The organism is Neobacillus drentensis (assembly GCF_036965245.1).
GTDB lineage: Bacteria > Bacillota > Bacilli > Bacillales > Cytobacillaceae > Neobacillus > Neobacillus drentensis_G.
Genome location: NZ_JBALPG010000025.1, coordinates 31,826 through 89,496 on the forward strand (window position 1 = coordinate 31,826; position 57,671 = coordinate 89,496).

Here is a 57,671-nt window from a genome sequence, read left to right on the forward strand (position 1 = left end):
TCGGGCATTTAGGGGCAGTGTCACAATCCTATTACTTAACAGGTTGAATTAATTTTACTGCCCCTTAATGCGGGATTAAAAAATTTCCCAGTTCAAAGTTAGAATAAACATGATACAATAGAAAAAGTAAGTAGTCGGATGTGATCGGTATTAACTGGTCACTTTTTTCTTTCGCCGATAGGAAAGTAAACTTTCCTATTACGCATAAGTGCACTAAGGAAGGCTTCGAAGCAAAGGCATCGCAGTCGAAAAGCTGTGCTTTTCGACGACCTACGCCTCTGTCTTCGCCTCTGTCTTCGCCTAACGGCTTGCCAGTCGGCGAGTTTTCTTTATGACTTTTTAATTAAATCCTTCTAAGGTAGGAGGTTTTTGATAGATGAATGATTTATATGCGGATCGTATGCCTCCGCAAAATATTGAGGCGGAGCAGGCTGTATTAGGGGCGATTTTTCTAGAGCCTTCTGCACTCACATTGGCCTCAGAAATCTTAATTCCTGAAGATTTTTATCGTGCCGCACACCAAAAAATCTTCAATGTGATGCTTCATCTAAATGATCAAGGTAAAGCGGTTGACCTTGTAACGGTAACAGAAGAACTCGCGGCTTCAAAACTAATAGAGGATATTGGCGGTGTCAGTTATTTAAGCGATTTAGCGGGCTCTGTTCCAACGGCTGCCAATATTGAGTATTATGCTAGAATCGTAGAAGAAAAGTCTTTACTTAGAAGATTAATTCGCACAGCAACTAATATTGCCACTGATGGCTATTCGCGCGAAGACGAAGTGGAAGCACTGCTAAGTGAAGCAGAAAAAAGCATCTTAGAGGTTGCACAAAGAAAGAATGCCGGTGCCTTCCATAATATTAAAGATGTGCTGGTCCGTACGTATGATAATATTGAGGAAATGCACAACCGTGTTGGAGAAATTACGGGTATTGCGACAGGATTTGCTGAACTTGACCGGATGACAGCAGGCTTTCAGCGCAATGATTTAATCATTGTTGGCGCCCGTCCTTCCGTTGGTAAAACAGCTTTTGCCTTAAATATTGCCTCAAATGTTGCAATTAAAACGGGTGAAAATGTCGCGATATTCAGTCTTGAAATGGGTGCGGAGCAGCTTGTCATGCGTATGCTTTGTTCGGAAGGCAATATCGATGCTCAAAGGCTTCGTACCGGCTCGCTTACAGATGAAGACTGGGGCAAGCTGACAATGGCAATGGGCAGCCTTTCTAACTCAGGTATTTTTATTGATGATACCCCTGGTGTTCGTATCAGTGATATTCGCTCTAAATGCCGACGCTTAAAGCAAGAGCACGGATTGGGTATGATTTTAATCGATTATTTGCAGCTTATTTTAGGAAGCGGCCGTTCGGGTGAAAACCGTCAGCAGGAAGTATCGGAAATTTCCCGTTCCCTTAAGCAATTAGCCCGTGAGCTGAAAGTCCCTGTTATTGCCCTTTCCCAGTTATCTCGTGGCGTTGAGCAGCGTCAGGATAAACGCCCGATGATGTCTGATATCCGTGAATCCGGAAGTATTGAGCAGGATGCCGATATCGTTGCCTTCCTGTATCGTGATGATTACTATGATAAAGAATCAGAGAATAAGAATATTATCGAAATTATCATTGCAAAGCAGCGTAATGGTCCAACAGGTACGGTACAGCTTGCATTTGTGAAGGAATATAATAAATTTGTAAATTTAGAGACACGCTATGACTCCTCTCAAGGAGCGTAACGTGGATATTTTGGAGTTAGCCAGATTATCAGGCTAGCTCTTTTTTTTGAAAAAGGATAGCATTTGGGATTAACGGGAAAAAAATAGCTTAAATTTATGTTTCGTACTTGAAAGTTTCGTTTCTACTAGATAATCCTTCTTCATAATTTTCATAGTTTGCTATATTTACGAACATATTTCATAATTTTATATAAAATGTTCGTGTTTTGTTTGATTTTTTGATGAAAAATTGATAAACTATGGTGGTGATAAATTAATTATTAATGAAAGCAAAAATTTTGGAGGTGTCTTTCATGTCATCAGTAGTGGTTGTTGGTACACAATGGGGAGACGAAGGAAAAGGAAAAATCACTGATTTCCTTTCAGAAAATGCTGAGGTTATTGCACGTTATCAGGGTGGAAACAATGCAGGCCACACCATCAAATTTAACGGAGTAACCTATAAATTACATTTAATTCCTTCAGGGATATTTAATAAAGAAAAAATAAGTGTAATCGGTAATGGAATGGTTGTTGATCCAAAAGCGCTTGTAACAGAGCTGGCTTATTTACATGAAAAGGGGATAACAACTGATAATCTTCGTATTAGTAATCGTGCCCATGTGATCCTACCGTACCATTTAAAATTGGATGAAGTGGAAGAACTACGAAAAGGCGCCAATAAAATTGGTACAACGAAAAAGGGGATTGGCCCTGCCTACATGGATAAGGCTGCTCGTATCGGCATTCGGATTGCTGATTTACTTGACCGTGAAATATTTGAAGAAAAACTAGTACAGAATCTTGACGAAAAAAATCGCTTATTTGAACGCATTTACGAAACTGAGGGCTTTAAGAAAGAAGATATTCTAGATGAATATTATGAATATGGCCAACAAATTAAAAAATATGTTTGTGATACATCTGTTGTATTAAATGATGCTTTGGATGAAGGCAAACGCGTTTTATTTGAAGGAGCCCAAGGAGTCATGCTTGATATTGACCAGGGTACTTATCCATTTGTAACCTCGTCAAATCCAGTTGCTGGAGGGGTAACAATTGGCTCAGGAGTTGGCCCATCAAAAATTACTCATGCCGTCGGCGTTTGCAAAGCTTATACTTCTCGTGTTGGTGATGGACCATTCCCAACTGAATTAAATAATGAAATCGGCAATCAGATCCGCGAAGTAGGTCGTGAATACGGGACAACAACTGGACGTCCGCGCCGTATTGGCTGGTTTGATAGTATTGTCGTGCGTCATGCCCGCCGTGTCAGCGGATTAACAGATCTTTCCCTCAATTCTATTGATGTATTAACAGGGATTGAAACATTAAAGATTTGTACGGCTTATCGCTACAAGGATGAAGTGATTACCGAATATCCTGCAAACTTAAAGGTATTATCACAATGTGAACCTATTTATGAGGAACTTCCTGGCTGGACAGAGGACATTACAGGGGTTAAATCATTAGATGAACTGCCAGTAAATGCCCGTCACTATGTTGAACGAGTTACACAACTGACAGGTATTCCGTTATCTACCTTCTCAGTCGGTCCAGATCGGAATCAAACAAATGTAGTCCGCAGCCCTTGGAGACAAATATAATTACTATTTAAAGAAGCTCTTCATTTTGGAGAGCTTCAATCTTTTTAAAAAAATTTTTTAAAAAGTATTGCGTTAATAATATTAACCATGATATTATAAAAAGCGTCGTCACAATAAGACAAATTACTACGAGCCATTAGCTCAGTCGGTAGAGCACGATCGAATAAGCTTCCATGAAACAGCATCAGGGCACACGCCGAGCTGCTGCTTGAATAGGCTATCCGAGGTGTGGGCATCCGGCGAAATAAAAAGATTAGTGAATTATCCTTGTACGAGCCATTAGCTCAGTTGGTAGAGCATCTGACTTTTAATCAGAGGGTCGAAGGTTCGAGTCCTTCATGGCTCACCATTTACAATTTAATATGGCCCCTTGGTCAAGCGGTTAAGACACCGCCCTTTCACGGCGGTAACACGGGTTCGAATCCCGTAGGGGTCATTTGGTCTGGTAGTTCAGTTGGTTAGAATGCCTGCCTGTCACGCAGGAGGTCGCGGGTTCGAGTCCCGTCCAGACCGCCACTCATACGGCTCAGTAGCTCAGTCGGTAGAGCAAAGGACTGAAAATCCTTGTGTCGGCGGTTCGATTCCGTCCTGAGCCATACGAAAAAGAAGTTTGCATGTGCAAACTTCTTTTTTTGTCTATTTTTGTAACTTCTGTAATGCGGTTGTAACAAATATTCCTCTTTTTTACAAAACTCACCCTGTAGTTTGTCCTGTTTAATAAAAATAGAATCTGCTACTCTAGAACTATAAAAATCCTTGATTTAATAGGGATTTATCACTATCTTTTTTAGAAAATCCATTAGAAGGACATGAAAAATCGACTAGCATATTTCAAAAATATGTAGGAAAATGTCAGTAATTATACATTTTTGTTACATTATAAAGACTATTAATCTTTTTAAATTAAACTATGTTAAAGTAAAGAAGGTCTAAAATTCTGGAAAACGCTTTACTAGATGAAAATTCAAGTTTATAAGGGTTTTACCGTGGTTTAGGAGGAATAAATGTTATTTTCGAATAAAAAATCAAAAAAGTTTTTATTATTAAAAACGACTGTAATTACCGCGATGGCTGCGTCTGTTATCGCTTTTAGCAATGGTCCGGTTGCTTTTGCCACATCATCAAAATTGACCACCATTTATCATGTTTATCTTAATGGTACATATATAGGCAATGTTACAGATAAAGAAATAGTAAATAAAATAGTTGCTGATAAAGTCGATACCGCAAAGAAGTCACTTAAAAATGTCGATTTTAACATTGGTTCGCAGGTCCAATACATACCTGAACAGGTTTTTCGAGCTAAAACAACTAATCAAGAAACAGTCCAAACCATTAAAGACACATTCCAGATTCAAGCAGAAGCATCAGCTATTGTGATTGACGGCACTCCTGTTGTATACCTTGATAATAAAGATACAGCTGAAGAAGTAATTAAAAAGCTGAAACTGCAATATGTGTCTGAGGATCAATTAACAGAACTTGATGCAAGAAAAGCCCAAGACAATGGATCCTTACCGGCACTACAAGAAAATGAATCTCGTATATTAGACGTTCGCTTATCCAAAAATGTTTCAATTGAAGCAGAAAATATCGCTCCAGAAAAAATTATGTCTGCCGAAGACACAGCTACATTTTTACAAAAAGGTACTTTAGAAGAAAAGAAATATGCTGTTCAAGAAGGCGATGTGCTCGGAACCATTGCCGATGCTCACGGTTTGGCAAAAGCGGATCTTTTAGCACTTAATCCTGGTTTAACAGAGGATTCACTTTTGCAAATTGGCCAAGAAATAAATGTAACGGTGCTTAAACCATTTGTTGAAGTAATCGTTGATAAAGAAGTAAATCAAAAGGAAGAAATCCCTTTTGCAAATGAAGTAGTTGAGGACTCATCGATGCCAAAGGGTGAGACAAAAGAAAAGCAACAGGGGCAAAACGGATCTCGTTCCGTAACCTATGCCATCTCAGAACAAAATGGTGTAACCGTTAAAAAGGAACAGTCAAGCGAACAAATCCTTCAGCAGCCAGTCAACCATATTGTTGTGAAAGGAACGAAAGAGATTCCTTCCCGTGGCGAAGGCAGCTTTGCCTGGCCGACAGCAGGCGGCTATATATCTAGTCAAATGGGCTACCGCTGGGGCAAACTGCACAAAGGGATTGATATTGCCAGACCAAGTGACAAGACCATAAAAGCGGCCGATAATGGCGTGGTTGTTTCTGCTGGCTGGGATGGCGGTTATGGTAATAAAGTTGTCATTGACCATCAAAATGGCTTACGCACACTATATGGCCATATGGCATCTATTAATGTCACAGTAGGCCAAACGGTATCTAAAGGCACAGCGATCGGCGTGATGGGTTCTACCGGTGACTCAACAGGAGTTCACCTCCATTTTGAAGTGTATAAAGATGGCAGCTTAGTCAACCCGCTATCCTATCTAAAATAATTGAACAAGGGTCTCTAGTTAATGCTAGAGGCTTTTTTTTATTTTTGATATATTTACTAATCATAGAAATACATGTTATCCAAATATTTCTAAGTGCTAGTTATAGGTGAATTTAAGTTAATAAAATGGTAAAGTAAACTAGTATAGGTATGACTTCTAGAATTTTTTTATTGTATAGATCGTAATTGAATGAAAAGGAGAAATGGTATGGAAAAGAAAATTCTTGTTATCGATGATGAAAAACCGATTGCTGATATTTTGCAGTTTAACTTAAAAAAAGAAGGATATATTGTCTATTGCGCCTACGATGGTAACGAAGCGCTTCGGTTGGTAGATGAAATACAGCCTGACTTAATCCTCTTAGATATCATGCTTCCACTCAGAGATGGGATGGAAGTTTGCCGCGAAGTCCGGAAGAAATATGAAATGCCGATTATTATGCTGACAGCAAAGGATTCTGAAATTGATAAGGTGTTAGGGCTTGAACTTGGTGCAGATGATTATGTAACAAAGCCATTTAGCACAAGGGAATTAATTGCACGTGTAAAGGCAAACTTACGCCGTCACAATCAAATCTTAGCTCAGCCAGATGCTGAAAGTGACACGAACGAAATTGAAATTGGTTCGCTTGTGATTCATCCAGACGCTTATGTGGTTTCCAAACGAGGCGAAACCATTGAGTTGACACACCGGGAATTTGAGCTGCTTTACTATTTGGCACAGCATATCGGACAGGTTATGACAAGAGAACACTTGTTACAAACCGTGTGGGGCTATGATTATTACGGTGATGTACGGACTGTTGATGTAACTGTAAGACGTCTGCGTGAAAAAATCGAGGATAGTCCGAGCCATCCAACATGGATCGTCACGCGCCGCGGCGTTGGCTATTATTTACGCAATCCTGAACAGGAGTAGTTTACTTGATGAAAAAAGTTGGTTTCTTTCGCTCTATACACGTAAAATTTGTTATCATCTATGTCCTCCTTCTTTTAGTGGCAATGCAAATAATTGGGGTTTATTTTGTCAGGCAGCTTGAAGAAACATTACGAACAAACTTCCAGACATCGTTAAAAGAACGGGTGAATTTGCTTGCCTATAATGTTGTTGAGGAAATGGAAAAAGAAAGAACATCTGAAGATCCAACTCTCGAAGAAGATATTAGGAAAATTCTCCGTGATTTCGATGCAGGGGATATCTCAGAAGTCCAGGTAATTGAAAACAGATCTCTAAAAATACTAGGTACCTCGGAGCAAAATAACCAAGGAGTAGTCGGTCAAAGGACGACAAGGCTTCAAGTGAAACAATCGATGGTGTTAGAAGAAGATCAAAGTGCCATCAAAATTGACAGGCAAACCGGCCACCGGATCTGGGTCCTCTCTACCCCAATTAAGTCTGGTAAAAAGGTAATTGGCGCCATTTATTTAGTCGCAAAAATTGAAAATGTGTTTGAACAAATGAAAACCATTAATAAGATTTTTGCAACAGGCACAGGCATCGCTTTAGCGATCACGGCCGTATTAGGTATTTTATTAGCTCAAACCATTACAAGACCAATCGCCGATATGAAGAAACACGCACTAGCCATGGCAAAGGGGAATTTTTCGCGAAAGGTTAAAGTGTACGGTCATGATGAAATTGGTACATTGGCCATGACCTTTAACCATTTAACGAAAAAACTTCAGGAAGCACAGGCGATGACTGAAGGGGAACGAAGAAAGTTGTCATCGGTCTTGTCGTATATGACTGACGGTGTGATTGCAACAGACAGAAAAGGCCGGGTTATTTTAATCAACGATCCTGCTGCTGAAATGCTGAATGTTTCACGTGAAACAGTTCTTTCCCAGCCGATCGTCTCTTTATTGGATTTAGACGATACCAATACATTTGAAGATCTATTGGAGGAAAAGGATTCGTTAATTTTAGATTATAGTACGAAATCTGAACGCTATATTTTACGGGCAAATTTCTCAGTTATTCAAAAAGAAACAGGATTTGTCAATGGCTTGATTGCCGTCTTGCATGATATTACGGAGCAGGAAAAAATTGATGTTGAAAGACGAGAATTTGTCGCCAATGTCTCCCATGAGCTAAGAACGCCGCTGACAACGATGCGCAGTTACTTAGAGGCCCTTGCTGATGGTGCGTGGCAGGATGCAGAAATTGCACCAAACTTTTTAGAGGTAACGCAGACAGAAACAGAGCGAATGATTCGGCTTGTCAATGACCTGCTGCAATTATCAAAAATGGATAGTACCGATTACAAACTGAACATCGAGTGGGTGAACTTTGTTGATTTCTACGACCGCATCATCGATCGGTTTGAGATGTCTAAAGAGCAAAACGTCACCTTTAAAAGAAAACTTCCTAAGCATGCCATCTTTGTTGAAATTGATGAAGATAAAATGACACAGGTATTATACAACATAATTTCCAACGCCTTAAAGTACTCTCCAGAAGGAGGCCAGGTCACTTTTTCGATAAAAGAAAAGGAAGACAAGATGATCGTCAGCGTGTCGGACCAAGGCGTGGGGATTCCTAAAGAGAATATTGGAAAGATTTTTAACCGTTTTTATCGTGTCGATAAAGCGAGGACACGAAAATTAGGCGGTACAGGACTAGGGCTGGCAATTGCAAAGGAAATAGTCAATGCACATGGCGGAGCTATCTGGGCAACAAGTGAGGAAGGAAAAGGAACAAAGATTTCTTTTTCAATGCCATATGAGCGTTCTGAAGAGGATGAATGGTCATGAGATACGAAAATATTAAATCAGGCATTTTAACTGTATTAGTCTTGGTTAGTATTCTGTTAACATGGAATCTTTGGACATATCAGCCCCACTACGACACAATGGAAAAAAACAAATATGTGGACGAGGTCACAGTAAGTGAAAAACAAGAGGTTCAAAAAATTGTCAGACCTGACCAGGTTTTGTTTCATATAAAGGGACAGCATTATGGAACTAATAACACAGGTGAGCTCGAAAAAATTGTTAAGAACATAAGCCGCTGGTCTATTTTTGATGTAAAAAATTATACTGATAAAGTGGAAAATATTGATGAATTAATCCATAGCAACGGCAATGCTGAGATTATTTTCCCAGGAGAGGTTCCGATTGAATTATATCGAAGTGTATTAAATTTTGAGGAAAAAAGGGTACCTTCCTTCAATTTCAATCGAATTATAATTAATGTTGAGGGCTTGGATAAGGAAAATGGAATTGTGTACTTTGTTTCCTCTGAAAACCAGCAAGTCTATATCAGTCATATTTCATCAGCGAATTTGAATGAGTTTAATCAGGAATTTTATAAAAATGCAAACCGGTATCCGCAATATTTTGCCTATAAGGTATCGGAAAGACGTACGCTCTTCCTGCCTGATGGTGAAACAGAAATGACGACGTACAAATATTTGCCAGTTACCCTTAACTCAGATGAATTCAAGGATGCACTCTTCAGCGATCCAAGTTTTGTTCAGAAAAGCTTTGTTCCCCATGGAGAAGAGTACACGAACGACTCGAGTAAAATGAATATCAATTACGATACCAATATCCTTCGCTATGTGAACCCGACAGCAGAGGATAATTATCTTGACAGTTCCTATGCTTTAGTCAAAAGAAGCATTGATTTTGTGAATGAGCATGGTGGATGGACGGACCCATTTCGTTTTGTTTCGAAAAGTGAATATAAACGGTCTGTAACCTTTCGTTTATACAGTATGGATGGTTATCCTGTTTTTAACGACAAAGGGCTATCTGAAATTACTGAGGTTTGGGGCCGGGATGAAATCAATATGTATGTCCGCCCGAATATTTCGTTAAAATTGCCATTAACGATGGAGATGCAAAAGATTACGCGTCCATCAGGACATGCAGTCTTGGAGTTTTTACAAAATAAAAAGAATTTTAAGCCAGAGCTTCTTGATGAACTGATCTTGGGCTATCGAATGGAAAGGGATTCGGAGGGGAATAAATTAATCCTTTTGGAACCTGCCTGGTTCTATCGTTATGATAAAATCTGGGGACAAATTACGATGGATGAGATAGGAGGTTTGAAGCATGGATTGGAGTAAAATTAAAACCATTTTTATCATTACATTCCTGATCCTTGATGTGTACCTCTTATTTCAATTCATGAAAATCCGTGATGCCAATAAATATGAAGTTGCAACCGAGGCTTCTTTTGAAGAAAAGCTAAAAGCGGATGAAATCACATATGAGGCGCTCCCAAAGGCACCGATTAAGAATCAATATTTAAGTGCAAAACCAAGAACTTTTACAAAAAATGAAACCGCAAAACTTAAGGGCCAGACGGCTGTAGTGAAGGATCCTGGTACAACGCTTCTGGTGACACTTGATAAGCCGCTGCAGTTAAATTCCAAATTTGAACCATCAGAGCTCTCTAGTTTTTTTAAGGAAAACATCCTTTACGGTGAACACTATCAATTTTGGGAGAAAAATGATAAAAAAAATACCATTACCTACTTTCAGCAATATGATAATTTTCCCTTATATCAAAATGTAAATGGAATGATTACATTTAATCTTAATGCTGATAATCAAATTATTTCCTATCAGCAAACCTATTTAGAGGATATTGAAAAATTGACGGCTAAAGAGGAAATTCTCTCTCCATTAAAGGCCATTGAAACCTTGCATCAAAAGGGGGTATTAAAGCCGAAGAGTAAGATTACCAAGGTTGAGCTTGGTTATTCGACCCTCGTTGGTTTAGCTGCTTCCCAAGTGTTAGCACCAACCTGGCGCATTGTCGTCAATGATAAGGAAAGTCTTTTTGTAAATGCCTTTGAAGGGCAGATTATTCAGTTTAATAGCGATGATAATAGTAAAGTGGAGTGAAAAAGTATGTCGTTGCGATATAGCATCCTAGCAAGCGGGAGCACAGGTAACGCCTTGTATGTAGAGTCTGATGAACATTCCTTTCTAGTGGATGCTGGGTTTAGCGGGAAGCAGATGGAGTCGCTTTTCGGACAAATTGACCGTGATATCAGCAAGCTTTCCGGGATCTTTGTCACGCATGAGCATAGCGATCACATTAAAGGGATTGGTGTTCTCGCCCGGAAATTTCATTTGCCTGTTTATGCAAATGAAAAAACATGGAGGGCCATGGAAAGCTCGGTAGGTGTGATTCCAACAGAGCAAAAGTTTGTTTTTAATATGGAAACGGTGAAGAGCTTTGGTTCTACTGATATTGAATCGTTCGGTGTCTCGCATGATGCTGCAGAGCCGATGTTTTATGTATTCCATCATTCCGGGAAAAAACTTGTTTTAATTACTGATACAGGTTATGTAAGTGATCGGATGAAGGGAACGATCTCAAATGCTGATGTCTACATTTTTGAATCAAACCACGACGTGCAAATGCTGCGCATGGGCAGATATCCTTGGAACATTAAACGGAGAATTTTAAGTGATGTCGGCCATGTCTCCAATGAAGATGCGGCACTTGCAATGAGTGATGTGGTGGGTGATCGAACGAAGCGGGTCTATCTCGCCCATTTAAGCCTCGATAATAACATGAAAGACTTAGCGAAAATGGCAGTAACACAAACTCTCGAGAGCTGCGGTCATATTGTTGGCGAACAGTTCGAGCTATATGATACAGATCCGAAAATACCAACCATTTTAACAGCAGTATAGTGTTAAAAGAATGAAGTTGTCTTTTTTAAGGGCACTTCATTTTTTGCGTAGAAATGGGGCGAAGCACCGCAAAACGAATGAGTCTATCCAATCAAGGTGAAATATATTAAGTTACGCTGCTAGCTAAGAGCTGCCAAGCTTTGCTCACACCGCCTATATTATATCGGGTTGATTCTTTGAATGAAGTATTGTATTTCTAAAATAGATAGAGATGTAAGATATCATTTACGGTTATTGTGAAAGAACTATGAACAAATTGGGAAGTTTTTCTTAATTGTATACAATTTTTTAGTAATTTAAGGATGAAGGATTATAATTGTTATTATAAGCCAAAATAGAAAATAGCAACCTTTTCGAAAGAGAGGAATAGTGTAAATGGGTTATTATGACGAGTATTCACAAGAGCGTTATCGGGGGCAAAAAGGAAAAAGAGGAGGTTATTTTCTCGCTAGCTTAGCTGGAGCAATTATTGGCGCAATTATAGTGATTCTTGCCCTTCCAGCCTTGTCAAATCAAGGTGTCCTGCCCTATACAGTTAGTCCAAATCAAAATACGGCGACAGAAACAAACAAAACGAATCAGCAGAAAGTCATTAAACAGCCGATTTCATATGATGTGACTACCGATATTACAAAAGCAGTTGATAAAACAGGTGATACTGTTGTCGGTATTAACAACATTCAATCAACAAGCTTTTGGTCAGATGAAGCTAATGCAGAAGAGCCTTCAGGGACAGGGTCAGGTGTAATTTATAAAAAAGAAGGAAATAAGGCCTTTGTTGTAACGAACCATCACGTTGTAGAGGGAGCTACTAAACTGGAAGTAACGATGTCAGATGGGACGAAGATACCTGCAAAGCTCTTAGGAAGCGATATTTGGACTGATTTAGCTGTTTTAGAAATCGATGCAAGCAAAGTAAAAAAGGTAGCGGAATTCGGCAATTCTGATAGTTTAAAAATGGGAGAGACAGTCATCGCGATAGGAAATCCACTCGGCGCAACTTTTTCTGGATCGGTAACACAAGGAATTATCTCCGGGCTAAAACGGACCATCCCTGTAGATATTGATCAGAATGGCGTTGTTGACTGGCAATCAGAGGTTTTACAAACCGATGCAGCAATTAACCCAGGTAACAGCGGTGGAGCGTTAATCAATATGGCAGGCCAAGTGATTGGGATTAACTCGATGAAAATTGCCCAGCAGGCTGTTGAAGGAATTGGCTTATCGATTCCTATAAATTCTGCCAAGCCAATTATTGATGATCTCGAGAAATTCGGCACCGTGAAACGTCCATATATGGGTGTTGATTTAAAATCGGTTGAGGAAATACCTGCATATTACCAAGAGGAAGCATTGAAACTCCCTCGTGATGTGAATTACGGTGTAGCACTGCGTCAAGTTGTACCAAATTCTCCAGCAGCGCAAGCGGGATTAAAGGAGCTCGATGTTATCGTCGAAATGGACGGGGAAAAAATAAATGATGTCATTGACCTTCGGAAACATTTGTATCAGAAAAAGAAAATTGGCGACAAAATGTCGATTAAATTTTACCGTGATGGGAAGCAAAAGGAAACAACCTTAACATTGACGGGAGAAAAATTGCAATAATTGTGCTGTGTAAGGCAGGAGAGTGATTCGTTCACTTTCCTGTTTTTTATTATGGTATTATAAATGATGTCATAAGTATGATTTAAGTATGATTGCTGATAGAAAAGAAAAAATAATAATAACGATGTAGTTCGGGAAGGTGAAGATGAATGATTTATAGCTGTGAGGAACATATAGAAATTGCATTAGATGATATTGTCGATCAATATCAAACATATCCGGTATTATCAAAAATACCTGTGGATAAATTATCAACAAGCTGTGAATATTGTGAAAAGCAGGCTGTATATATGGTGGCGAACAAGTGATTCCATACAAGATGTGGATAAAAAATGTGCATATGTGGATAACTACTGTGGATATCTTGTTTGTAAGCTGTTTGTAATCAAATTAAAAGGGTTGTGGATTGTGAATATCTCGATCATTACGGTTGGTAAGTTAAAAGAGAAATATTTAAAGCAGGGCATTGAAGAGTATTTAAAGAGATTATCCGCCTATGCAAAGGTAGATGTCATTGAAGTTACAGATGAAAAGGCACCTGAGGAATTAAGCGATCTGGAAATGGTTCAGGTGAAGCAAAAAGAAGGCGAAAGAATTCTCGCAAAGATTGGCCAGGATACATATGTGATTGCGTTAGCAATCCAAGGAAAGCTGGGTTCATCCGAAGAACTTGCCGAAAGGTTAGATAAACTAGCGACATATGGAAAAAGTAAAATTGCCTTTGTGATCGGTGGTTCATTAGGCTTAAGTGAGGAAGTAATAAATCGGTCTAACGAACAGCTGTCTTTTTCACGAATGACCTTCCCCCATCAGCTGATGAGGTTGATATTGGTGGAACAAATTTACCGGGCATTTCGGATAAATCGAGGGGAACCGTATCATAAGTAAATGAGGAGTTTAAAGGAATAGAGTTATCTATTTTATTTAACAGATGAAGTGGGACAAAAATACTATATTTCTTAACAGGTATGATGATTCTCTAATAATCAAAGGAAGAATTAATTTTGTTATCAGTTTAGGCAAGTACTCAATGAATAGTTGATGAAAGATGTCCGGATTTGAGTAATCCCCACATCTTTTCATCAATAAACTATCTAAGCACAATAAATTGTTTTTTTTTTTGTCTAGGAATGTATTTTGGCAATACTTTCTTTTATCATGGATATTTGTTCATATTGCGTTTTTATTCTGTCTTTATAAAAAGAATTGCCATTTCTCTTATCGAAGAGTTCCGCGATTTGATTAGTCTGGGCTTCAATCCACTCAAATGTAATGTAATCCGGAAGCTTGCTTATTTTCAACTTTTCTTTTGCTTTATCGTTGAGTGAAAGGAATACATAAGATGCCAAGTAGTAGTTAAACTTTGTTTGATAATTATTGGTTTCGAGTGCCCATGGTAAATACTTTTCAAACAAGTTAAATGCTCTTCTTGGATTGATAATGGTTAGATAATTTAAGTGATAGGATAGCTGCGGCAAGAATTTCTTATTGGTTTTAATTAGTTTATAGCTCTTTGTCTCAAGCTTTTCGGCTTCGTTAAGATTTCCTTTTTGCAATAATGGAAGTAACAAAACAGCTAAAGTTAAATGAGGAACTTCACCACATCTCATTGAACCGTTTATGATGGGTGTAGCCAATTCTAAGCATTGGTCTACATTTCCGAGCAAATATTGAGAATGTACTTTTTGGTCTACTTCACAAGCTTTACAATCTGACCAATAATCAACTTCAGCGGTAATCCATTTATCATAATACAATTGAGCTAATTCAATATCACCTCGGTTTAGTGCATGTTTATGTTTATATTGATAATATGGCCGCAAACTAATTTCAAAACTAGTATATCTTTGTTTCATATCTTCATAAACCTGATCTATTTTTTCGAATGATATTTGCGGGAACTCGTCCAAATGACTAACTATCCATTTGTATCTCCACATAAGGCTTACATAATCGAATTGTTCTGAAAATTTATCGTATATTGAAAGGCACCAAGTATAGGCGACTATCGTTTTATCAATCAAACCAATATCACTCGTTGCCATTACAAGCTCTAATCTGGCGTCATATCCTTTATTAATATCGTTTAGTGCATCTGCTATTCTGACAGCCTCTTCTAACAATGAAACCTTAATCTGACTTTTTGGCAATTCTTGAACCTGATTCATTATCTTCCAATACTCTTGTTCCATCTTCGGTCTCCCCCTATTTTCTCTCAGCTGCATACTCAATTAAATTTAATAAACCCGAATTTAAAAGTTTATATTCAGCTGGGTTTAATGGCTGGTTACCCATTAGTAATGCTTGTACATATAACATTTCAATGGTTAGAGACTGCAACTGTTTTTCACGTGATTCTATTATTTTCTGTATAAGAGGGTTATTATAGTTAAAACATAATTGTGAAAATGAAGTTGCTGTAATATTCTGGCTAATATCATCGATAATCGAAGCAAATAATTCATTGCTTTGTCCCTTTGTTTGCTGAGCCGATCGAAGAAAATTCATATCTTCGTCTGATGTATATAAAACCGGTAAATCGGATGGCGAAAATCGCTTTATATCAGCAGAACACTTAAAAGTTTGTAAACATACATCTGCAAACTTAATAAATTCATATACTTCTAATCTATCTTGCAAAGAAAGTTCCTCAAATGTATCTTTAATGTCAGTGGGATCAATTTTGATCATTTCAATATCAGGGAAGAGTTCGGCCATTTTTTCTACAAGTTCAAGATCATGAACATAGCCACCATTAATAACGCATAGTCCTTGTGCTTTTGCTACCTTCGATATTTGTCTGAACTCATCTAGTGTTGTGGTGTAATAAATAGTTTCTCTATTTCGAATCTCTCCCATTGTTAAATTTCCAAAAGAAGTAGTAAATGGGAGTAAGTTAATAAATAATGTAAACAATTCATCATCCTCAACTGCAAGTGCTTTTATGGAAGAATAATGAATTGATATAATTCGCTGTAACAGACTAGGGTTGAAAAGTGAAAGTTGAATAAAGTATTTTTTTATACATTCGCCCAATTCATCTTTTACCACATCCAACATATCTTCATCATGGAAAGACTCTCTTGATACAGTTAGATTCAAATTATTAATATTAATAATTCCAGTTACAAAAAATGCCCAATCCGGTAAAATTCCTTCCATTTTATTAGACATCATCATTCGTTTTACATATACCTGGTGCTTTTTCTTAGCATTTAGACTGACTTTATAAGGAAGAATATAAACGATACCGTCTGCACCGCCAATTGTCGAATGAATCGGAATAGCATCAAGAAAATCGATATTGTATTTTGATTTTCCGAAGTAAAGCGCGTTTTCTAGTGTCATTTCCCAAGGGGCCTTTTGCTTATTGATACTGATGGAGGTTTCACCTTTTTTTAGATGGATTAAGTACGGAAGGAAACTCCCATATTTTTCTAGCGCTGATTTAATTTTTTCATATTCAAAAAACTCTTCAGATTCTTTCTTGCTTCGCAGGTAAATGCGGGTTCCTGTGCTGTTCAAGTCCTTTAATTTCTTGATTGTATAGGAGCCGTCAGATTTTCCTCTCCACTCAATCGTTTCATGGCTATGAACTGATTTTGTAATTAATACAATTTCTTCACTTACAATAAAACAAGATAGCAGTCCAATTCCAAACCTGCCAATAAAATCCTGTTCAGAAGTGGATTCCCTTTTTGAAGATCTTCCAATCTCTGATAAAAACATGTGAACTTCTTCTTCTGTTAAACCAATTCCATTGTCTTCTATGTATAAAGTTTTAATATCAGTAGAGTTATATAGTTCAACGATAATAGAACCTTCATATTCCTGGGATTCTTTTGATCGAGCAGTTATAGCATCTACACAATTTTGGAGAACCTCACGAATAAAAACATCAGGGCTGCTATATAAGTGGTTGGAAAGAATGTCAATAACGCCTTTTAAATTGACTTTAAAATTATAATTTTCCATTAATAATATTTTCCCCCTAAACAATAGTAATTTTTTTAACCTCAATTAAATATTAGCACAAAACCTTTAAGTAAACTGTAACATTTTGTAAACAGCTACCCATTTTACGACATATTCTTCCAGATAAATCAGTTCTAAGAACGTGAACATTGTACATAATAAAAACCTCATTTAGATAAGTTAGGCTGAACCTTACCATAAATAGAGGCAGTTTTTTATCTATTTTAGGATTTTCTCTAATTAAAATAGTGCCACTTTCACCACCCGATTTTTGTCGATAACTTCGACATTATTCGGGGCGTGACAGTGGCACTGTCTTTCTGTCTTTAAGATCTGTTCAACATTTTGAGGATTTATCGCGTAGCTGGAATGGGTAATTTGAAGAGAATTTGGAGGTAGTTACTTATTACTATCGTGGTTTAGGTATTTGGATAATGTTTCTTTACAAAAAAGTTTTTTATCTAATTTTTCAAAATGGGATCCTTTTGCAAATTTCAATATTCCATGTTTTTCCTTTAATAAAGGATAGTATATTCTATCTCTGCCTCTAAATTTATTATAAGACTCTGTTCTAGTTTGATTATGATAAATAAAAACTTCAGGATGAAGAGCTACTTTGATCTTCCCCTTATGAGTTAAGAAGTAATCTTCATGTTCTTTGACCTTTAATCTGTCATCCCAGGGATAACGTTTTAAGGTATCTGTTCTTGCTAGAAAAAAATTGTGGATAATATCATAAAGCTTAAATCCAAAAGACTCTCCAGAAGATTCTTTAGTGTGTATTAGAACTCCATTTTCACATAGTAACTTTCCATGGTAGCTGTGGACCCTTTTATTCCAAATCCATTTTCCCCCAACAATATCGATATCAGAGTTTTCAAGAACATATAGCAATTTCTCTAGGCTTGTTTCTTTGATAAAGCAGAAATCATCATCAAGTTGTAGGACATAAGGGGTTTTAACTTGTCCAACTAGATAATTTCGTCCTTTAGCGATACCACTATCAAAAGGAATTATATGGTATTCAACATCTTTACGTGATATTGGACTCTGACTATCATCTGCTACAATAATTGGAAGATTTGGATAGTACTTTTTAATACTTTTTATTAATATATCTAAGCTTTGCGGACGATCAATAGTTTTTATAATTGCTGTGATTTTCTCCTCAATCCTTAACTGCACTTAAATACTACTCCCCTCTATAATCATTTAATGGTTTTTTCTTTCTTCCATAGAAGCATACGCAATAATTGATTACACTGACTTTTAGTCCTCCGTATACAATTAAATACTGCAACTGACCCTAGTAAATATCGTATGTTAAAAAAAAAATCCTTGTATAAACCATTGTCCTAAAAGCAGAATATTTTAATCGTGTAAATGGTAAATATGATGATATTCCAATCCTTTTTAGCCGAAAAATTAAGGTGGAATATTTTTTAGAAAAGTGAAACTTCATCAAACAACAATTAGAATCGCTGTTTAAAACCCATGGATATGATGAATTATGGGAGTGAAAATTGGTAAAAAATTGCCGGTTAAACAGGATGCGGTGAACCGTATCATAAGTAAATGAGGTTTTTGTGCAAAAAGTAACAGCACCCTCTAATTTGATGGAGAGGTGCTGTTTTGTTATTTGAATGCCAAGATGAGCATTTGTTGCATGAATGGTTGTTTTTGCTCAATCAGGATTTTCTTATCCAAATGAAGAAAAAGAATGACCAAATACAAAAAATGGCTGAATTCCTCCCCTTGCGCTTTTGTTTACTTTAATATTCTCCCTTAATTACAAAATACGAGCCCCGAATTGTTCCAGCTAGTTTCGACTTCTGCCTAGCAAACTTAAACTTTCCTTCTAACTCCTTTGGTACCTCCATCCCCTCAGAAAGCTTAAAACCAACGGCCCGCTTCTTAGGGTCATCAACCGTATACATGACGTTAACCGAAAGACCATCCTCATAAAAGACGTAGGTAAATTTGATATTTTCCACTTGAAAACGCGACGTTTCTAAAGGTTTGGCCGCAAACTCAATATCACGTTCTTCTTTCAAAATTCGGTTCACATAATCAAGGGTCTCTTGGCTTTCGCTAGCTGGTACAACCGTAAATTCATGCTTGTATTTGTTCATAAAGTACCGGGCTTCATTAGCACGTAAACCAGCAAGCGCTTCTACTACAGGTGAAGACTCTAAACCAACCGTAGACACATTTTTAAAATCAACGGTATAGGACAATTCCATCTCTCCTTTTATTTCTTTATTTCCTAACAACCGGAATCCACATTTCACCAAATACTAAGCCGTTTCGCTGCCCCATCTCAACCGACGTATTTGGTCCGCCAACATAGGCAAAATCCTTTGCTTCTGGCAAGACTTGACCAAAGGCAATACCAGTAAGCATATTACTCAACTCACCAGCCGTCGCTGCTTCTCCTTTTACAACCAGGTATTCTCCTTTAGGAAATTGAATCACTCTGGATGCTTCTGGTAATGATGCCTCTGTCATAACGCCAGCATAATGCATCATCTTGTTATTCACGGCTTCATTTACGGTAAAAATGTAGTCATTTGTGGCTACGGCTTTTAACATGTTAAGCCTTCCATCTTGTTTGACGGCCGACCAAAAGTCTGCCTTTTCCTTGTTTATGCCAGCATAGTCTGTGTAATCGCTCTTAAGCTCAGTTCCAATACCTAAAACGGTAAAGCTGTCTTTTTCTTCTAGGGTATAATCTGCCATATTCAAAACCTTCCTCTTTTTTAAATTAATCAAATGATTTGTCTTTTCACTTGATGAGTTTATAATAGCCTTAAATCATGTCAAAAAATGATACTGTTTAGGAGGTCCCGATGAAAAAAGTTGAACGGATTAATATCATCATGCGGTATATCAACAACCGCGCTCACTTTACAATTTCTGAAATCATGCGAGAATTTAACATCTCTCGTTCGACTGCTATTAGAGATATCAGAGAAATTGAAGCCATGGGGATGCCGCTTGTCGCTGAAGTTGGAAGGGATGGGGGTTATTTTGTCATGAACAACTCTGTCTTGCCCACTGTTCGCTTTACCGATAATGAGATTAAAGCTCTTTTTATTGCCTTTATGGCCACAAGAAATCAACAACTCCCTTATCTAAAGAGTCGTCAGTCTTTAGCTGAAAAATTACTAGGCCTCATCTCAGAAAGCCAGCAAGATGACCTTGTTCTTTTAAATCAAATCTTGCTTTTTGAAGGGACCAACCCCAATAATCCCGACCTACTTGATCTGTCAGACCTACCCCATCCCATGTTAGAAAAACTCATCCAAATCCTTCTTTTGGATAGCTATTTATTGGTTACCATCAAAGAAGAGAAGGTAATAAAGTCTTATCCAATTTATCTCTTGCACCTTTATCGTGAAAAAAGCCTTTGGCTGATTGAAGGCTTTGACTTAGAGGAAGAAAAGAGGCATATTTTCCCTGTCGACAACCTCACCAATGTCAAACCATACCCTACGAAAAAAAGATTAAGTAAGAAAAAGATTTTAGAAAAACTAAGTAAGCAGGAAGAAGTAATTAACCTTGTCCTTGAACTTGGTCCAAAGGCGATAGCCCAGTTCAAAAAATACCATCCTTTAAAAGTTTCAATTTCCTATACGAATCCTTACCAAACCACAGCCATTCTAAAGACTTTTATCAATGTTAATAATCCCGAAGAATTGACCGAAATAACAAATTGGCTACTTTTCCTAGGTGGGGATATCAAGGTCAGGGAAGTTCCAGAAGAAGTCTTAGAAGGTATACAAGAGAGATTATTCTTATTCTGCCCATAAGCAGTGCTAGTTAAAACCCAAATAATTTTGAGCTTGGCCAGTTGCCAGTTACCACTTATTTTCGCACACCACGTTTCTCCACTGCTGTCGGATCAGTTAAGCGGTATTCCACAGATGCTAATTGCAATTGCCGAATTTGATTATTTAAAAGTAGAGTGTGAGGCATAAGCTGTAAAACTTGCACGCAGCGGGGTCAATACGAAGCTTATTCAGTACAATAGTATAGATCATGCTTTTATGGTTAGAATTGGTTTTAGCCGCAAGCGGATGATTTATTGAATGAGATTGCAAAAGAGATTAAGAGAAAGTTTGCCATAATTTTATGGAGCTTGTTCAAAAAATACGGTCTTTGAACAAGCTCCAATTTAAAACATATTTATTATGAATGTTTTTTGTTTTTCATTGTATTAAAAATGTAATAGGGGTCACTATATATGCCCATCAAGCTAAACTTATGTAAGTTTAATTTTAGGTGAGATTTTTCTTCTTTCTACAAACCAATGTGGGTTAGTTATCGAATTCACTAATATCACGATCTACAATATTAATCATTGTTCTTTTTTTTCATATCACCTGGTGCGAGTAAATCAAGCATAGGTTGACGTGCTTCAGGTCCATATGCCACACTTCCTACAGGAACAGCATTATCTACAGCTTCACTTACTTTTGCAATCCATATAGGTCCAAATCCTCCACATAGCTCAATCATTTGTACCCCATCTTTAACAAGGTGCTTCGCGATTGGTATTACATGGTCTTTGTCATTAAAATCGATTCCAATAGCAGTAAATTTACAGTGCTGATTTCTAGTGGTGATTGTATTTTTTTCTGGGCTAAATCCCGGAGATAAATAAATATATGCCCAATTGTGAAGCGCCATAAAAATCATCCTCCTATTTAATCTAATTGTTTTATATAAGAATTATAAATACAAATATTGTTTTTTTGCAAATAAGCTATCTGCACCATAAATTTACAAGCTATTATAATAAGGAGAAAAAAATTCGTTTTGGTTGTATTTCAAAAAACATGAGGTTGATGGACCCCGGTTAGGGGATTAAAGAAAGCCAGTGAGCAGGCTCTTATTACAGCAGCTTGCCCGAACATGAAAAAGATTGCCACACACTTAGCAAAGATGGGTTAAGTAAAGGGCAATCTTTTTTTAGTCAAAAAAGCTCTGAAATTCGAGGTTTAGATTCCCGTATAATAAAAAATTGCCGAGAAAAAATACCCCTTTCTATTTTTACTGCCAAATTGTATGGAAGACTCCTGCTAAATCGCATCGTTCATAGGTGTGAGCGCCGAAGTAATCCCGTTGTGCCTGCAATAAGCTGGCATTGGAAGTGCCTTTTCGATAACTGTCATAATAAGAAAGGGAAGCACTTAAACAAGGGAACGAGATGCCGGAAACGACGCCTTCACAGACAACTTTCCGCAATCCGATTTGGTATTCTTTCACCTTTTCAGCAAAATATGGGGCGATTAGCAAATTAGTCAAATCTGGCTGCTCTTGATACGTTTGACTGATAACGTTTAAAAATTCTGCACGAATGATACAGCCACCGCGGAAAATGAGTGCGATATCCTTTAAAGGCAGGTCCCATCCGTAAAGTTCAGAAGTCATTTTATACTGTGTAAATCCTTGAGCATATGCACAAACCTTACCCATATACAATGCCTGTCTAATGTACTCTATCCACAAATGCTTATCTAAGTTCTGCGGATCCATCTCTGGTCCTGACAGGATATTTTCAGCGTTAACCCGTTCTTCTTTTAAAGAAGATAGATAACGGGCAAATAATGATTCTGTAATAATCGATGCTGGGATTCCGTTATCAATAGCTTGAATACTTGTCCATTTACCAGTGCCTTTTTGTCCTGTTTTATCGAGAATCACATCAATCAATGGCAAGCCAGTTAGTTCATCTTGCTTCCTTAAAATTTCTGCCGTGATTTCGATTAAATAGCTTTTTAGCTCACCTTGATTCCACGTTTCAAAGATCTCAGCAATTTCTTCAACCGATACATGTAATTTTTCTCTTAAGAATGTGTAGGCTTCAGCAATCAATTGCATATCAGCATACTCAATCCCGTTATGTACTATTTTCACAAAGTGACCTGCACCTTTTGGACCAATATACGTACAGCAAGGGTCACCTTCCACTTGGGCTGCGATTTTCGTAAGAATAGGAGCAGCTTTTTCATAGACGTCTTTATCGCCGCCTGGCATGATAGAAGGACCTGTTAAAGCACCGACTTCTCCGCCAGATATACCAATTCCTAAAAAACCGATTCCATTAGACTTCAGGTCATCATATCTTCGTGCTGTATCCTCGTAATGAGAGTTACCTCCGTCCATAATCACATCGCCTTTTTCAAGAAAAGGTATTAATGAGCCTATCACCGAATCGATTGCTTTACCCGCAGTAACCATCACAAAGATTTTTCTTGGAGTTTCTAATGACTGGACAAAATCTTGAATTTGGTAGTAAGGAGTAATTGCTTGTCCATCAAGTTTTTGGACGAGTTGATCGGTTAAATCCCTTGTATAATTATAAACAGCGACATGCTCACCTTTATTCGCCATGTTTAAAGCTATATTACTGCCCATTACCCCTAAACCAATAACACCAATTGTATTTAACATCTAGTTATGCTCCCTTTTATAAGATTAATAGGCAGTAAAACCCCTGTGTTTTAAGTAGGGTTTTACTGCCTTGAAGGCTTATACAAATAAGCTTAGTAATAGAATAAATCCTAGCCCTGCTACGGAAATAATCGTCTCAAGCAAGGTCCAAGTTGCAAATGTTTCTTTCATGCTTAAACCAAAATACTCTTTGAACATCCAGAAACCAGCATCGTTTACGTGGGAAGCAATCAAGCTACCCGCACCAGTTGCAAGTACCACTAAAGCTAAGTTAACGTCAGATTGTCCTAACATTGGAATAACTAAACCAGCAGTTGTTAAGGACGCAACAGTTGCTGAACCTAAAGAGATACGTAAGATTGCAGCAATAATCCAGGCAAGAAGGATGGGAGATAAGGCTGTTCCTTTGAATAATTCAGCAACATAGTCACCTACACCGCCATTAATCAATACTTGTTTGAAGGCTCCGCCGCCCCCGATGATTAACAGCATCATCCCAATATGTGAAATTGCAGTTGTACAAGATTCCATAACATTTTTGATAGGAATCTTTCTAGCTAATCCCATAGTATAAACAGCAACTAATAAAGAGATCAACATCGAAGTACCAGCATCCCCAATAAAGCGGATTGCTGCTAGGAAACCATTATCTTCAAATCCCATTGTTTTTTGCAGCAAAGTAATAATCGTAGCAATTGACATTAAAATTACAGGAAGTAAAGCGGTAAAAACACTGATTCCAAAACCAGGCGTTTCTTCAAGTTTAAATACTTTCTGTTCCCCTAATGAGGCAATATTGCCCGTTTTTGTAAAAGATGCAGGTACTAGCTTTTTAGCAATCTTCGTAAATACAGGTCCCGCTAAAATAACCGTTGGAATCGCAATAATGAAACCGTAAAGTAATACTTCACCAATGTTTGCACCATATTCACCAGCAATAACGGTTGGTCCTGGATGTGGCGGAAGGAATCCGTGTGTGACGGATAAAGCTGCAGCCATCGGAATACCGAGATACAAAATAGAAATCTTTAATTGTCTTGAAATGGCAAATACGATTGGAATTAATAATACAAGTCCTACTTCAAAGAATAAAGCAACACCAATGATGAAAGAGGCAGCAACGACAGCCCATTGGATATTCTTTTCACCAAATTTGTTAACGAGTGTCATCGCAATTCGCTGTGCGCCACCTGAATCGGCAATTAGCTTACCTAACATCGCCCCAAGTCCAAAGATTAGCGCTAAGTGGCCAAGTGTTCCGCCTAGTCCTGCTTCAATGGTTTTGACAATTTCTTCTAAAGGCATTCCGAGTGCTAAAGCAACACCAAAAGATACGATGATCAAAGAAATAAAGGTGTTTAATTTGAAGCCCATGATTAAAATTAGTAATGCTAAAATTCCAATTGCAACAATAACTAATGGCATCTTATTTCCCCCTAAAATTTTATATTGTTGTGTTTAATAAACTTCTTTGATAGTTGGCAATCCGAGTATAATCGTCTGTTAATACTCGGGAAAGATGAATAAAAATCGGCAGTAACTGTCTATATTCTTTAGCGGCCTCTTCTTTAGGTGTGTGTTTGTAGGTGCTGCCGACCATTTCAGAAACAACTTCAAAGGAGTCAATTTTTCCTGTCGCATACAGCCCTAAAATGCAGGCACCGAGACATGAGCTTTCGTAGCTTTCTGGTACGACTACTTCAGATTCGAAAATATCGGACATCATTTGCCGCCAAACTTCCGATCTTGCGAAGCCTCCTGTTGCTTGAATCCGGGTTACAGGTCCATCCATACATTCAGTTAAGGCTAGATATACGGTATATAAGTTATATATAACTCCTTCTAATGCTGCACGAATCATGTGTTCTTTCTTATGTGACAAAGTTAATCCAAAAAAGGAGCCGCGGACGTCAGGATTCCATAGTGGTGCACGTTCCCCTGCGAGGTAGGGATGGAACAACAATCCATCTGCACCAGGCCTCACGCGTTCAGCAATCTTGGTTAAAACCTCGTACGGATCAATTCCTAATCTTTTCGCCGTTTCAACTTCTGCTGAAGCAAATTCATCCCGGATCCAGCGTAGAACCATTCCACCATTGTTTACCGGTCCACCAATGACCCAATGCTTTTCGGTTAATGCATAGCAGAAGATTCTTCCTTTTTCATCGATTTGCGGTTGATCAATGATGGTTCGAATTGCACCGCTTGTCCCAATCGTGACCGCAATCTCACCTTTTCTAATCGCATTTACACCGAGATTGGAGAGGACCCCATCGCTTGCCCCAATGACAAAAGGTGTTTCTGGATCAATCCCCATCTGTTTCCCTAACACTGGATTACAGTTGTTGAATCGTTTAGTTGTCGGGACGAGTTCCGATAAATGATCCCGTGTAACATCGGCAATTTTTAATGCTTCATCATCCCAATCCAGTGTTTTCAGATTCATCATCCCCATGCAGGATGCCAGGGAATGATCGACTACATATTGATCAAAGAATTTTTTAAAGATATATTCTTTAATTCCGATATACTTTTGAGCCTTGACAGCGATTTCAGGACAGTCATTTACGATCCATGCTATTTTCGTTAATGGTGACATAGGATGAATCGGAGTTCCTGTTCGTTTGTAGATTTCATGCCCATTCAATTCATCTTTTATTTTATGGGCCCATGCTTCACTGCGGTTATCAGCCCACGTAATAACAGGCGAGAGTGGCTGGTCATTTTCGTCTATGGCAATGACACTATGCATCGCACTGCTAAAGGAAATAAACGATAGCTTCTTATTGGGATGCTTGTTCGTTATGTTCGAAATAGCCTGTAACACAGCCTGGAAAATTTCTTCAGGATCCTGCTCGGCTATTGAAATATTGGGTGTGTAAAGAGGGTAACCGATATTCTCTGTTTGAATGACTTCGCCTTTTTCAGTAAATAATACAGCTTTAGTACTTGTGGTACCGATGTCAACACCTAACATGTAGCTAGTCATTTTCTTGAACGACTCCTTTTGAAAGCATTTGTTGTGACCTCCAAAGGTCCTCTACTTTACCTTGCACGTCATCAAAATTTTGGTGCAAGGACTTAATCATAAGGTTTCTATCTTTTGTTCTGATGGCTTCAATATAAAGCTCATGATTGTTGATAATCCGAGTGAAGTCATCATATTTGTCTTTGAATCGGCCACGCATCGATAAAAGTATGAAGCTTTCCATAACCGGCTTTAAATTATTCCAAATCATGAGGATATAGGAATGATTAACGGCCCGAATAATCGTTTCATGGAATAAAACATCCTGGAAGGAAAACTCATCTGCATCACAGTACTTTATCGCAACTTTCATCATTTCAAGGATTTTACTAAGTTCTTTTACTAACTCACTCGTCTCCATTCGTGCAAGCCGTTCAAATACAAACGTTTCTATTAATAACCGGACATCATAGATTTCTTCAATTTCTTTTTCGGATAAACCTATGACAACAGCACCCATTCTTTCCAATCGGATTATGTTTTCGGAAGCCAGTATTTTTAATGCTTCCCGGACGGGTGAACGACTTACAGAAAAATCTGCTGCTAATTTATTTTCAGATAAGATGGTACCGCTTTCAATCATGCCAGAAATAATCTGCATTCGAAGTTCGTATGCCACGCGATCTCCAGCTGAGGCTTTTGAAAGCCATTTTTCAGGATATAAAAATTCCCTTGATTCGGACATAAATCCACCTTCTTTATTATTCAAGTATACTTGTATACAAGTATAATAACAGAAATGTTTTATTTTGCAAGCGCTTTTATTAATCTATTTATGGGTTCTGTCGAAATTTGTTAGAACCCTAACCATCATTTTCTCTTTTCTATCGATCTGATAAATTTTTCACGTGAAACGATTATAAAAGGAAATATCAGCCGTTTTCTAGTGGTTAAGGAGTTTGGTATGATGAAGTGAAGTAATCAGAGTGAAGATTGAGAACACCTATATAGGAGGATTGAAAGGATTAAGAATTTAGGTACTGTCGCAGTTTATGTGGAAGATCAGCAAAAGGCAAAGGAATTTTGGACAAGAAAGCCGGATTTGAGGTAACGGCTGATCGTCCCATGGGACCAACTATATTCTGGTTAGAGGTAGCGCCTAAAGGAGTCCAAACCCGGTTAGTACTCTATCCAAAAAGCATGATGCAGGGTTCAGAAGGAATGAAGGTGTCGATTGTATTTGAATGTGAGAATGTAATGGAAACGTATAACGTTGAAGGAAAATGGCGTGTCACTAATGGAAAACCCAGAGCTTCTGCACGAAATTCATACTTCAACAGCGCAGACGCTTGGTCTATTCGAAAAAGAGCCTGTCTTTAGTTAATTCATTGGATGTAGAAACCAAGGTATTGAAGGAAAAAGTTTAAGCAACATTTTTCATTAATGGTAATCGTTTCTATGATGAAGAGCTTGAAAAGCAATGATTGAAAAAAACAGAGATAAAATAAAAAAATCACTTAAGGAATTGAGTAAATTATAGAATATCATTGGAAATAAAACACAGAACCTTTGATTCTATCTTTGGATTGAAGGTTCTTTTTTTAAAATTCGCAGTTAGAGAGGCTACGGTGAACGGTACCATAAATAAATGAGGGTTGTGTCCTTGTATGCGTTCTTTTTAGTGGTGAAAAAAAGAGCTAGGATTTATGTAGTAAAGGATGTATTAAATAAAATTAATGGGGCTGTTCCAGAATAAAGTGTCAACCCCCTCAACCTACAGTATATAGCTGAACTTCTTAATAACCTGCAATATATTGAGTGTTAAGTGAGGGGTCAGACCCTTTTGAGATATCCCCGTTTTATAATAAACCAGTATGATCTAATTCTCGATGATGATCTTAAACATAGGGCAAAACGAGAACATGACGCAGCTTGAATATCCGAAGATTTGCGCGGCAGATAAGATTAATTTATGTTTCGTATAGTCTTAAATAAACAAACTAAATAGAAACTGCTGCTTCCTTTTTATGTTCCAATTTCCGATATACAAGCGCAAGCAGCATCGACGGTATGGTACAAACAATCATCCCGATAAAGGCGTATCTTGGCTCGATTTCGTATAAATAACCGCCGAACATCGTGAACACCGCAGTACTCCAGCTAAGTGCCAGCGCAGAATACATGCCTTGTACTTTCGGAATCTGCGCATGTGGAATATTTTTGATTAAATATTTCATAAAGGCATAGTGCCCCATTGCAAATGAGCATGCATGCAATGTTTGCGCGATACAGAAAACAATAACATTTGGAAAGGCAAATATTAATATCCAACGTACGGATGAACCAAGTGCTGCTAGTGTCAGTAAGGAGCCTACTGAAAATTTATGAAATCTCTGATCTGCGATGGAAAAGAAAATGATTTCTGCAATCACGGCAATGTTAATAATCACACCAATTAAATATTTAGGTGCATGGATTTCTTGTAAAAAAATATAGCCATAGCTGTAATAAGAAGCGTGTGCCGCTTGCAGTAAAATCACAATGACTAGCACCAAACCAAAGTTTTTGATACGAAATAATTTCAGCATACCGCCTCTTTTTGTTTGATCTGCTTGCGGTTTTTCAGATAAAACAACGGGTGCACGCATAAAACCAAGACACACGAATACCAATGTGCCGAGTAACAGCGCCCATAAAATCACTTCATCTCCAAACGTCCCTGTAAAGACGGTTAAGATCATACCGGCCACAACAAACCCGATGGATCCCCACGAGCGGCTCTTCCCGTAATGTCTTAATTGATTACTTTGCGCAAGTACGCCAGCCGCGCTATCTAAAGCAGGCATCAACGTTGGGTAAAAAAAATGCAAAAGTAACGTTACCACAAGTAAGCTAACAAAGGAACTTGCTGGAATACTAAACAGAATGGCAATTAGTGTGCCGATTGCCATCCCATTTAATAAGGTTTTACTGCTAAATTTCCTCGATAAATAAGGAAACGCAATTAATGTAGAAAGGCCTCTTGCAACCAAACCTAAGCTCATAATCAAACTAGCTTGTGAAACCGTAAGCCCTTTTGTATGAATCATCCATCCAGTCCAATAGGGTAGAAAAACGCCCCATGTCATATAAAAACTAAAAAACTGTCTACTCATCCAGCGTTGTGTGTTCATTCTGTATCCCCCTCATTGTTTGCATGATATCATGGAGATACGTACAATAATATGAGATATCTCATATTTTTGGGGTGGATTATGGAAATTTATAAAAATGAGAAAAGGCAAAGGTATTTGAAGGAGTACTCCATTGCGCATTTATTTTCTTTTCCGATAGAAGAGTTTATAGAAGTGCATGAATATAAACGCGATGAATGGATTATTCAAGAAGGCATGCGACCGGATTTTTTATTTTATGTCATTGAAGGAAAAGCAAAAACTTATGTAACGCATCAAAATGGGAAGGTTTCCTTAATTAATTTTATCAACACGAATGATTATATTGGGGAAATGGAATTATTAAATGAGGTGTACTATACAAAAGGGATTCAAACATCCACTAAGACCATTTGCTTTGCGCTTCCTTTTCATCGCTATCGCGCTCAAATGCTAGAAGATGCGAAATTTCTACGTGAATTAACCAAGTTTTTAAGTGTAAAAGCAACAAAATTTTCTGCAAAGTATTCGCAAAGTCTAGCCTTCCCGCTTGAAAATCGGCTTGCAGATTTTATTTTGCAAACCGCTGATGAAGAGGTCTATAAGGAGAAACACGTAATTGTTTGTGATTTTTTAGGCGTCTCCTATCGACACTTATTACATGTGCTTGCACAATTTTGCGATAAAGGGTATTTGCAAAAGGAAGGACGTCACTATCGCATTCAGCAGCACAAACCCATATATGAACTTGCTAATATGTTGAGGAATAAATAACTAACCTGCGATTAACAAATAGTGGTAAATCAAATTAGAAGAACAGACGTTTACACCTATAGAAACCTTAATCTAAAGAACCTTACTTAGAAGAATCGCGGAGAAATGTATCATAAGTAAATACGAAAGCTAGCCTTAACCATTTATAATACTTGGTTAAGGCTGTTTTTATTAGTCGAAATAACGTATTAAAAGATTTTGAAAATAACATAGATTTGGTTTAAGAAAACAATAAAATTCTCTATCAGGTAATAATATAAGGGAATTAATGTTGTTGTAGAAAAATATCCAATATTTATTAATCCAATATATTAGGTTTTTTGAAAGCGTTTCATACTATATTATTTAGACATGAGGAGGATGAAAAGTAATGGTATTAACCTCTAGAGGCCAAGAAATTCTTCGATTATTTTTAGATGAGCAATGTATTACGATTAAGAAAATTAAAGAAGTAATAGGTATATCAGAAAAGACTATTATTAAGGAATTAAATAGTCTTGAGAGTACTTTGAAGGCGTTTGAATTGGAATTAATTAGAAAACCGCGTGTCGGAATTTCAATTCAAGGAAGTAAGGACATCAGTAAAACAATCCTCCAAATTACTACAAGTAATCAAAAAGTAGTTCCGAACTCTCCAGAACAGCGTCAGATTTATATAATGAAGCGGTTATTAAATAATTCTACATATGTAACGATGCATGCGTTAGCAGATGAAATTTTTGTTAGTAAAAAAACAATTGAAAACGATATTGTTCAAGTTGAAAAATTACTTATTCAGTATGGAGTAAAACTTATTAAAACTCCCAATCGTGGAATGAAATTACAAGGAAGTGAAGTGGGGTTACGGAGTCTTCTTTCAAGAGTGTTATCTAATCAAGAATCACGCCATATTATGCTTAGCAGTGAAATAGATGCCCGTGAATTATATTCTTTACTAGATGAATTTTTATTAAAGGATATCTCAATTCTTCAAATAGAACAACTAATGAAGGAAGTTAAAAATCTTGAAAATAAAATGGGGTATCAGTTAAGTGACTATTCGTACGTATCATTAATTGTTCATATCATAATAGCAATTGAACGTGTAAAAGATGGAAATTCAATCCAAAGTGCGGATTTAGATAGTCTGAAGTTGTATAAAGAATATCAGTTATCTGAACAGTTTGTAAAACAAGTTGAATCTATTTTTAATGTAAATTTTCCGGAGTGTGAAAGTGCATATATTACACTTCATCTAATAGGATCAAAGGCGAATCTTATCAGTACGGAAAATGTTGATTACTTAATTGAATCAAATGTACAGACAAAAGGTTTACATGAAGTAGTAAATGGGATGTTAGATGAGGCAAGTTGGTATTTAGGTATGTCAATTTACTTAGATGATGAATGTAGAAAAGGATTATTGTTACATTTAAGGCCTGCCATTGAAAGATTAAAACATGGATTATTCATTCATAATCCATATACCCAGGAAATAAAGAAACAGTATCCAGTAGCATTTCAAGTTGCTTCTATTTGTTCAAAGGTACTATGCGATTACTACAATATAACAATTGATGATAATGAACTCGCCTATTTGGCATTACATTTTGGCGGAGCTATGGAACGAACTAAACAGGGGCAAAAAATAGATGTACTTCGTGTGTTAGTAGTATGTAGTTCGGGTTTAGGCAGTTCTCAATTAATAGCGACTAAAATAAAACATAACTTTGCCAATATTGAAATTGTAGATGTTATTTCAGTAATAAATCTTTCTGATTATGAGAACCGACATGATATTGATTTTATTATCTCATCTATTTCTTTAACTAACACCAAGCATGAAGTAATTAAAATATCTCCTTTCATTTCAGCTGCGGATTTAAAAAAGGTTCGTCAATTTTCACATAAAATTGCCAAAGTAAAAGAAAATACTCAAAAAAATAAAGTGCTAAATCAATTGTTTCAACAAGAACTGTTATTACCTCATGTAAATGTAAATACGAAAGAAGAAGTATTATCTTATTTGTCTGAGTATGTTTTATCGAAAGGATATGTGCAACCTACCTTTTTACAAAGTGTTTTAAAAAGAGAAGAAAAGGGCAGCACGGCTAATGCACCATTTGCGTTACCACATGCAAATCCCAAATATGTAACTAAACCAGGCATTTTACTATGTACGTTAGAACATCCTATCGATTGGGATGATGTAGAAGTTCAGGTGATTTTTTTAATCATGGTAAATCACGAAGTATTAAATGAATTAGAAGATGTGTATTTATCTATCCATAACTGGACGTCCAGCAAGGAATGGCTTAAAAAAGTGAAAAAAATTCGAAATAGTAATGAGATGTATTCATTTTTAATGCATAACAAAGGAGATTAATCATAATGGATTTAAGTTTAATTTTTAATAAAGAAGCTATTTTAGTAGATTTTGAAGCTAACAGTAAAAATGAATGCTTACAATCACTTGCAGAACTTTTGTATCAGATGGGAATTGTTAGTAGTGATAAAGAATTTTTACAATCTGTTCTTGCACGCGAAGAACAGAGCACAACAGGTGTAGGGCAACAAATTGCAATACCTCATGGCAAATCACAAGCCGTAAAGAAGACTTCTTGTATCATCGTTAAAGTGAAAGATGCCATTGATTGGGATTCACTAGATAAAAAACCAGTAAAATTGATTTTTTTATTAGCAATTGAAGAAAAAGATCAAAATGATACTCATTTAAAAATTTTATCAACACTAGCAGGTCAGTTAATAGATGAAGCCTTTGTAAGTAAATTACTAGATTCCACAACAAAGGAAGAAATCTATGATGCATTAATATTAAATGAACAAGCAGAAATAGAAGAACAATTTATTTAATTTGGAGGTAAGTACAATGAGAAGAAAAATTTTGGCAGTTACAGCATGTGCAACGGGGGTAGCTCATACATTTATGGCGGCTCAGGCATTAAAAAAAGCAGCAAAACAAATGGGGCACATTATGAAGGTAGAAACACAAGGTGCGACAGGAATAGAGAATAAAATTACAGATCGTGAAGTAGCTGTTGCAGATGTAATTATTTTTGCGGTAGATACAAAGGTTCGTGAGCCAGAACGTTTTAAAGGGAAAAAATGTATTGAAGTTCCGGTTGCTGCACCAATTAAAAATGCACAAAAAATTATTGAAGAAGCAATTAGTCAAATATAAAAATAATTACCTATAGAAGGGAACATTATGACAATGAAGCAATTTTTAAATGATTTAAAAAGACATTTATTAACAGGTGTATCATACATGATACCGTTAGTCATTGCTGGTGCTATGTTAATGGCAGTTGCTCGTATTGGTGCAAATTTTTATAACATTACTGATATATGGGATGCCTCTCATGCAGAAAGTACAAATAGTCTAATTCGTTTATTTCACAGTTTAGATGGATTTGGCGGCTTAGCTTTAGGACTAATGTTACCAGTAATTTCAGGATTTATTGCTTATTCAGTAGCAGACAAGCTGGGTATTGCACCTGGTTTAATTGGTGGTATGTTAGCTAAAAACTTAAATGCTGGATTTCTTGGAGCATTAGCAGCAGGATTAATTGCAGGTTACTCATGTTATTTAATTAAAAAATATGTAAAAGTTCCTAAAGTTGCTTCTTCACTTGTACCGGTATTTTTAGTTCCTGTATTTGGTACGTTAATCACTGTTTTAATGATCAATTATGTTGTAGGTATTCCATTTGCAAACTTAAATACTGGGTTGGAAAACTGGCTAACAAGTTTATCTGGTGGAAACCTTATTTTTATGGCAGCAATTGTAGGTGCTATGGTTGGTTTTGATTTAGGTGGTCCTGTAAATAAAGCAGCTGTTACAACAGCGATGGCACTATTAGCATCTGGTATTTATGCGCCAAACACAGCAGCTCAAATAGCAATTATTGTACCTCCTATCGGTTTAGGGTTAGCAACAATTATCGCAAAATCAAAATATAATAGTAGTTTAAGAGAAGCCGGTAAATCTTCATTAATCATGGGCTTAGTAGGAATCAGTGAAGGAGCAATTCCATTCGCAGTTGAATCACCACTTAAGGTTATTCCTATTAACGTTATTGGTTGTGCGTTAGCAGCTAGTATTGGTGTAGGGTTTGGAGCAGTCAATGAAGCACCAATTAGTGGTTTTTATGGATGGTTTGCTGTACAAAACTGGCCAATTTACCTTTTAGCAATTGCTGTTGGGGCAGGATTTATTACAGCAGCAACAATATTTTTAAGAAAAGATGGTGCTGTTGAGGAAGAAGAAGAATTCTATATGGATGATGAAGAAGACTTTGTAAACGCATAAAAAAAATATATAGGAGCTCTATCATTTTGAGCTCCTTGTTTTATAAAGGTTTTGTTTCCAATACAGTTTGATTTTATAAAGAAACAAATAAGAGCCATTATAAACGTTGTACTTTAACAAAGCCTAAAATAACAGAATAATTAGTCTTATAAATAAGTTGGAGGATATAGACAAACATTAAGAATGATTGTCTACAAAATTAGAATGAAAAAAACATTACATTTAGTTAACCATACACATTGGGATAGAGAATGGCATAAAACGTTTGAAGAATTTCGTGTTCGTTTAATACATGTTGTAGATCATATATTAGATGTATTAGAAACAAATGAAGATTTCACATTTTTTACACTAGATGGGCAAACGGTTTTATTAGAAGACTATATTAAAATTAAGCCAGAAAATGAAGAAAGATTAAAGAAATTAATTAAAGAAAAAAGATTATTTGTTGGTCCTTGGTATACACAGCCAGATGAGTATTTAGCAAGTGGTGAATCGGTTCTTCGTAATCTATTAATAGGTATTTCAATTGCTGAACGATTTGGTCATTCAATGGAGCTTGGATATTTACCAGACTCCTTTGGACAGGCTTCACAAATACCTCAAATAATGAAATCACTGGGCTTAGAAAAAACAATCATCTGGCGAGGTGTTTCATGGGATGATACAGATGATGCACTATTTTTATGGGAAGGTGCAGACGGAACGAAAATAGTAACATTACATTTACCTTTAGGGTATGGTTACAACCGTTATTTACCCTTTACAGCTAATGAGGCAGAGGCACATTTAGATGAAACGTATAAACGCATTAAAAGTCGTTTTCCTGGCGACAATATTTTATTAATGTCAGGTTCAGATCACGCAGCGTTACATCCTAAGATGACAGATTTAGTTAAAGAAATAAATGAAAAATGGGAAAAAGAAAACAAAGATGTGATAGTGGAGCTTAGTAACTTTGAACGATTATTTGATTGTTTAGAAGAAGATGCTAAAAATCAAGAATTAGGGATATTAAAAGGTGAGTTGCGAAATTCAAAGGATATGCGAATTCATGCTGGTATTTCATCTTCTCGTATGGATATTAAACAAGGAAATAAACTGCAAGAAGTTCAGTTAGAGCAAATTATAGAACCAATTAAGAGCTTTGAATATATAGCAGGGAAAGGGTGCCAAAATGAATTTGTTTTCGGAGGCATTTATCCGAATGAAGTCATTAATGGAGCCTGGAAAAACTTATTTAAAAATCATACACATGATTCTATTTGTACATGTTGTACTGATGAAGTGCACGATGACGTATCGGCTCGTATTAAGAAAGTAGAACAAATTAATCGAGCAGTACTACGAATGAATACAAAATTTGTAGAGCATAACTTAGATCACTCTACTATTACCGGAAAACCATTATTAGTGTACAATACACTACCATTTAAACGAAACGATATTATTGAACTTGAATGTTTTACTGATTCTAAAGATTTTAAATTAGTTGATGATAAAAATGAAGAAATTACGTACGAAATTAACTCCCAAGAAAAATTTGATTTGGCAACAATGAATATTAATGTAGCCATGAAAGGTAAGCGCGTGTGGGTATATCGTAATCGCATTTTAGTAAATGCAAACTTTTTACCAGCTGGCGGATATAGTGTTTTAGATATTCAAGATGTAAAGTTATCTACAAAAGAATTAGATAAGCAGGTATCTGTTTTTGAAAATGGAATGGAAAATGAATATGTAAAGATAAAAATCAATACGAACGGTTCTTTTGATATTTTTAACAAGCAAAATGCAACGTGGTTTAAAGATTGTAACGTCATCGTTGATGAGGGAGACTCTGGAGATGAGTACAATTATGCGCCAGCAAATTGTGATGTTACTGTTGATTCAAGAAATGTAGAAGCAACAATTGAATTAAAACATCAAAATGCGTATGAAGTGGCATACGATGTTCACTATGATTTAGTCGTTCCGAAAGAACTAAATCATGAAATAGATATACGTAGTGAAGAAGTGATAACTTGTGGATTTAAGTTTACTTATACATTACGTGCTAATTCAAAACGTGTAGATATTCACTCTGAGATTGAAAATAAAGCATCTAATCATAGAATCCGTGCGATGTTCCCGACAGCAATATATAGTGAATATTCACACGCAGAAGATCACTTCGGTGTATTAGCTCGACCAAACAATATTGATGTGAAAGACTGGAAAGAAAAAGGATACAATGAAAAGCCACTTCCAATTTATCCTCAACAAGGATTTGTTGATTTATCTGATGGAAAACTAGGCGTTAGTATTTTAAATAAAGGGCTGCCTGAGTATGAAATCATAGATAATAGCACAATTGCTTTAACATTATTACGTGCAGTTGGGCATTTAGGAAAAACAAATATAAATATTCGCCCAGGACGCGTTAGTGGTGTAGAGCTAACAGTTAAAGAAGGACAAATGCTAGGTATTTTTGAATGTGACTATAGTATGTTTACCCACGATGGTAATTATAGTGAAGGATTAGTAGGGCGTGAATCAAAGTTATTTAGTGTAAGCCCTTATTATAATCAGATTTTAGAAACATCGGGCGGCAAATTACCACGAAGTCAAAGCTTTATTGAAATAAAAAATGAAAACATTATTTTAAGTACGATGAAAAAAGCTGAAAAAGGTAACGAAATTGTCTTCCGTATTTATAATACAGGGTCAGCAAATGTGGAAAATGTACAAATTAATCTTCCGTTTGCAAAAGAGGTTGTAATGACAAATGCGAAGGAAGAAGCGGAAATACAACAAATGAAGCTAGAGAATAAAATGATTTGCATTTCAAATGTTCGCCCATCAGAATTTCAAACTTACAAAGTAAAATTCTAATCTATTCTTCTAGAATAGTTAAAAATAATAACAGCGCGATAATTATTTGATTAGAGTCTCTCCTCGAAAACAACCCTTTATTAGCGATAATAAAAGGAAAGGTAATAAATGATTGTTTTCTGAATCTATTAGGGGAGACTCTTTTAATATGCAATTTAATTAAAAAATATAAGGAAAATCAAGAAGGATTTTATAGAAGGGGTACTTATGAAGGGAAAACATATTGTGTCAGTTAGCGTATTTTTTATTACAATGCTTACCTTAGCAGTTTCTGATAGCTTACGAGGGATTTTATTACCTATATATGAAAATAGTTTTTCATTAGGGAAAGAACAGTCATCGGCATTAGTAGGTATTAGTTATGGAGGAGTACTTGTATTTACATTATTGGCTGGTCAATTAGGTAAGAGACTAAAGGCCAAGAAGGTAATTCAAATAGGGTTACTTATTTTTATTTTATCATTATTGCTAATGACAATAGCTAAATCATACATAGCTCTTATTTTATCTATTTTTTTTATTACAGGTTCAGCGGCATATATTAATATTTATTTAAATATTACAACACCTCTGGTCTTTGCTTTATATCAAGGAATACTACTTAATTTGCTGCATTTTTTTTACGGATTAGGAGTTTCTTTAAGTCAAACAGGAATAGGGTATTTTTTATCTACAAATGATAATTGGCGCATTATTTATTTAATGCTTGCTATTGTATCTATTCTTATTCTTGCAATATATCACTTTATCGATGTACCGACTTTAGAAGTTGAAATGGGAACAAAGAATCATTCTATTGGCTGGAAAGAAATTATCTTCTCTAAGACAGGAAGCATGCTTATTTTATTGCTTGGGTTCTATTTTATCGCAGAGCACGGCACGATGAACTACTTTGTATCCTATACAAACGAAATATTAGGAATGAATTTCGAAATAAGTACATCGTTATTATCACTATTCTTTGTATTAATTACAGTAGGAAGATTGTTTGGTGGATATTTAATGGACAAATTTAATATTATTTCTGTCTTATTTTTATGTTCCATTTTTGGATCTTTTCTATATATTTTCGGTGTAGTTTTTACAAATAAAGGCGCTTTGTTAATTTCTAGCTCAGGTTTGTTTTTCTCTATTATTTATCCAGGGTTAATTTTATTAATTAAAGAGTATTTTCCAAAGGCAATTGTATACGCCACAAGTATTATTGTCAGTGCTGCAACGATTTTTGATATTATTTTCAATTTTGCATTTGGGCACATTGTAAACCTATTAACATTTAATGTTGCAATTTATTTATTTCCATTTGGAATAATTATGGTTTCAATCTTGTTATTTAGATTAAAAAATTTCCATAAATCAGAAATGGTAATAGAAGTTACATAATGAATAATGGACTAATAAGGAGTAATAAAAAGATGAAAAATGAACCATTATTTTTACAACCAGTATTTAAAGATCGGATATGGGGTGGGAAAAAGCTCCAAATGATGTTTGATTATGACATAGAAGGTAATCAGGTAGGGGAATGCTGGGCCATATCAGCACATAAAAACGGCGAATCTATTGTTATGAATGGGGTATATAAAGGTAAGACGTTAAGTGAATTATGGAATAAGAATCGTGAATTGTTCGGTCATTTACAAGGTGATAAGTTTCCATTATTAGTAAAAATTTTAGATGCAAATGCTGATTTATCTATTCAAGTTCATCCAAATGATATATATGCAAATGAATATGAAAACGGAGAACTAGGAAAAACAGAATGCTGGTACGTTCTTGATTGTGAAGAAGATTCAGAACTTATTTATGGTCATCATGCAAAAACAAAAGAAGAATTAGTAGAGATGATAAATAATAAACTGTGGGATAAACTTCTTCGAAAGGTGAAAATAAAGAAGGGTGATTTCTTTTATGTACCAAGTGGAACAATACATGCTCTTTGTAAAGGAACGGTAGTATTAGAGGTACAACAAAGCTCAGATACAACGTATAGATTGTACGATTATGATAGAAAAGATCAAAATGGGCAGTACCGCGATTTACACATAAAGCAATCAATTGATGTAAGTACTGTTCCTTTTACAAATACAAAGACATCCATTATTAAAAAGGAAATAAATTCAAACATAATAACAACATTGATAAGCAGTGAATTCTTTACGGTTAAAAAATATGAAATAAATGAAGCCTTTACTTGTGAGCAAATAAATCCATTTTGCTTATATAGTGTTATTGAAGGAAATGGTACATTAGAAAAGGATGGAGAAAAGTATATTTTATCTAAAGGAATGCACTTCTTTCTTCCAGATAAATTTGGTGAATTTGTTTTTAATGGGAAAATGACGTGTATGGTAGCACATGTATAAAGCATTACTAGATAGAGAAGAATAGTAGACTTGCAGAAACTTTTAATTTAATCCTAAAACCTCAATTAGATGTGTTATGAAGAACCTTACCATAAATAGAAGCGGTTTCCGCATTAATTATCCTGAAACCATATCATTTCTTACGGGTTTTATGTCTGGAGCTTGAATGCGAGTATCATTCGGACAGGGGAAGGGAAAAAAGCAAGATCCTGTCTGAATACGTGTCTCATTCGGACAGGTCAAGGTAAAAAAAGCAAGATCAAGTCTGAATACGAGTCTTATTCGGACAGGGGAAGGTACAAAAAGCAAAATCCTGTCTGAATGCGGGTCTCATTCGGACAGGACAAGGTGGAAAAAGCAAGAACAAGTCTGAATACGGGTCGCATTTGGACATGGCGAGGCAAAAAAAGCAAGATCAAGTCTGAAAGCAGGCCTCATTCAGACAGGGCAATCAAGATTGGCTTTTATTTAATTCTCTCATCCCTTTTACATATTCCTTTAATTTTCTAATATTAAAACAATTCCCAGTTAGGAGTTTTCAATAGACTGTTTGATGTGACAGCAAACTCCCGCCATACGACTCTTCACTCTCTTAGTTCTTAAACTTTCAAATAAAGCTGCTTTAATAGAGAAAAAACTACCTGTTTCGAGTTCTATATTTCTTTTTAGAAAATGTACTTATTTATATATGAAAAATGACTTTGATGCACTTTAAAATAGGATTAAAAGGAGTCGACTTTTTATTTTTATATGAAATGAATAGCATATGGACACGGCTTTTACGATTGAACGGAATGATTATTGTAAGTCAAGTGCAGCTCTATGCCGCGAACCTGATATAGCATCCAAGCATTATGTACATTATGTAAGCCGAGCGATTGCGGGGTAGGTCTAATCATCACATAGATGTTAACATAAAAGGGGGAATTGGCAGACGGATATGGCTGCTTTTTTGTTTCGTATATAAACATCTTAAAAGATAACACTATTAAGGTTTCGCTTTGTTGACAATTCTCCATCATATATACCTTCAACTTTTGCTAAAATAAATATCATAAAAAATATAGGGGATTTTGACGATGATTGAAAGAAAATGGCTATCAAGACTATCTTTAAAAAAAATGACGACATTGCTTGTATTATTGTCTGTTTTCGTCTCATTGGTAGCATCAGCAGCACTTTTACATAGGTATGTGATTCAAAGAGAAAATGAGATGGTAAAAGAGAAACTAAAAGATATAGGAAGAGTAGTGGCAAAGGATCCTCGTGTAATTAGTGAAGTAAGCAGCGATTCGTTTAGTTCTATTGTTCAAGATTATACAATGGACGTAATGAAAAACACAAAGGTGAACTTTATTGTTGTACTCAATAATCAGTTCATTCGTTTATCACATCCTGATAAGAGTGTAATAGGAAAACCGTTTTCAAATATTGAAGATGCTAGAAAATCAAGTAATGGTGTTGAACACTATTCAAGAGAACAAGGTATATTGGGAGAAGGTACTCGTTTTTTTACTCCAATATGGAATGAGAAGGGCGAGCAAGTAGGAATAGTTTGTATAGGTTATGTACAGGAAACGATTAACCAAGAGCTATGGAATGCTCAGAAAACCATTTATATAGGGTTAGGCGTAGGTCTTTTTGTCGGATTATTAGGAGCTTTGTACTTAGCTAATCAACTAAAGAAAACTCTTTTAGGACTTGAGCCAAAGCAAATTGCTGCAAGGATGAAAGAACGGGAGATCATTAAAGATTCAGTTAGTGAAGGGATTATTGCTGTTGCCCCAGATCAAAAGGTTCTTCTGTATAACCATAATTTTTCTGAGGTTATGGAAAAGGCAAAATTTACGGAAGAGTATATGCAGGATGGTTATCTTACTAAAGATATCTTCTCCCTGTTATTTAAAGAAGTTTTTGAAACAGAAGAATCGATTTCCAACCGTGTAATTGTCGTTAATCAGCTAGAGCTAATTGTGAGTATTAAGCTTATTTATGTAAAAGGAAAAATTTATGGAGCAGTAGCCACCATTAGGGATCAATCAGATATGCTGCAGCTTATTCGAGAACTGAGTGGGACAGAACAATATGTAGATTCTATACGTGCACAAAATCATAAATTTATGAATCAGCTGCATACGATACTAGGTTTAATCGAATTAGGGAAATATGAGGATGTTACTCATTTTATTCGAGTATTGAATGCTGACTATCGTCATGAGATTGGATTTGTAACGGATAAAATAAAATCCCCTGCTGTTGCGGGTTTCTTACTTGGAAAATCGAGTGAATTAAAAGAGCAAGGTGTAGAGTTAAAAATAGATTCAGATTCTCAATTTCCAAATATGACAATGGGTGAGCTTCTTCATGATTTTCTTTTATCAATGGGTGTGTTATTAGATAATGCCAAAGAAGCGGTTGCGTTATCCGTAAAAAAACAAGTAAGACTCTTTTTATGCTATGATGAAGACGAAGAAGTAATCATTTGTGAAATACAAGATACAGGCGAAGGTATTGAAGAGGAATTATTAGAAAAGATATTTGAACGAGGCTTTTCAACTAAAGGTGAAAAAAGAGGCTATGGCTTAGATGCTGTGCAATCAATTGTAAACCGGTATCATGGAATGGTTGACGTCCAATCAAAACTTGGAAAAGGGAGTATTTTCCGGATTGAAGTGCCTTACAAACGGGGGAATAGCAATGATTGAAGTCATCATAGTAGAAGATGATCCTATGGTTGCCATGATCAATCAACAATTTGTTGAGCGCTATGGCGGTTTTAGAATAGTTGCATCTGTTAGGAGTATATCTGAATTATGGAATGTACTTAATAAAAATAAACCAGATTTAATTTTACTTGATGTTTACTTACCAGGAGAAACAGGAATTGAATTTTTACAAACTATTCGTCAAAAACAGCTTTCCATACCGATTATTATGATTACAGCAGCAAATGACATTCCTACAATAAAAAAAGCTCTTGAGTATGGCGTTATTGATTTCTTAATTAAACCCTTCACTTATGAAAGATTTAAACTTGCTATGGAGAAATTTAGTCATTATTATTCATTAACTACTAAATTAAAGGAAGCAGATCAGGAGACACTGGATCAATTATTAATAAAAGAAGGAAAGCCGTCATTGCATTCTGATGATGATTTAGCTTCAACGCTGCCAAAAGGATTATCCAAATTAACATTAAAGAAGATTTTACGTGTTGTAGAGCAACAAACGGGTTATTTCTCAACAGAAGATATTGCAAAGTTAATTGACATATCACGTATTTCAACAAAAAAATATTTACTGTACTTAAATGAACTGGGCTATCTAAGGGAAGAATTAAAGTATTTAACAGTCGGGCGCCCCATTACTGTTTATCAGATTGTCCCAGAGAAAGAGCATGTAATTAAGTCGTTTAAATAAATGAAAAGGATCTATTTCAGCTCTTCGTTTCTCGTATAACGAAGGGTGAAATAGATCCTTTTTGTATGTTAAGAAAGTAAAAATTGCAGTGGAGAAGATAACTTGACGCTCCAGTCTATACGCCGCGCAAAGGAAGCTTGCGCTTTTCTTTAAAAGTTACGGATAAGAACTAAGAATAGGAAATCTGTTTATTCACCGGGTACATTCAATTTACCTTAGTATGACACGTAGCGGTTTTCTAAAAAACTAGCTCACGTTTTTTAGGTAAGTCGATGGCATTATGTGTTGTGCCTAATGTGATCATATCGTTTAAGTTTTCGAAGCTTGTTTCAATCATATTAGATAGTGCTTCGTCAGTATTTGAACCTACATGCGGTGTAACAAGAACACGAGGATACAAATCTACTAAAGCCTTTACTGTTGGGTCTAGATTTTTCTTCTTTCCATCAAATTTTTGAAAGAAAATACTTGCTTCATTTGCAAAGACATCTGTTGCGAAGCCTTCTAGTTTATGTGATTGAAGTGCTTCTAGAATTGCCTCATTATCCTGTAATTCGCCACGAGCGGTGTTAATTAAAATGGCACCATCCTTCATTTTTGCGATGAAATCAGCATTTACCATTTTATCATTTTTTCCAGGAAAATAAGGTACATGTAAGCTTACGATATCGCTCTCTTTTAGCAAATCGTCTAATTCCATAAAGGTCACGTGTTTTTTCGCTTCATCACTTGGGAATAAATCATATCCAAGAACTTCGGCACCTAGTCCTTTGAACAGTTTCGCTTCAGTTAAACCAATCTTACCAGTACCAAGAATACCGACTTTACAATTTCTAATTTCTTTACTGAACATAACGCCATCTACAGTGAAATCTTTTTGAGCGGTCCTGTTTGTTGTGTAAGCAGTATGTCTTAATAGAGACATTGCAAGTGTTAATGACAGCTCAGCGATAGCATTCGGAGAGTATGAAGGAACTCTTGCTACATGCATATCACAATCTGCGGCTGCTTGTAAGTCAATATGATTATAACCAACTGTTCGTGTAAACAGATATTTAACCCCATACTCTTTCATTTTATTAATATTTTGTTCGTCTGCCAGGCAATTTCCTCTTAAAACAACAGCATCCATTCCCTTGGCTGTATCAATATTTTCATGATTTAATAAATCTTCTATTAAATACAAATCAAAGTTATATTTATTTAGTCGATTGAAGAATTTAACTTCGTTTTTTCGTACACCGTAACAAACTACTTTAAGTGCCATGATTTATGTCTCCTTTTGTTCGTAAATTTGTTTTATTAAAAAATACTTAAATGACTAATGAGATTAAGAATAATGATCCAAACTGGAATCATAATTACTGCAGTGATGGTTGAAAGTAAAGATGCATTAGAAGCAAGAATTGCATCTTTATCAAAACTAATAGCGTATGCAGCTGCTACAGTAGCAGTTGGTGCAGCCATCATAATGACAATAACGCCTAGGCCAATTTGACTCATTGTTAGAATGCCTGTTAGTGAAAGAATAGCTAACAATACAATATTGATAATAGGAACAAGAACAATTTTGTTTAAGCTGTATACCCAAGATGTCCGGTCAGAAACGGCAGTTTTAAACTGAACAGCACCAAGAGTTGAACCAATAGAAAGCCAAGCGAGCGGAGAGGCAAGTCCTGCTAAATAAGTCATTGGTTTAAAGAGCCAAACAGCAGTCTGGTCAAGTCTTAGAAAAGCAAATTGTGCTTGCGCACCATCAGCAGTTGTAACCGTCACTTGTGGTAATGAACCTTGGAAAATCCAAATAAACAATCCTAGAAATGTTGCAATAACAATTGGATTTAAAAACATTTCCTTAATGTTTTTTGCCTCCATTTTTAATCCACTCATTTTGATATAACCATATGAATATAGGAAAATACGATAACCAATATTGAATATGGAAGCGTAAAGGACTCCTTCAGCTCCGTATATAGCACCCACAATCGGAATACCAAAGAAAGTAGTTGAACCAAAGATTGTTAAAACGCGTAAAGTATCCTGTTTATTACCTTCATATTTAAGGTACATCGGTTTAGAGATAAGAATTAAAATGACATAAATAAGTAGTCCCCAAATTAAAATATTCATTCCCTCAGACAAGGATTTTTGATCAATATTTGTCATAAAAGAGTTAAATGCTAAAGCAGGAAGTGCAACAGTTAAGACAACCTTTGACAGCATCTTTCCTACATTTTCATTAAATATGCCTTTTTTGCGGCAGAAGAAACCTAATAAAATGATAAAGATGGTTGATGTAATAGAACTAACAATGTCCATGTTTGTAAAGGTTGATTGGATTATTTCAAATAGTTTCATAGAATGTTCCTCCAAAAAAAGTAGTTTGTGAAATTATTCACATGTTGTTATGAAGAACGTCTTAGCCGGCTATTTCTTACAAATTGATCATACTTTTTTTTTAGTCATAAAAGAATAAAGTGTAACTAATGAAAATTATGTAATTAAAGTAAGTGAAATAGTGAGCAAACTTTATTGAACTTGTCTTTTTTTGGCTATACTCACTTCATAGTGATAGGAAGGCATATGATTCCTTTCGATAATTACATATTTACTTTCTTAATTTACGAATTATAGAAATGCAAGAATTATTTCATTACATTTAGATCAGAAATATGATTCTATCAATTGTTCACATGAATGTTTTTTTTAAATAATTTGAAAGCGCTTAATCGAGGTTGAATTAAGAGATACCGCTCTTGTGAACAAAATAAATGTAATTGGAGGATGAAAAATGAACGCAAATGAACTTCATTCAACAGAAACAATTGTAATTGGAGCTGGACCAGGAGGATATGTAGCAGCGATTCGTGCTGCACAGTTGGGACAAAAAGTTACAATTGTTGAGAAAGAAAACCTTGGAGGGGTTTGTTTAAACGTAGGCTGTATTCCATCAAAAGCACTGATTACAGCAGGCCATCACTTTCATCAAGCTCAAAATCTAGATGTATTTGGTATTTCAGTTAATAAGGTAGAGGTGGACTTTTCAAAGGTCCAAGCTTTCAAAGACGGTGTTGTAAAAAAATTAACAAGTGGAGTCGGAACGCTTTTAAAAGGAAATAAAGTAGAAATCGTGAAAGGTACAGCTGCTTTTGTTGATGCTAATACAGTGAAAGTTAGCAGCAGTGAAGGAGTAAAAACAATTAGTTTTAAACATGCGATTGTGGCAACTGGATCTCATCCAATTGAATTGCCTGCTATGAAATTTTCAAATAGAATCATTGATTCTACAGGTGCTTTAAATTTAATGGAAATTCCGAAGAGTTTAGTCGTTGTTGGTGGAGGCGTAATTGGAATTGAACTAGCTGGAGTCTATGCTAATTTTGGTACGAAAGTAATGATTTTAGAGGGACAGAGTGATCTTCTCAATGGAATGGATAATAAGATTACCTCTATTGTGAAGCGAAACATGAAGAAAAAAGGTGTTGAAATATTTACAAAAGCCTTCGTAAAAAATGCGAAAGAGGTAGAAAATGCAGTCGAGGTTACGTTTGAAATAAATGGGGAAGAAAAAACATTACAAGCAGATTATTTACTTGTGAGCGTTGGAAGAAAACCGAATACAGACCAAATGGGTTTAAAAGAAATTGGCGTAGAAATTGATCTTAAAGGATTAATTAAAACAGATAAACAATGCAGAACTTCCGTACAAAATATTTATGCAATAGGGGACATTGTAGCTGGACCGCAACTTGCCCACAAAGCTTCCTATGAAGGAAAAGTGGCTGCTGAAGCGATTGCGGGAGAAAAGGCAGTTGTCGATTATTCTTGTATTCCAGCCGTCGTATTCTCAGAACCAGAAATAGCGGTTGTAGGTCTTACAGAAGAAACTGCGAAAGAAAAAGGGATAGAAGCTAAAAGTGCAAAATTCCCATTTGCTGTTAATGGAAGAGCGATTGCACTCAACCAAACAGAAGGCTTCGTTAAACTGATCACTAGAAAAGATAATGGAGTTGTAATTGGAGGACAAATTATTGGGCCAAGTGCTTCAGATATGATTGCTGAGCTTTCATTAGCGATTGAAGCAGGATTAACAGCAGAAGATTTAGCCTTAACCATTCATGCCCACCCAACTCTTGGGGAAATAGTGATGGAAACAGCAGAAGTCGAACTAGGAAACCCTATCCACATTGTAAAATGATAAATTGTTAGTCGGCTTACGAAAAAATCAGACGAACTATTTAATACTTCTGTAACTAATGAAAGTGATTAGTTAACTTTGTTAAGCGCTTTCAACATTTTTTTATAGTTTACAATATTATTGTAAATACAAAAGGAGGGAAATAAAGTGGAAAAGAAAAAATTAATATCCATTTGCCTCGCATTCGCAGTATTTTTTATTATCGTTATGCTTCCCAATCCTGATGGTCTTCCAATTGCAGGACAAAGGGCGCTGGCAATATTAGCATTAGCAGTCATTCTTTGGGTGACTGAAGCGGTGTCATATGCAGTAAGTGCTGCTCTTATTATCGTATTAATTACTGTTTTTATAGGACTTGCACCAACGATCGAGGATCCATCCGTAATTTATACAAGTCAAGGTGCATTAAAAATAGCACTTGGTGGATTTAGCTCTTCGGCTGTAGGACTTGTGGCAGGAGCCCTATTCATCGCTGCTGCCATGGAAATAACAGGATTGCATAAACGTCTGGCCTTATTCATTATGTCAAAAGTAGGGACAAAAACGAGCAGCTTAGTTTTTGGAACGATTGTGGTTAGTATCATTCTTGCCTTATTCGTACCAAGTGCAACAGCACGTGCAGGTACAATCATTCCGATTCTTATGGGAATTGTAGCAGCTTTCAGTCTTCCAAAAACAAGTAGATTGTCGGCTTTACTTATTGTAACAGCTGTTCAATCCATTTCTATCTGGAACATTGGTATTAAAACTGCAGCTGCGCAAAACATGGTTGCTTTAGGATTTATGGAACAATCATTTGGTTCTAATATTACATGGGGACAATGGTTGTTATACGCTGGACCTTGGTCCATTATCATGTCTGTTATCTTATTCTTTGTTATGAACAAGCTCATTAAACCTGAAATCGGAGAATTACAAGGTGGAAAAGAAATTATAAGTGCTCAATTAAAAGAGTTAGGAAAGATTTCATCAAAAGAAATACGATTAATCATAATCTCACTAGTACTATTAGTACTATGGGCAACGGAAGGAATCCTCCATCCATTTGATTCTACTACAGTTACCATTGCTGCTGTTGCTTTTATGCTGTTTCCTGGTATTGGAATTTTCACGTGGAAAGAAGTGGAAAGTAAAATTCCTTGGGGAACTATTATCGTATTCGCAGTCGGAATTTCGTTAGGAACGGTATTATTACAAACTCATGGTGCATCATGGTTGTCTCAAGAAACATTAGAAGCTGTTGGATTAACTAGTATGCCACTTATTTTCATTATTATGGTACTAACTTTATTTAATATTTTAATCCATTTAGGTTTTGCAAGTGCAACAAGCTTATCTTCTGCTTTCATTCCAATTGTTATTGCACTCGTGATGTCAATGGAACCAACGTCCTTTAATGGACCAGGGCTTGTATTAATTCAACAATTTGCTGTCAGCTTTGGATTTTTATTACCAGTAAGTGCACCACAAAATATGCTTGCATATGGAACAGGTGCATTTACAACAAAAGACCTTTTGAAATCCGGTATTCCAATTACTATCGCAGGTTATATCTTAATTATCATTTTCAGCTTAACGTACTGGCAATGGGTAGGTTTGCTCTAAGAAAGAGGAAAAATTCAACCATCAATTTATATAGTTTAACTTGATTATAAGGGATGTGAAAGTATGAATAATACAACTAGCTCGTGGCATGATGTCTTTGGACCTAACTTAGGTTATTTGTTAGAACAGTATGATTTGTATTTGACTGATGCGGCTTTAGTTGACGAAAGCTTACAAGAGTTATTTGCAGCATGGGGAGCTCCACAATTAGAAATAACCCAACATAATAAAGAGCTACCAAAGCAAGAGTATTCGCCGACATTCGTTATTAATAAAATGAAGAAGCTTGTAGACGTGTTAAAACTAGCGGAAAATATTCGCACAAATGGTCATTTAGAAGCAAATATTTATCCATTAGAAAAACAAGCTCCATCCGATATTCTCACTTTGTCTTACTATGGTTTAACAGAAGAAGATGTGAAGGAAATCCCAGCAGAAATTATTTGTCCAGAGAAGAAGGGACAATTATCAGATGGGTTAGCTGCAATTCAATATTTAATGAAAGTGTATATTGGCCATATCGGTTTCGAAATTCAACATGCTGAACCAGAAGAAAGACTATGGCTTCAAAGCAAAATTGAAAATAATGATTGTGCATTATCATTTTCATCAGCAAAAAAGGCGGATCTTTTATCTAGTTTGTATAAAGCAGAAGGCTTTGAGCAATTTATTCAAAAAACGTATGTTGGGCAAAAACGTTTTTCTGTTGAAGGATTAGAAGCACTAGTTCCTTCACTTGAAGAATTGATCTCTTTATCAGCGGAAGATGGAATTGAAAACGTAATGATCTCGATGGCACATAGAGGTAGATTGAATGTCCTTGCACATGTATTGGAAAAACCTTACGAAGCAATTTTTTCACAATTTCAACATTCAACATGGGTGAACGATAATCCTGATTATTCGGAAACAAAGGGTAGCGCAGGTGATGTTAAGTATCATATGGGGGCTGTAAAGAACAGACAAATCCAGGATAAAAAAATTAAAGTCACCTTAGCAAATAACCCAAGCCATTTGGAATTTGCAGGTACGGTAGTAGAAGGATATGCAAGAGCAGCTCAAGAGGATCGTTCTGAAAAAGGTTATCCGAAACAAGATGTATCAAAAGCACTTGCACTATTAGTGCATGGAGATGCCGCTTTCCCAGGCCAAGGTGTTGTAGCAGAAACATTGAATTATTCAAGAACAAAAGCTTATCAAACAGGTGGAACCATTCATATTATTGCGAATAACCGCATTGGTTTTACAACAGAGAGTGAAGATTCAAGATCGACAAGATATTCCAGTGATTTGGCGAAAGGTTATTACATTCCTATTTTTCATGTCAATGCTGATGCTCCAGAGGCAAGCTTGGCAGTCATGCGCTTAGCATTCGAATATCGTCAAACATTCAAAAAAGATGTTTTAGTTGATTTAATTGGTTACAGAAGAATGGGCCATAATGAAATGGATGAACCAATGGCTACAAACCCAGTAACATATAACATTGTCCGTAAGCATCCAACGATTACAGCTGTTTATAAGCAACAACTATTAGATGAAAAATCAATGACAGAAGAGCAAATGAAAGAAATTGAAACAACAGTATTCACGAAGATTTCAGAGGCGTATAAAAATATTGATAAAGGACATTCAGAGGTTCGTTCGATTGCAGAATTGCAAGCGGAAAATCATCATGAAATTCCAAAAGTAGATACCACTGTCGATAAAGCAACTTTAACAAAAATTAATTCCGAGCTTCTAGAATGGCCGAATGGCTTCAACGTGTTCGGTAAGCTGCAAAAAATATTGAATCGTAGACTAGAAGTTTTTGAGAAAAAAGGAAAAATTGATTGGGGACATGCTGAAGTATTAGCTTTTGCAACGATATTGAAAGATGGCACTCCGATTCGAATAACCGGACAAGATTCTGAGAGAGGTACATTCTCTCACCGAAATATTGTTTTATCGGATGAAAAAACGGGTAAAAAATATTGCCCATTGCATACAATTAGTACTTCAAATGCATCCTTTGCTGTTCATAATAGTTCACTTTCAGAAGTAGCTATACTAGGATTTGAATACGGTTACAATGTTTTTTCACCTGAAACGCTTGTATTTTGGGAAGCACAATTTGGTGATTTTGCAAACGGCGCACAAGTGATCATTGACCAATTTATTTCCGCCGGTCAATCCAAATGGGGGCAAAAATCAGGAATTGTAGTTTTGTTACCACACGGTTATGAAGGTCAAGGACCAGAACATTCTAGTGCTAGATTGGAACGTTTTCTTCAACTGGCAGCTGAAAATAACTGGACTGTTGCGAATCTATCTTCCTCAGCTCAATATTTTCATATTTTAAGAAGACAAGCAGCGATATTAAATACAGATGAAGTAAGACCTTTAGTCTTAATGGCTCCAAAAAGCTTATTACGTCATGCTTCTGCAGGAGCTTATTTAGAAGAATTTACAAATGGTCAATTCCAAGCGGTTATTGAACAACCAGGGCTAGGAAGTGAACCAGATCAAGTAGAGCGAATTGTCTTCTGCACAGGTCGACTTGCAGTAGAATTAGCAGATCTTGTGGCAGATTCAAAAGCCTTTAAATGGTTAGATATTATAAGAATTGAAGAATTGTATCCTTTCCCAGAAGAACAAATTAGAAGCTTAATTGGTAAATATAAAAACCTAAAAGAAGTTATCTGGACACAGGAAGAACCAAAAAATATGGGTGCATGGAGCTATATTGCTCCACAGTTACAAGAGTTAGTGTCCGATCATATTAAAGTTTCCTATAATGGCCGGCCAGGAATGTCCAGCCCTTCTGAAGGAGATCCAATTATTCATAAAAACGAGCAACAAAGAATAATAAATGGAGCATTAACACCCATTGATAAAAAAGCAAAAGAAGTGGTAAGCATTTAAATGTTTTGTGAGTGATGAAAAGCATATGGTGATGGATTGATTTATAAACTTGTCAATCCAATGGAAATTCAACATTTTTATAAAAGGATGTGTAAAGAAGATGGCGGCAATAGTAGTTCCCCAATTAGCTGAATCCATTACAGAAGGTACCATTGCACAATGGCTAAAACAACCTGGTGATACTGTTTCCAAAGGTGACTATATATTAGAGCTTGAAACAGATAAAGTAAATGTAGAAATTATTTCTGAGTTTAGTGGGGTATTAAAAGAAACATTAAAAGCAGAAGGCGATACTGTAAATGTTGGGGAAACGATCGCTATTATTGATGAAAATGGCGTTAGCAGTTCTGCACCACAAGCAAGTGATGAAAAAGTAGCTGCAGAAAAAGTAACTCCAGAAACAGCGCCTGTTGCAGAATCAGTTACTGAAACTTCAAGCAATGTTATTGCTTCCCCTGCAGCAAGGAAATTAGCCAGAGAACGAGGAATTGATTTACAGAATGTAGTTGCTGTAGATCCATTAGGAAGAGTTCGCCAACAAGATGTTTCGAACTATGTACCTGAAGCTCGTCCAGCTGCAAACACAGCACCTGTGGCAGCACCGCAAACAGCAGCCGTCATACAACCGGCTGAAACAAATAGCAAACCAGTAGAAAGAATTAAAATGTCTCGCCGTCGTGCAACCATTGCCAAAAATCTTGTAGAAGTCCAGCATACGGCTGCAATCTTAACAACATTTAATGAAGTAGATTTGACTGCTGTTATGAATCTAAGAAAGAAAAGAAAAGATTCATTCTTGAAAGAGCATGATGTAAAACTAGGATTTATGTCGTTTTTTACAAAAGCTGTTGCCAGTGCTTTAAAAAGCTATCCATTATTAAATGCAGAAATTCAAGGAAATGAATTAGTCGTTAAGAAATTCTATGACATTGGAGTTGCTGTTTCTACTTCTGAAGGCTTAGTTGTCCCAGTTGTAAGAGATGCTGACCGGTTAAATTTTGCTGAAATAGAAAAAGAGATTAGCCGTTTAGCAATGAAAGCAAGAGAATCAAAACTTGCTTTATCCGATCTTCAAGGTGGTACATTCACGATAACAAACGGTGGTACATTTGGTTCTTTATTATCGACACCTATCTTAAATGCTCCTCAGGTTGGAATATTGGGCATGCATTCTATTCAAAATCGACCTGTTGCTGTAGAAAATGAAACGATTGAAATCCGACCTATGATGTATCTTGCACTTTCTTATGACCATCGAATTGTGGATGGAAAAGAAGCTGTTGGATTTTTAGTGAAAATAAAACAACTGCTTGAAGATCCAGAAAAATTACTTTTAGAAGCATAAGAAGAGAAAGTCTTACTTTTTTAGGAGGCATTATATGAATATTCATGAATATCAAGGAAAAGAAGTCCTCAGACAATATGGTGTATCGGTCCCAAACGGAAAGGTAGCTTTTACTGTTGATGAAGCAGTAGAAGCTGCAAAAGAGCTTGGAACAAAGGTTTGTGTAGTCAAAGCACAAATCCATGCTGGTGGACGCGGTAAGGCTGGCGGTGTAAAGGTTGCCAAAAACCTTGAAGAAGTTCGGATTTATGCAGATGAAATTTTAGGTAAAACGCTTGTTACCCATCAAACGGGCCCAGAAGGAAAAGAGGTTAAACGGTTACTGATTGAAGAAGGCTGTGATATACAAAAAGAATACTATATCGGCTTAGTATTAGACCGTGCTACATCACGTGTTGTTTTGATGGCCTCTGAAGAAGGCGGAACGGAAATCGAAGAAGTTGCTGAAAAGACGCCGGAAAAAATCTTTAAGGAAGAAATTGACCCTGTTGTTGGATTGACTGCATTCCAGGCACGCCGTATTGCTTTTAATATCAACATACCAAGCAAGCTTGTTGGACAAGCAGTTAAATTTATGATGGGCTTATACAATGCTTACATTGATAAGGATTGCTCAATCGCTGAAATCAATCCACTTGTTGTCACAGGTGATGGGAAAGTAATGGCACTGGATGCTAAGTTAAACTTCGACTCAAACGCATTATACCGTCACAAAGACATAATGGATCTTCGTGATTTGGAAGAAGAAGATGCAAAGGAAATTGAAGCTTCTAAACATGACTTAAGTTATGTAGCTTTAGATGGAAATATCGGTTGTATGGTTAATGGCGCGGGGTTAGCAATGTCTACGATGGATATTGTAAAGCACTACGGAGGAGAACCAGCAAACTTCCTTGATGTTGGGGGAAGCGCTACAGCTGAAAAGGTAACGGAAGCATTTAAAATCATCCTTTCTGATCCAAACGTAAAAGGTATTTTTGTTAATATCTTTGGTGGAATCATGAAGTGTGACGTCATTGCAACAGGTGTTGTAGAAGCAGCAAAACAAATTGGCATAACAGTACCTTTAGTAGTACGTTTAGAAGGGACAAATGTTGACTTGGGTAAGAGGATTCTAGCTGAATCAGATATTGACATCATTACAGCTGAATCTATGGCTGATGGTGCCCAAAAAATCGTTTCATTAGTAGGTTAACGTAAAAGTGGAGACGCCTCGATCTGCCCCAACATGCATAAGACAGGCCTTGGAAGAAGATGTTCTTTACCTTCTGTAAAGGATTGACTTATAGCCTTTTAGGGGCTAGGCGTTGAAACTGGATATCAGAAAGGGGAATTTGACGTGAGTGTATTTATTAATAAAGATACAAAAGTCATTGTTCAAGGGATAACAGGTTCAACTGCACTATTCCATACAAAACAAATGCTTGAGTACGGTACAAGAATTGTCGGTGGTGTCACTCCAGGTAAAGGTGGTAGTGATATTGAAGGAGTTCCCGTATTCAATACAGTTAAAGAAGCAGTTAAAGCAACTGGTGCTACAGTTTCTGTCATTTATGTTCCAGCTCCATTTGCCGCGGATGCTATTTTAGAAGCTGTTGAGGCAGAGCTAGATCTTACAATCTGTATTACTGAACATATACCTGTACTGGACATGGTTAAAGTAAAACGCTATATGAAAGGCAAGAAAACGCGTCTTATAGGTCCTAACTGCCCTGGTGTTATTAGCGCTGATGAGTGTAAGATTGGTATCATGCCAGGATACATCCATAAGAAAGGCCATGTGGGGGTTGTATCTCGTTCTGGTACATTAACCTATGAAGCAGTTCATCAATTAACTCAGGCTGGAATTGGACAAACATCAGCAGTAGGGATCGGTGGTGATCCGGTAAACGGCACAAACTTTATCGATGTTTTAAAGGCCTTTAATGAAGACCAAGAAACATACGCAGTCATTATGATTGGGGAGATCGGCGGTTCTGCTGAAGAAGAAGCTGCTGAATGGGTGAAAGCTAATATGACGAAGCCTGTAGTCGGATTTATCGGCGGACGCACTGCACCGCCAGGAAAACGAATGGGACACGCAGGAGCAATTATATCTGGTGGTAAGGGAACAGCAGAAGAAAAAATCCGCGTAATGAATGAATGTGGAATTGAAGTGGCAGATACTCCATCCGTAATGGGAGAGACATTAATTAAGGTTCTTAAAGAAAAAGGGCTATTTGAAAAGTGCAAAACACACTAAAATAGGACAAGGGGACAGGACCCTTGTTGCAAAAGAAAAAGCTATCCAATTCCTAAAATATATAGGAAGGATAGCTTTTTCATGAATCTAAATGAATTATTTATGGTTGTTGAACAGTTACTTGCTTAGGCGTTGTTGTTACTTTAAAACCGTCTTTTGTAACGATATCTGCTGTAATCGTATACGTGCCATTCGGAAGATCCGTTTTAGGTACCCATTGTGTTTTCAAGGTATGTTCATTTTTCACTTGCCATGAATCAACAAACTTTCCACTTGCATCTTTTACATTAATTGTCCAGTCAACTCTGTTATAAGCCCAGGCAGAAATTTTGGCTGGTTTGGTTTGGTTAATACCAGTAGTCGGAGTAACACCGATCGTTGAAATGGCCGTACCCTGTTTATTATAGTTTTGATCTCCCCAAGTATTCCAAGATATATTTCCTGCATAATCGATAGCTAAAGTGACAATACCTTTCGGCTCTGTTTTAACCATAATAGATTTTTGCTCAAGATTTGTTTCATAATATTGTCCATTAACAAAAATAACTGCAGAATTATAGTCACTTGCATTATCTTCCGCATTAAAGGAAACTTCATATTGTCCGTTTTTTGGCGTTACTTTAATATCTGAAACCTTTGGAGCAACGGAATCTACTGTAATTGGCATTTTAACAATCTGTGGTTTTGCGTTTGTATAATCTAATGTTGTTTTTATAACATATTGGTATACACCATCAGGAACAAATTGTCCGGATTTGTCTTTCATATCCCATTGATAACCGTTATACTTTACATCCCCATATGCCATAATATTTTTACTAAATTTCCATGGTTCTCCAGTATATTCACTGAAATCACCTAAATTTTTAATGAGATTACCAGATGAATCTTCGATATACATTTCAGCTTTTTGTAAATTACGGAAGCCTGTAAATGACGAATAGATACCATTTAGAACATAGTTTGACGAGTATGCGATATGGTTAAGATCAAATCTTCCAGTATACGGATCATATCCCAACGGATATCTTTCTGAATTATCATCCCAGAGTGCTGTATACCCTAAAAATGCATCCTTCTCCCATGCTGGAAGATCGATATTTCGTGGTTCATCCCATTTTCCATAGAAGCCCATATAAGGAACAGTTAAAGGAACTGCTTTATCCTGGTCTTTAGCTACCGGGACTAGACGGACATATCCTTCTACAAAACTATTTTTCTTCAAGGAATCTGGTAAAGATACATTAACTGTCAGCATTTTTGTTTGACCCGGTTTGATTTTAACTAATGCTCCTGCTTTGTCTGTTACTTTTTTATCATTTACAGTAACAGTCGCACCATTAATACGTTCACTAGTTAATGTTAAATACTCTTTGGAATCCAATTTACCATCACTGTCTAAATCAAATTCCTTCATTTCAGTCTTATCTTTCAATACATCTACATAAACATTGTATTCAATATCCTCACTATTATTTTTACCCTTAGGAGTATCGAATGCTTCCATGTTTAATTTAAAACTTGTATGTTGACCGATTTCCTTTAAAGCAACCGCACCAGCTTGTTCTAAAGGTGTGTTTTTACTTGTAACAATGACTGGCGTATTACTTGCATTTTGAATTTGCATTAACCCAGACCCTTGTACACGTGGTGAATAAGGAACTTCTCCATTTGTTCTTGGATCCATGACAATTTTAGCTGTATTCATTAAAGCAAGTTTGGCTTTTAAAACCGTATTTTCTGAATGTGGCATCCCTTTTTGATAAAGTGCCTGCAATAACAATGCTGAACCGCCTGCAACATGTGGAGTTGCCATGGATGTACCGCTCATAACTTCATAATCATTTCCTGGTATAGTTGAATAAATATTTCCACCAGGAGCCGAAATTTCCGGTTTAAAATCTAATGTATGTGGAGTACCAATGGATGAAAAATAGGACATCGTGTCCTTAGCTGGGTTATCTACCCAGGTATCGCCTGCAAATTTCATGCTTAAATATTGACCACTTGGTAGACTGCTCATTTTATTTAGCAATGCTTCACCTAA

The 57,671-nt window shown here is 36.3% G+C and carries 43 protein-coding genes, 4 tRNA genes and 1 pseudogene (1 of these 48 cut by a window edge); 34 read left to right on the forward strand and 14 right to left on the reverse strand.

Annotated features, from left to right (window positions below):
• Positions 1–376 precede the first annotated feature (376 nt).
• From dnaB to rlmH, 15 genes are all read left to right on the forward strand, one after another.
• Complete coding sequence (gene dnaB / locus V7150_RS07160; protein WP_335515498.1) at positions 377–1,732, forward strand: replicative DNA helicase; 1,356 nt, start codon at positions 377–379, stop codon at positions 1,730–1,732.
• A gap of 293 nt (positions 1,733–2,025) precedes the next feature.
• The gene (locus V7150_RS07165; protein WP_335515501.1) at positions 2,026–3,318 is read left to right on the forward strand and encodes an adenylosuccinate synthase; all 1,293 of its coding nucleotides are present in this window, start codon (positions 2,026–2,028) and stop codon (positions 3,316–3,318) included.
• Between the two features lie 273 nt (positions 3,319–3,591).
• A tRNA-Lys gene (locus V7150_RS07170) sits at positions 3,592–3,667 on the forward strand.
• 15 nt (positions 3,668–3,682) lie between these two features.
• Positions 3,683–3,754 (forward strand) — tRNA-Glu (locus tag V7150_RS07175).
• A 3-nt stretch (positions 3,755–3,757) separates the two neighbouring features.
• Positions 3,758–3,834, forward strand: a tRNA-Asp gene (locus V7150_RS07180).
• A gap of 7 nt (positions 3,835–3,841) precedes the next feature.
• Positions 3,842–3,914 (forward strand) — tRNA-Phe (locus V7150_RS07185).
• Between the two features lie 408 nt (positions 3,915–4,322).
• Complete coding sequence (locus V7150_RS07190; protein ID WP_335515504.1) at positions 4,323–5,765, forward strand: M23 family metallopeptidase; 1,443 nt, start codon at positions 4,323–4,325, stop codon at positions 5,763–5,765.
• Positions 5,766–5,972: 207 nt separating this feature from the next.
• Positions 5,973–6,683, forward strand: coding sequence for a response regulator YycF (gene yycF, locus V7150_RS07195; protein ID WP_283920938.1), 711 nt, complete (start codon positions 5,973–5,975; stop codon positions 6,681–6,683).
• Between the two features lie 8 nt (positions 6,684–6,691).
• Positions 6,692–8,518, forward strand: a complete 1,827-nt coding sequence (walK, locus tag V7150_RS07200) for a cell wall metabolism sensor histidine kinase WalK (protein WP_335515508.1) — start codon at positions 6,692–6,694, stop codon at positions 8,516–8,518.
• Entirely contained in the window at positions 8,515–9,837 is a 1,323-nt protein-coding gene (locus V7150_RS07205; protein WP_335515510.1) for a YycH family regulatory protein, read from the forward strand. The genes walK and V7150_RS07205 overlap by 4 nt, the downstream gene beginning before the upstream one ends.
• Positions 9,824–10,621: a two-component system regulatory protein YycI gene (locus tag V7150_RS07210; protein ID WP_335515514.1), complete on the forward strand. Its 798-nt coding sequence runs from the start codon at positions 9,824–9,826 to the stop codon at positions 10,619–10,621. Before V7150_RS07205 ends, V7150_RS07210 begins: the two co-directional genes overlap by 14 nt.
• Before the next feature lie 6 nt (positions 10,622–10,627).
• On the forward strand, positions 10,628–11,422 hold the full coding sequence (locus V7150_RS07215; protein ID WP_335515516.1) for an MBL fold metallo-hydrolase: 795 nt from the start codon (positions 10,628–10,630) through the stop codon (positions 11,420–11,422).
• 375 nt (positions 11,423–11,797) lie between these two features.
• Entirely contained in the window at positions 11,798–13,030 is a 1,233-nt protein-coding gene (locus tag V7150_RS07220) for a S1C family serine protease (protein ID WP_335515519.1), read from the forward strand.
• Between the two features lie 149 nt (positions 13,031–13,179).
• A complete protein-coding gene (locus tag V7150_RS07225; RefSeq protein ID WP_335515521.1) occupies positions 13,180–13,338 on the forward strand; it encodes a CxxH/CxxC protein in 159 nt (52 codons plus the stop codon).
• Positions 13,339–13,438: 100 nt separating this feature from the next.
• Positions 13,439–13,918 carry a 23S rRNA (pseudouridine(1915)-N(3))-methyltransferase RlmH gene (gene rlmH / locus V7150_RS07230; protein WP_335515738.1) on the forward strand — a complete coding sequence of 160 codons (480 nt, stop codon included), beginning with the start codon at positions 13,439–13,441 and terminating at the stop codon, positions 13,916–13,918.
• Between the two features lie 236 nt (positions 13,919–14,154).
• Here rlmH and V7150_RS07235 read toward each other — a convergent pair whose 3' ends face one another.
• The 5 genes from V7150_RS07235 to V7150_RS07255 form a co-directional block, all read right to left on the reverse strand.
• Positions 14,155–15,222, reverse strand: coding sequence for a hypothetical protein (locus V7150_RS07235; protein ID WP_335515524.1), 1,068 nt, complete (start codon positions 15,220–15,222; stop codon positions 14,155–14,157).
• A gap of 13 nt (positions 15,223–15,235) precedes the next feature.
• Positions 15,236–17,005 carry an HSP90 family protein gene (locus V7150_RS07240; RefSeq protein ID WP_335515526.1) on the reverse strand — a complete coding sequence of 590 codons (1,770 nt, stop codon included), beginning with the start codon at positions 17,003–17,005 and terminating at the stop codon, positions 15,236–15,238.
• A 399-nt stretch (positions 17,006–17,404) separates the two neighbouring features.
• Positions 17,405–18,190, reverse strand: coding sequence for a glycosyltransferase family 2 protein (locus tag V7150_RS07245; protein ID WP_335515529.1), 786 nt, complete (start codon positions 18,188–18,190; stop codon positions 17,405–17,407).
• 587 nt (positions 18,191–18,777) lie between these two features.
• Positions 18,778–19,242, reverse strand: a complete 465-nt coding sequence (locus V7150_RS07250; protein ID WP_335515532.1) for a phage tail protein — start codon at positions 19,240–19,242, stop codon at positions 18,778–18,780.
• 22 nt (positions 19,243–19,264) lie between these two features.
• Positions 19,265–19,744 (reverse strand): GyrI-like domain-containing protein, encoded by a 480-nt coding sequence (locus tag V7150_RS07255; protein ID WP_335515534.1) that lies wholly within the window; start codon positions 19,742–19,744, stop codon positions 19,265–19,267.
• 110 nt (positions 19,745–19,854) lie between these two features.
• Between V7150_RS07255 and V7150_RS07260 the strand changes: the two genes are divergently transcribed.
• On the forward strand, positions 19,855–20,817 hold the full coding sequence (locus V7150_RS07260; RefSeq protein ID WP_335515537.1) for a helix-turn-helix transcriptional regulator: 963 nt from the start codon (positions 19,855–19,857) through the stop codon (positions 20,815–20,817).
• Between the two features lie 544 nt (positions 20,818–21,361).
• On the opposite strand, the gene V7150_RS07265 is transcribed toward V7150_RS07260, so the two are convergent.
• From V7150_RS07265 to V7150_RS07285, 5 genes are all read right to left on the reverse strand, one after another.
• Positions 21,362–21,697: a DUF6506 family protein gene (locus V7150_RS07265; protein WP_335515540.1), complete on the reverse strand. Its 336-nt coding sequence runs from the start codon at positions 21,695–21,697 to the stop codon at positions 21,362–21,364.
• 363 nt (positions 21,698–22,060) lie between these two features.
• Positions 22,061–23,464, reverse strand: a complete 1,404-nt coding sequence (gene gnd, locus V7150_RS07270) for a decarboxylating NADP(+)-dependent phosphogluconate dehydrogenase (RefSeq protein ID WP_335515542.1) — start codon at positions 23,462–23,464, stop codon at positions 22,061–22,063.
• A gap of 78 nt (positions 23,465–23,542) precedes the next feature.
• Positions 23,543–24,889, reverse strand: coding sequence for a GntP family permease (locus V7150_RS07275; RefSeq protein WP_283920920.1), 1,347 nt, complete (start codon positions 24,887–24,889; stop codon positions 23,543–23,545).
• 19 nt (positions 24,890–24,908) lie between these two features.
• Positions 24,909–26,453: a gluconokinase gene (gntK, locus tag V7150_RS07280; RefSeq protein WP_335515545.1), complete on the reverse strand. Its 1,545-nt coding sequence runs from the start codon at positions 26,451–26,453 to the stop codon at positions 24,909–24,911.
• A complete protein-coding gene (locus V7150_RS07285) occupies positions 26,446–27,177 on the reverse strand; it encodes a GntR family transcriptional regulator (RefSeq protein ID WP_283920918.1) in 732 nt (243 codons plus the stop codon). The genes gntK and V7150_RS07285 overlap by 8 nt, the downstream gene beginning before the upstream one ends.
• Before the next feature lie 279 nt (positions 27,178–27,456).
• Between V7150_RS07285 and V7150_RS07290 the strand changes: the two are divergent.
• A pseudogene (locus V7150_RS07290) lies at positions 27,457–27,741 on the forward strand (VOC family protein); the annotation flags it as partial.
• 691 nt (positions 27,742–28,432) lie between these two features.
• On the opposite strand, the gene V7150_RS07295 reads toward V7150_RS07290, so the two are convergent.
• Positions 28,433–29,605, reverse strand: a complete 1,173-nt coding sequence (locus V7150_RS07295) for an MFS transporter (protein ID WP_335515548.1) — start codon at positions 29,603–29,605, stop codon at positions 28,433–28,435.
• Between the two features lie 81 nt (positions 29,606–29,686).
• Here V7150_RS07295 and yeiL point away from each other — a divergent pair, with 81 nt between their 5' ends.
• The 11 genes from yeiL (at position 29,687) to V7150_RS07350 (ending at position 43,330) form a co-directional block, all read left to right on the forward strand.
• On the forward strand, positions 29,687–30,358 hold the full coding sequence (gene yeiL / locus V7150_RS07300) for a transcriptional regulator YeiL (protein ID WP_335515551.1): 672 nt from the start codon (positions 29,687–29,689) through the stop codon (positions 30,356–30,358).
• Positions 30,359–30,728: 370 nt separating this feature from the next.
• The gene (locus V7150_RS07305) at positions 30,729–32,723 is read left to right on the forward strand and encodes a BglG family transcription antiterminator (protein ID WP_335515553.1); all 1,995 of its coding nucleotides are present in this window, start codon (positions 30,729–30,731) and stop codon (positions 32,721–32,723) included.
• Between the two features lie 5 nt (positions 32,724–32,728).
• Complete coding sequence (locus V7150_RS07310) at positions 32,729–33,211, forward strand: PTS sugar transporter subunit IIA (protein ID WP_335515555.1); 483 nt, start codon at positions 32,729–32,731, stop codon at positions 33,209–33,211.
• A 16-nt stretch (positions 33,212–33,227) separates the two neighbouring features.
• Positions 33,228–33,539 (forward strand): PTS fructose transporter subunit IIB, encoded by a 312-nt coding sequence (locus tag V7150_RS07315; protein ID WP_335515558.1) that lies wholly within the window; start codon positions 33,228–33,230, stop codon positions 33,537–33,539.
• 27 nt (positions 33,540–33,566) lie between these two features.
• On the forward strand, positions 33,567–34,670 hold the full coding sequence (locus tag V7150_RS07320) for a PTS fructose transporter subunit IIC (RefSeq protein ID WP_335515560.1): 1,104 nt from the start codon (positions 33,567–33,569) through the stop codon (positions 34,668–34,670).
• Between the two features lie 204 nt (positions 34,671–34,874).
• On the forward strand, positions 34,875–37,544 hold the full coding sequence (locus V7150_RS07325; RefSeq protein WP_335515563.1) for a glycoside hydrolase family 38 C-terminal domain-containing protein: 2,670 nt from the start codon (positions 34,875–34,877) through the stop codon (positions 37,542–37,544).
• A 207-nt stretch (positions 37,545–37,751) separates the two neighbouring features.
• On the forward strand, positions 37,752–38,927 hold the full coding sequence (locus V7150_RS07330; protein ID WP_335515566.1) for an MFS transporter: 1,176 nt from the start codon (positions 37,752–37,754) through the stop codon (positions 38,925–38,927).
• Between the two features lie 32 nt (positions 38,928–38,959).
• Positions 38,960–39,910, forward strand: a complete 951-nt coding sequence (gene manA / locus V7150_RS07335; protein ID WP_335515570.1) for a mannose-6-phosphate isomerase, class I — start codon at positions 38,960–38,962, stop codon at positions 39,908–39,910.
• Positions 39,911–40,676: 766 nt separating this feature from the next.
• A complete protein-coding gene (locus tag V7150_RS07340) occupies positions 40,677–40,799 on the forward strand; it encodes a hypothetical protein (RefSeq protein WP_335515572.1) in 123 nt (40 codons plus the stop codon).
• A 190-nt stretch (positions 40,800–40,989) separates the two neighbouring features.
• Positions 40,990–42,615: an ATP-binding protein gene (locus tag V7150_RS07345; protein ID WP_335515576.1), complete on the forward strand. Its 1,626-nt coding sequence runs from the start codon at positions 40,990–40,992 to the stop codon at positions 42,613–42,615.
• Positions 42,608–43,330, forward strand: a complete 723-nt coding sequence (locus V7150_RS07350; RefSeq protein ID WP_335515578.1) for a response regulator — start codon at positions 42,608–42,610, stop codon at positions 43,328–43,330. Before V7150_RS07345 ends, V7150_RS07350 begins: the two co-directional genes overlap by 8 nt.
• 238 nt (positions 43,331–43,568) lie before the next feature.
• Here V7150_RS07350 and V7150_RS07355 read toward each other — a convergent pair whose 3' ends face one another.
• Together V7150_RS07355 and V7150_RS07360 are read right to left on the reverse strand one after the other, a co-directional pair.
• Positions 43,569–44,597 carry a 2-hydroxyacid dehydrogenase gene (locus tag V7150_RS07355; protein WP_335515580.1) on the reverse strand — a complete coding sequence of 343 codons (1,029 nt, stop codon included), beginning with the start codon at positions 44,595–44,597 and terminating at the stop codon, positions 43,569–43,571.
• Between the two features lie 35 nt (positions 44,598–44,632).
• Entirely contained in the window at positions 44,633–45,688 is a 1,056-nt protein-coding gene (locus V7150_RS07360; RefSeq protein WP_335515583.1) for an AEC family transporter, read from the reverse strand.
• Positions 45,689–46,121: 433 nt separating this feature from the next.
• On the opposite strand from V7150_RS07360, the gene lpdA reads away from it, so the two are divergent.
• The 6 genes from lpdA to sucD all read left to right on the forward strand — a co-directional run bounded on the left by lpdA (position 46,122) and on the right by sucD (position 55,624).
• A complete protein-coding gene (gene lpdA / locus V7150_RS07365) occupies positions 46,122–47,528 on the forward strand; it encodes a dihydrolipoyl dehydrogenase (RefSeq protein ID WP_335515586.1) in 1,407 nt (468 codons plus the stop codon).
• 147 nt (positions 47,529–47,675) lie between these two features.
• A complete protein-coding gene (locus tag V7150_RS07370; protein ID WP_335515589.1) occupies positions 47,676–49,133 on the forward strand; it encodes a DASS family sodium-coupled anion symporter in 1,458 nt (485 codons plus the stop codon).
• A gap of 63 nt (positions 49,134–49,196) precedes the next feature.
• Positions 49,197–52,037: a 2-oxoglutarate dehydrogenase E1 component gene (locus V7150_RS07375; protein ID WP_335515592.1), complete on the forward strand. Its 2,841-nt coding sequence runs from the start codon at positions 49,197–49,199 to the stop codon at positions 52,035–52,037.
• A 100-nt stretch (positions 52,038–52,137) separates the two neighbouring features.
• Entirely contained in the window at positions 52,138–53,382 is a 1,245-nt protein-coding gene (gene odhB, locus V7150_RS07380; RefSeq protein ID WP_335515595.1) for a 2-oxoglutarate dehydrogenase complex dihydrolipoyllysine-residue succinyltransferase, read from the forward strand.
• Positions 53,383–53,416: 34 nt separating this feature from the next.
• Entirely contained in the window at positions 53,417–54,577 is a 1,161-nt protein-coding gene (gene sucC, locus V7150_RS07385) for an ADP-forming succinate--CoA ligase subunit beta (RefSeq protein ID WP_335515598.1), read from the forward strand.
• A gap of 144 nt (positions 54,578–54,721) precedes the next feature.
• Positions 54,722–55,624, forward strand: coding sequence for a succinate--CoA ligase subunit alpha (sucD, locus tag V7150_RS07390; RefSeq protein WP_335515601.1), 903 nt, complete (start codon positions 54,722–54,724; stop codon positions 55,622–55,624).
• 100 nt (positions 55,625–55,724) lie between these two features.
• On the opposite strand, the gene V7150_RS07395 is transcribed toward sucD, so the two are convergent.
• On the reverse strand, positions 55,725–57,671 hold the 3' portion of the coding sequence (locus V7150_RS07395) for a S8 family serine peptidase (protein WP_335515604.1). The gene runs 1,599 nt beyond the window's last position; only the last 1,947 of its 3,546 coding nucleotides appear in the window; its start codon lies beyond the right edge, outside the window; it ends in the stop codon at positions 55,725–55,727.

Excerpts from the sequence above, each read along its gene's own strand:
- V7150_RS07285 (WP_283920918.1), bottom strand. The coding sequence starts at position 27,177 with ATGTCCGAATCAAGGGAATTTTTATATCCTGAAAAATGGCTTTCAAAA.
- gntK (WP_335515545.1), bottom strand. The coding sequence starts at position 26,453 with ATGACTAGCTACATGTTAGGTGTTGACATCGGTACCACAAGTACTAAA.
- V7150_RS07265 (WP_335515540.1), bottom strand. The coding sequence starts at position 21,697 with ATGGCGCTTCACAATTGGGCATATATTTATTTATCTCCGGGATTTAGC.
- V7150_RS07345 (WP_335515576.1), top strand. The coding sequence starts at position 40,990 with ATGATTGAAAGAAAATGGCTATCAAGACTATCTTTAAAAAAAATGACG.
- V7150_RS07255 (WP_335515534.1), bottom strand. The coding sequence starts at position 19,744 with ATGGCAGATTATACCCTAGAAGAAAAAGACAGCTTTACCGTTTTAGGT.
- V7150_RS07320 (WP_335515560.1), top strand. The coding sequence starts at position 33,567 with ATGACAATGAAGCAATTTTTAAATGATTTAAAAAGACATTTATTAACA.
- V7150_RS07295 (WP_335515548.1), bottom strand. The coding sequence starts at position 29,605 with ATGAACACACAACGCTGGATGAGTAGACAGTTTTTTAGTTTTTATATG.
- V7150_RS07360 (WP_335515583.1), bottom strand. The coding sequence starts at position 45,688 with ATGAAACTATTTGAAATAATCCAATCAACCTTTACAAACATGGACATT.
- V7150_RS07355 (WP_335515580.1), bottom strand. The coding sequence starts at position 44,597 with ATGGCACTTAAAGTAGTTTGTTACGGTGTACGAAAAAACGAAGTTAAA.
- V7150_RS07190 (WP_335515504.1), top strand. The coding sequence starts at position 4,323 with ATGTTATTTTCGAATAAAAAATCAAAAAAGTTTTTATTATTAAAAACG.
- V7150_RS07220 (WP_335515519.1), top strand. The coding sequence starts at position 11,798 with ATGGGTTATTATGACGAGTATTCACAAGAGCGTTATCGGGGGCAAAAA.
- V7150_RS07235 (WP_335515524.1), bottom strand. The coding sequence starts at position 15,222 with ATGGAACAAGAGTATTGGAAGATAATGAATCAGGTTCAAGAATTGCCA.
- V7150_RS07225 (WP_335515521.1), top strand. The coding sequence starts at position 13,180 with ATGATTTATAGCTGTGAGGAACATATAGAAATTGCATTAGATGATATT.
- V7150_RS07240 (WP_335515526.1), bottom strand. The coding sequence starts at position 17,005 with ATGGAAAATTATAATTTTAAAGTCAATTTAAAAGGCGTTATTGACATT.
- V7150_RS07275 (WP_283920920.1), bottom strand. The coding sequence starts at position 24,889 with ATGCCATTAGTTATTGTTGCAATTGGAATTTTAGCATTACTAATTTTA.
- manA (WP_335515570.1), top strand. The coding sequence starts at position 38,960 with ATGAAAAATGAACCATTATTTTTACAACCAGTATTTAAAGATCGGATA.
- dnaB (WP_335515498.1), top strand. The coding sequence starts at position 377 with ATGAATGATTTATATGCGGATCGTATGCCTCCGCAAAATATTGAGGCG.
- yycF (WP_283920938.1), top strand. The coding sequence starts at position 5,973 with ATGGAAAAGAAAATTCTTGTTATCGATGATGAAAAACCGATTGCTGAT.
- sucC (WP_335515598.1), top strand. The coding sequence starts at position 53,417 with ATGAATATTCATGAATATCAAGGAAAAGAAGTCCTCAGACAATATGGT.
- walK (WP_335515508.1), top strand. The coding sequence starts at position 6,692 with ATGAAAAAAGTTGGTTTCTTTCGCTCTATACACGTAAAATTTGTTATC.
- V7150_RS07340 (WP_335515572.1), top strand. The coding sequence starts at position 40,677 with ATGGACACGGCTTTTACGATTGAACGGAATGATTATTGTAAGTCAAGT.
- V7150_RS07330 (WP_335515566.1), top strand. The coding sequence starts at position 37,752 with ATGAAGGGAAAACATATTGTGTCAGTTAGCGTATTTTTTATTACAATG.
- V7150_RS07260 (WP_335515537.1), top strand. The coding sequence starts at position 19,855 with ATGAAAAAAGTTGAACGGATTAATATCATCATGCGGTATATCAACAAC.
- lpdA (WP_335515586.1), top strand. The coding sequence starts at position 46,122 with ATGAACGCAAATGAACTTCATTCAACAGAAACAATTGTAATTGGAGCT.
- V7150_RS07325 (WP_335515563.1), top strand. The coding sequence starts at position 34,875 with ATGAAAAAAACATTACATTTAGTTAACCATACACATTGGGATAGAGAA.
- V7150_RS07210 (WP_335515514.1), top strand. The coding sequence starts at position 9,824 with ATGGATTGGAGTAAAATTAAAACCATTTTTATCATTACATTCCTGATC.
- V7150_RS07165 (WP_335515501.1), top strand. The coding sequence starts at position 2,026 with ATGTCATCAGTAGTGGTTGTTGGTACACAATGGGGAGACGAAGGAAAA.
- V7150_RS07215 (WP_335515516.1), top strand. The coding sequence starts at position 10,628 with ATGTCGTTGCGATATAGCATCCTAGCAAGCGGGAGCACAGGTAACGCC.
- V7150_RS07310 (WP_335515555.1), top strand. The coding sequence starts at position 32,729 with ATGGATTTAAGTTTAATTTTTAATAAAGAAGCTATTTTAGTAGATTTT.
- V7150_RS07375 (WP_335515592.1), top strand. The coding sequence starts at position 49,197 with ATGAATAATACAACTAGCTCGTGGCATGATGTCTTTGGACCTAACTTA.
- odhB (WP_335515595.1), top strand. The coding sequence starts at position 52,138 with ATGGCGGCAATAGTAGTTCCCCAATTAGCTGAATCCATTACAGAAGGT.
- V7150_RS07305 (WP_335515553.1), top strand. The coding sequence starts at position 30,729 with ATGGTATTAACCTCTAGAGGCCAAGAAATTCTTCGATTATTTTTAGAT.
- gnd (WP_335515542.1), bottom strand. The coding sequence starts at position 23,464 with ATGTTAAATACAATTGGTGTTATTGGTTTAGGGGTAATGGGCAGTAAT.
- yeiL (WP_335515551.1), top strand. The coding sequence starts at position 29,687 with ATGGAAATTTATAAAAATGAGAAAAGGCAAAGGTATTTGAAGGAGTAC.
- V7150_RS07350 (WP_335515578.1), top strand. The coding sequence starts at position 42,608 with ATGATTGAAGTCATCATAGTAGAAGATGATCCTATGGTTGCCATGATC.
- V7150_RS07315 (WP_335515558.1), top strand. The coding sequence starts at position 33,228 with ATGAGAAGAAAAATTTTGGCAGTTACAGCATGTGCAACGGGGGTAGCT.
- V7150_RS07205 (WP_335515510.1), top strand. The coding sequence starts at position 8,515 with ATGAGATACGAAAATATTAAATCAGGCATTTTAACTGTATTAGTCTTG.